The sequence below is a fragment of the Ureibacillus sp. FSL E2-3493 genome (assembly GCF_038077515.1).
Classification (GTDB): domain Bacteria; phylum Bacillota; class Bacilli; order Bacillales_A; family Planococcaceae; genus Ureibacillus; species Ureibacillus halotolerans.
In genome coordinates this window covers 3,540,344-3,598,014 of sequence record NZ_JBBOPK010000001.1, presented here as the reverse complement: position 1 = coordinate 3,598,014, position 57,671 = coordinate 3,540,344, and the positions used below count along the sequence as shown (strand labels likewise).

Sequence of the window (57,671 nt, the reverse complement as noted above, 5' to 3'; positions counted from 1 at the left end):
TTTGTAATGACTAGTAGGAATTTTATGATGATAAATGCAATATAAATTTGAACTTAATTTACTAAAACGATAGATAGATATATGAAAAGGAGAGAATGAAATGACCAAGACAATTTTAGTTGTTGATGATGAAAAACCGATTGCGGATATTTTGCAATTTAATTTAGTTAAAGAAGGATACCAAGTAATTTGCGCCTACGATGGCGATGAGGCGTTAGAGAAAATAGAAGAATCTCAACCAGATTTAATGTTACTGGATATTATGCTTCCGAAAAGAGATGGAATGGAAGTTTGTCGAGAAGTACGTAAAAAATATGATTTCCCCATTATTATGTTAACAGCAAAAGGTTCTGAAATTGATAAAGTGTTAGGTCTGGAAATGGGTGCTGACGATTATGTAACAAAACCTTTTAGTACGCGTGAATTAATTGCCCGTGTTAAAGCAAATATGCGTCGTTTAAAAGTATCTTCTCAAGTAGAGGAATCAAAAGAAGAAACGAATGATATTACTGTCGGTGCTTTAATTATCCAACCAGATGCTTACCTTGTATTAAAACGAGGAGAAGCAATCGAATTAACCCATCGTGAATTTGAACTGTTACATTATTTAGCAAAACATATCGGTCAAGTTATGACACGGGAACATTTACTTCAAACTGTATGGGGATATGATTATTTTGGAGATGTTCGAACTGTTGACGTTACAATACGTCGCTTACGTGAAAAGATAGAGGATAACCCTAGTCATCCAAACTGGATCGTCACACGACGTGGTGTAGGTTATTATTTACGAAATCCTGAGCAGGAGTAAATACGATGCACAAAGTAAGCTTTTTTAAGTCGATTCACGTAAAAGTCGTTTTAATCTACGTATTACTTATTATTATTGCATTACAAATTATAGGAATTTATTTTTCAACAGAATTGGAAGATAATTTGAAAACGAATTTTCAAGAATCTATTAAACAAAGAATTGATTTAGTTCAATACAGCATCCGTGAAGAGTTGTTAAGGGAACGGGATGATACAACTTTAACAAAGGAACAAAGTCTCAATGCCATATTACAAGAGTTTAAAACGAATGATATTAACGAAATTATCATTATGGACAATCGTAATAAAGTACTTGCTACTTCGGATGCTGATAATCAATCGATTGTTGGGCAACGCTTTAATGCGGATACAGTAACAAAATCAATTTCTGCTGAGACATATTTAGATGAAATTGCCCTTGATGAAGAGACAAGAAAAAGGGTTTGGGTTTTAGCAACTCCTATATTAAATACAATTGGTCCCGATGGCGAAGTGATGGGTGCCATTTATATTGAGTCAAATATTGAAAAAGTATTTGAACAAATGAGTGATATTAATCGAATTTTTGCTGTCGGTACAGCCATGTCCCTTGTAATTACTGTCATATTAGGTATTTTCTTCGCAAAAACGATTACGAAACCAATTTTAGATATGCGTAGACAAGCTTTAGCCATGTCTAGAGGAAATTACTCAAGAAAAGTTCGTGTCTATGGGGACGATGAAATTGGGCAACTTGCCATTGCCTTTAACCATTTAACGAATCGATTGCAAGAAGCCCAATCGACAACAGAAGCTGAGCGAAGAAAGTTAGCCTCCGTTTTAACGAATATGACGGATGGTGTTATTGCAACAGATCGAAAAGGAAAGGTTATTTTAATTAATGAACCAGCCTTAAAATTTTTAAATGTTACACGTGAAACAACTTTAAATCGTCCTATTGCTTCTGTACTTGGTATCGACCAAGAATATAGCTTTGAAGATTTAATTCATATGAAGGAATCGATTAATTTAGATTATAGTACGGAAGAAAAACCATTTATTCTTAGAGCAAATTTCTCCGTTATACAAAAAGAAACGGGCTTTGTGAACGGATTAATTACAGTTATCCATGATAATACAGAGCAAGAGAAAATTGAAATGGAACGAAGAGAGTTTGTTGCGAACGTTTCCCACGAGTTGCGTACGCCATTAACGACAATGCGAAGCTATTTAGAGGCACTTGCTGACGGTGCATGGAGAGATGAAAATATTGCTCCTACTTTCTTAAACGTAACCCAAACTGAAACAGAACGAATGATTCGTTTAGTAAATGATCTGCTAAATCTATCCAAAATGGATAGCCGTGATTATAAACTAAATAAAGAATTTGTGGAATTTAATAAGTTCTTTAATCGAATTATTGATCGTTTTGAAATGTCAAAATCCCAAAATGTAAAGTTCCTTCGTTACATTCCTGAAACGTCCTATTTTGTTGAAATTGACACAGATAAATTAACTCAAGTAATTGATAATATTATTTCGAATGCATTGAAATATTCACCAGATGGTGGAAATATTCGATTCGGATTTACCGTCCAAGAAAATATGTTAAAAGTGATGATCTCGGATGATGGTATGGGGATTCCGAAAGAAAATGTAACGAAAATTTTCGAACGGTTCTATCGAGTAGACCGGGCCCGATCCCGTGCAATGGGGGGAACTGGTTTAGGATTAGCTATTGCCAAGGAAATGATTGAAGCCCATGGGGGTAAAATTTGGGCAGAAAGTGAGGAAGGCGTAGGTACGACGATTTTCTTCACGTTGCCATTTGAATTAGATGAGGAGGGTGATTGGGAGTGAAACATATAGAACAAATTAAATCATTTGTCTTGTTCCTCCTAGTCATTTTAAGTCTCATATTAACCTTTTCCATTTGGACGTATACACCAGATTATCAACCCATTAAAGACTCACAAGTTGAGCCAATTACTGTAGGCCAACAAAAGGAGCTTCATGAAGTACTTAAACCTTATCGTATTTTAGCTCATGATAACGGGAAATTACTCGGTACTATCCAGTCTACTCAAATCGATCGGATCATGAATACGTTGACTGATTTAAGTGCATCGAATTTAATTTTCATGCAAAGTAATTTGTCTGAAGAGGAGATTAATTCGGCAATTCATACGGATAATCGTATGACCCTTTTCTTCTCTTATGAAGTGCCAATGGAAACATTTCTTTCCGTTTTAGAGTTTTCTCAAAATGATTTACCTGAAACTACTTTCAGTCATTTAATAATAGATTGGAGTGAATTTAGTCAAACGAATTCAATTCAATTTTTATTTATAAGTGAAGAAAACCGTACGCTTTATAGAACTGATGTGGCACTTAGTAAGAATAATTTCGAGAATACTTTTATGGAAGTAGTGAATTATACGGAGCCATATTCGGAAATAGAAAGAACGAATAATTTCTCTTTATACGTACCAACGGAAAAAGTAGAAATACCGAAATTTACTTATTCTATCAATCAAGTGTCTCCTGATAAATTTAAAAATATATTATTTAAAGACTCGAACATTGTTCAAAAAAATATAGAAAGTAACACATCAACTAAATATACGGACGGTATGGCTGCTATGACTTCTGATGCTAGCACAAGAACGATTAATTTCGTTTATCCGGCTTCAGAAAGTATTGGTGAAATGAAACCATCTGTTTTATTCCAAAATAGTTTTGATTTTGTTAATGACCATGGAGGTTTAACAGGGGACTACCGATATGTTTATAGCAATGTTCTAAAGCATGTAACAGAGTACCAGCTGTTCGCCCACGATCTTCCTGTATTTAGTCAAGTAACTTCCACTCGAATTGTAACTACTTGGGGAGATAATCAAATATTCCAGTATAAAAGACCTTCTTTTATACTGGATACGCCATTTGATATATCGAATCAACAATTACCTTCTGGAGTGGAAGTAGCAGAAGCACTTCCAAGTATAGAAGATATTAATGAAATTGTTTTAGGTTACTATTTATCACAGGAAGAGAAAAACTATAACTTTGTCTATACGCTTATACCTAGTTGGTTTACAATCAACAAAGATGGTAGTTGGACACGTTTAACGACGGAAACAATGGGAGGGGCTGAATATGGATTGGAGTAAATCAAAATCTATATTCATCGTCGTATTTCTTATTTTAGATGTCTTATTATATTCCCTTTACTTAAACCGACATGCGGAAAAACAACAAATGGAAGCATTAGGAGGATTAGTAGAGAACGATATTGAAGCCCGTCTAAAAGATGATAATATAACATATAGGGTATTGCCTAATAACATTGAAAGTGCTAGTTATATTTCGGGTAAAGTAAAAGATTTTGAAGAAGATAATGTTGATATTCAAAATGCTGAAAACATTTCATTTGAAGATAAAAACAAGCTCGTAGTAACATTAAAAGAGCCAGTTAAAATTTCAAATTTAGAAAATGAAGTTGCTTTTAATGATTTTTTAAAATTGAATGTTTACGAAGGATCTTCCTATAGGTTATGGGATATAGATTATGAGAATAACAAGGCTACCTTCTATCAACAAGTTAATAATCGAACGATCTATAATGAGAGTGGATTAGTTACGGTTTATTGGAATGAAAATAATGAAGTCATCATGTATGAACAAACTTTATTAGAAACAATAGAAGCTTATGATGAAGAAAAGAAAATTTTAAAACCAATACAAGCAATCTATACCCTTTACGCTCAAGGTCTTATAAATGCTAATTCTACTATTACAGAAATGAGGTTAGGATATTCTACATTAGTTCCCCTTACTCAAAAGCAAGTATTTGTTCCGACATGGGAAGTTCGAGTGCAAACTTCCGATAATGAAGAAGAAAAATATTTTGTTAATGCCGTAGATGGCATCGAAGTAAAGCTCGACGCTTCAAAAGTAGGAGAAGTAGAAGATACGATTGACGAGGGTGTTACAAATGAATCAAAGCTAGGAAATGAAACAACAGATATAGAAAAAAGTAGGGAGTAATTATCATATGCGGTTTAGTGTTTTGGCAAGTGGGAGTACTGGAAATGCAATTTATGTTGAAAATGATGAACATGCATTTTTAGTCGATGCCGGTTTAAGTGGCAAAAAGATGGAGCAACTGTTTGCTAAAATTGATCGTGATATGAAAAATTTATCGGGTATTTTAGTAACACATGAACACAGCGACCATATTAAAGGTTTAGGAGTTGTAGCTCGAAAATATAACGTACCGATTTATGCTAATGAAAAAACATGGCAAGCGATGGATGGGCATGTAGGTACAATTCCACTTGATCAACGATTTGTGTTCGATATGGAAACGGTTAAATCCTTTGGTTCAATCGATATAGAATCCTTTGCAGTTTCCCACGATGCTGCAGATCCAATGTTTTATGTTTTCCATGAAAATAATCGAAAACTAGTGTTAATCACAGATACAGGTTATGTCAGTGATCGGATGAAAGGGATTATAAGAGGGGCGGATTCTTTTGTGTTTGAAAGTAACCATGACATTGGAATGCTTCAAATGGGACGTTATCCTTGGTCTATAAAACGTCGAATTTTAAGCGATGTTGGACATGTATCGAATGAAGATGCTGCCGTTGCTATGAGTGAAGTCGTTTTTGAAAAACCGACACAAATTTATTTATCCCATTTAAGTAAAGATAATAATATGAAAGATTTAGCGCGAATGAGCGTTACACAAACATTGCAATCGTGTGGTATTATTGCTGGCGAATATGTACATTTACATGATACAGATGCAGAAGAACCGACATTGCTTGTGACTGTATAATCTTTTTCATCAGGAAGGTATGACAAAAAAGTCGTATCTTCTTTTTTAATTTTGTTTTATTTCATTTTCATGTAATTTTAATGTTTGAATTGTATCATAATGACAACAAGAGAACGAAAGGATTGAGAATGAATGAACTACAATAATGATGAAGAAAAAAATCAACAAGAACAAAATGATTTAAATTACTCACCCCTTCAAGAACGACTCAAAAGAGAACAGGAAGAGGAAAATAGAAGAAGAGCAAATAAAAAGGCTGGTAGCAAAGCAGGTTATTTTATTAGCGGACTGGCGGGGATTATCGTCGGTGCATTACTTATTTGGTTACTTGTGCCGTCCATGGCAGATCAACTTCCAGGGAACGAAAACAACAACCAAACTACTTCAGAATCAACTGTTACTCAAACTGCAACAGAGGTAACAACAGATATAACATCGGCAGTAGAATCTGTTTCTGATGCAGTTGTAGGAATAACAAATATTCAAGAAGTAACTGATTTCTGGAATCAAAAAGCGACAGAACAAGAAGCTGGTAGTGGTTCGGGTGTCATCTATAAATCAGAAGGTGATAAAGCATATGTCATTACGAATTACCACGTAGTAGAAGGAGCAAAACAGCTTGAAGTAACGTTAGCTGATGGTACAAAAGAGAAGGCAACGTTAGTAGGTAGTGATATTTGGACAGATTTAGCAGTTGTTTCAATTTCCAATAAAAACGTAAAAACAGTAGCTAAATTCGGTGACTCAGATGTATTAAAACAAGGGGAAACTGTTATTGCAATTGGGAACCCATTAGGTTTAGATTTTTATGGTTCAGTCACAACGGGTGTTATTTCTGGTAAAGATCGTTCCGTTCCTGTTGATTTAAACTCAGATGGATATGAAGATTGGGAAACAGAAGTTTTACAAACGGATGCAGCGATTAATCCAGGTAACAGTGGTGGCGCCTTAATTAATATAGCTGGAGAACTAGTTGGAATTAACTCCATGAAAATTGCTGAATCCTCTGTTGAGGGACTAGGCTTCTCTATTCCAATTAATACAGTTATTCCAATTATTGAAGAATTAGAACGTAATGGTGAAGTAAAACGTCCTACAATGGGTATTGGTTTATTAGATTTAACAGATGTACCAGCATTCTATCAACAACAAACATTAAAATTACCTGCTGAAGTAACAACAGGAGTCGTTGTTTCAGAAGTAGTGCAAGGTTCAGCTGCAGATAATGCAGGCATCGAACAGTATGATGTTATCGTTGAAATGGACGATCAAAAAATTGAAAACTCCATCGATCTTCGTCAACACTTATACAACGAAACGGACATTGGAGATACATTATCATTAAAAGTATATCGTCAAGGAAAATTAGTGGATTTAAAATTAAAGTTAACTGAAGGAACAAGTGTATAATACTGAATCGTTTATAACAAAACTTGTGGATAACTAAATAATATAAACAAAAGTTTTACACAACGAGTAGTGGAAGAAAAGCCTTTTCTTTCCTACTCGTTTTTTGTTTGATACAATGGTTTGTGGATAACATAGAACAAATTGTGAATAAGTTTGTGGAAATTTCAGAAATTAAGGAGGCATGAAATAATGAAAACATATAGCTGTGAAACCCATATAAATCACGCTTTAGATATGCTTGTAGCAGAGACAAAAGAGTTTCCGATTATGGAGCAACTTTCAGAAGATGAAAAGTTATCCACAAAGTGTTCTTACTGTGAAGAGCAAGCAACATATGTTGTATCAAGTAAATAACTTTACACAATATGTAGAATGAGCTTGTGGATATGTGCATAACTTTTGTGGATAAGTTGTTTGTAAATGAAATATTAACGTGGATAAATTGTTTATATTTAAATTTTCTAATAATAGCTTAAGCGAAAATGCTCTTATTTTCTGGTCTAATGCTAATAAAGGGAACTGGGTTACTAAAAAGCTCATTGTTGGGAAATAAGATTATGAATGTTTTGTAAAGGTGGATAAGCTGTGAATATCACGATCATTTCGGTCGGAAAGTTAAAAGAAAAGTATTTGAAGATGGGTATTGAAGAATATGTGAAACGATTAGGTGCTTACGCCAAAGTGGAACTAGTTGAAGTGGCAGACGAGAAGGCCCCAGAACAATTAAGCGACGCCGAAATGGAAATCGTGAAACGAAAAGAAGGCGAGCGTATTTTGGCCAAAATCAATGACGGTATGCATGTCATTGCCTTAGCGATTAACGGGAAAATGAAATCTTCAGAAGAAATGGCAAAGGATTTAGAAGCTCTCATGACATACGGAACAAGTAAGGTCGCCTTCGTAATCGGTGGTTCCCTAGGTTTACATGAAGATGTGTTACAACGCGCGGATGAAAAATTAAGCTTTGGAAAAATGACCCTTCCCCATCAACTAATGAAACTAGTATTAGTTGAACAAATTTATCGTAGCTTTAGAATAATTAAAGGGGAACCGTACCACAAATAGAGGCAAAAAAAGTTGAAGGTAAGGTGGTATTTTGTTGTCGGAAGCGGGTAATGGTTGGGAAAATGCAACTTCTTTATCCGTTTCACGATATAGCAAATGAATAAGTGTAAAAGTCTTTGATATATTGACCTCTGTAAAATCGAAATCCAGTTCAACCTGATGAATAGTTCTTGAACGATTCTCCAGTTGTCGTATTGAAATTTTACCTACGAGTAGCTGGAGCAACTGCCTTTTTCCTTCTCTTGAAGAGTGTTGGTAGACTTCTACAAACTTTTCTAAGAGAAACCGTACCAATTCATGTGGTATGACTTTTGTTTCTGATGAACTTAGTTGTGTGCTGAGTTCATTTTTCTTTTGTTCCAATTGCGTTTGTTCTTTCGCAACCTGTTGTAGTCGTTCTTGTAGGATGGCAACAGGGAAAAGGTTTTGTTCAAATGCTTGTAAATACTTTTCTTGAAGCTGATGTATCTCTATTAGCTTCTTTTCTGTTTGTTCTAAATCCCTCTTAAGATCGGAAATGGATTGAACAGATTGCTTATTTAAAGATTGAATTGTTGAGACGAAGTATTCCTTGTTGGCAAGGAAGTTTACAATTCGCTCAAATACTTGATTTTCCGCTTCGTATGCTTTGATACCATTAGATCTACAGGCAGATGACCCTTTATTATGGAAGTCAGAACAGACATAATAACGATGTTTTCGTTTTGTCCCATCTTTGCGTGTATAGGTAGTAATAGAAGGAACCATACCTTGCCCACAGTCAGGACAACGAAGAAGACTACTTAATAAAAACGGCTCATTTGATTGGCGTTGTTTAAATGACTTGCTCTTTCTTCTGGCTTGCACCAGATGCCAAAGTTCCTCGGTAACAATGGCTTGGTGTTTACCATCTGCAAGAATAGGATTGGGATTTTTACCTTTTCGTCGCTTCGTATCCCAGTTTTCAACTTTAAGCCAACTGATTTTTCCAACATAAACGGGATTATCTAATATTTGAGCGACCCCATTGATAGAAAAGTATCTGTTTCTTTTTGTCCGATAGCCATGCTTGTTTAAGTGGTTTGCAATTGCTTTTAATCCTTTTCCTGAAAGGTATAGCTCATAGATAAGTTGTACAACTTTTGCTTCTTTTTCATTGATAACAAGTTCCTTTTTAACAGAATCGTAGCCAAAGACGACCCCGCCGTTCCAGGACCCTTCCAAAGCACGCTGTTTCATGCCAAGTTTTACATTTTCTGACAGTGTATTGCGTTCCATTTCGGCAATGGAAGCCATTAATTGCACAACAAGTCGGCCGATGGGACTTCCAGTGTCAAAATTCTCTGAGTAAGAGATAAATTTAACACTATTTTCTTCAAACTTATCCAGCACAGTCAGTGTATCTAACATGTTACGGGATAGCCGAGAGATTTTCCAAACAAGAACGGCATCGAACTCATCTTTCTCCACGTCAACCACCAATTGTTGCATAGCGGGGCGACCTGAAATGTTTTTACCACTGACCCCTTCATCGACATATTCTTTTACCACTTGCCAACCATAAAGACCTGCATAATTGCGAAGGGTTTGTAGTTGAGCTGTAATACTGTAACCCTCACTTGCCTGCTCCTCTGTAGAGACACGACAATAAATAGCGACTCGTTTTATTTCATTCATTAGAATGCCTCCTTTCGATAACAGTGTATAATGGAAAAAGAAAAAGGGAAAGAACGTTCTCTTTCCCAACAAAGAATTTATATTATGACACAAGTTTTGAAATAGAATTTATTTCAAAGTGATAATTGATTTGATTCACGACCCTTTTCACTCTCTTTTTCCCAAGGGGAACGGTTGTAACTTGAATATCTTGAATGATTTCCTTCAACAGTTCCTTTTTCTTTATATCATCTAATGACTGAAAAAACTGTTCGAAGTTATCTAAAATGTTATTAACAATTAACCCTACATTCAAATTATTTTCTAATTCAATGCTTGATTCCACTCTTTTTAGTTTATCATTGATATCCCTCTCGGAACTTTGTAAATGACTAAGTTGATCGGAAAATGCGTCTTCGTCAATTATCTGCTTGTAAAATAAATCGAATAACTGTTTTTTATTTGTTTGTAATTCCTTTAATCGCTTTTTAAAGAATTTTATTTGCTCATGTTTGGGTTGTATATCTAACTTTAATTGGGAGGCTAATTTCGAAGATAGGAACATTCTTATTTCAGTGGCTTTTAATTTCGAGGATAGTTCGGTGAGGACTTTCTGTTCAGCATCGTTTTTATTGATTAAATTTGCTTTACATAAACCTTTATTCTTATTTTGACTGCATTGATAATAAAGATATTTGCCACCTGATGATTTGTGCTGAACCATTGAAGAATAGCATTCTGGACATTTAAGGAAACCAGATAAAAAGTATGATCCCTTATGAATTTTAACAGGCTGATAGCTACGTTCACTATAAGAGCTTTGTGCTTTAAACCATTGCTCTTCACTAATAATTGCGTGGTGTTGCCCTTTGTAAATTTTCCGTTCTTTCCCTTTTTCACCCCATCGTATAAAACCAGCGTAAATAGGGTTGGTTACGATTGATTTTATAGAAAAGATACTCCAACTTCTTGAATTATCTTCATCCGAAGTATAATGGTTATTCAGATAGGAGGCGATTTTTTTATATCCCCATCCATCTACCACATACCTATCAAAAATAAATCTAACAATTTTCGCTTCATGTTCATTAATTTGAAGTTTCTTTGCAGGTGTTGAAGAATAACCAAACACCCTTCCGCCGTTAAAAAGGCCCTTTTCCGCACGTTCTTTCATTCCATTTTTACAATGGAATAAAATGTTCCGTCGTTCGTTCTCTGCCATTGCAAATAAAACCTGGAGTAAAAGTATAGACCCCTCCGTTTCAGTGTTAATTCCTTCAGAAATACTAACCAAGTAGTGACCCTTTTTGTGGATTTCATCTAATAAAACCATTGCTTCTTTCAAATTACGAGCAAACCGATCCAGCTTCCATACAACAATATAGATAGATTCCTTCTCATTAGAAAGAACGTCATGAAGGAGTTGCCTAAATTCAGGTCTTTCTTTTATAGAAGATCCAGAACCTGATCCCTCATTGTAGATTTTCAGTAATTCAAAATTGGCATACTCGCAATGTCTTCTTACTTCCCGATCTTGTTTAGGAATAGAATAGCCATCAAGTTGAATATCTGTACTTACCCTTAAATAGCCGACTGCTTTTTTCAAGATACTTTCTCCTTTCTTTCGGTTGTCTTTTGATATTCATCGAGATTGTCGATAATCAAATCCACAAGTAGGTGTAGAAAGTTATTTGCCTTTATTTTTTGTTTATCTTTTTCACCAAAAATCAGTTCTTTATAATGGGTGTCGAAGTCAAAGATATAGTTGTTTTGCAAATGAATCTTCCTTTCTTTCGGGGTTTTGTTTCGGGGATAGTGCGTCGTCAAAGAGGTTATGACATTTACAACTCAGATTATAGGAGTCTATGAAAAAAAGTAAATAGCAAATGTGTCTGAGGTTTCGTTTGCTAAAGTATTAAAGTAAGGAGGAGGCGATAATAAACTAACATTATTCACTTTCAGCATAAAAATAAAGGTTCTATGTCAAATGTTGGGGTGAAGTGATATTACACGGCACCCCGATTATCCTAAATGAATCCCAATTTTCTTAGATAAATTATTTAATAAAATTTTCGCTTTAAAGTGTTCATAGCTTCTAAAACCATAAGCATTACGCTTCAAAACTTTTGATTTATTATTAATTCCTTCTAAAAAACCATTTGAATATCCAAAACTTAAACTATTTAAAATTTCAACTTGCCAATTTTTTAGCGTTTGAATGGCCTTTAAAAATGCCGGAATATTTGCTTTTTCTACCTTTCGGTAAAAGGCTTCTAATCTTTTTTTTATTTCTATCAAATCATTTGAAGTTTTTGCCCAATCAAACCATTCGCAGTAAGCTTCTTTTAATTCATAGGCTTGCTTTAGTTCCTTCGACATTCCTATGTAACGATTTAAGTACCAACGATTCGTTTCTGTTAACTTATCAAATCGTTTATATAGTACATGACGCATTTTCTTACATTTCTTTCGATCATATGCATGCCATTCTTTTTGAACATTTCGACGTACTTCATCTAGTGCCCAGTAAATATAACGACAATAATGAAAGCGATCCGCAATAATAATCGGGCGATTTAACGCCTTCCTAACTGCTGCTTTAAAGCTTGGATTCATGTCCATAACCACAATTTCTACATCTGCACCGTATTTCATCAAGTAATCCTTAATGGTTTCTTTTCTACGATTTGGTAAAATATCAATTGGTTCATGTGTTTCCGCATTGGCAATAATTAATTGATAAGTTCCCGCATCGGTATCTGCTTTATATTCATCAATCGCGATACATTTTGGTAAATGAACCCCTTCATTTAATTGTTCCTTTACTACTTCTTTAAAGCGACGAATCACTGTTGAGCTTGATGTACCAAGTACTTCAGCTGCTTCTTTAAATGTTTTTGCCTTTATTGAACGGATTCGTACAACTTGATTCCATTCTTTCGAGAAACGTTGATATTTATCCACGAAAGGGGATTTTTCTGAAAAACGTTTCCCACATTGGCATACATAACGACGACGTTTATAAAAAAGGACGGTTAATCGTTCAAACCATTTTAAATGATTAATTTTTTGAATTCGATAATCATGGACTTTTGATGTTATATTCTTGCATGCTGGACATTGATGTTCTTTTTTTGGTATGGAAACGTGTAGAACAATACGTTCCCCCATCTCCTCCACCTTATGAACAGTTACACCTTTTAATCCTGGAATATTCATGTTAAAATTCATTTGCACGTATCACCTTTCATTGCTTGTTTCTCGACAATTCAAGTATATAGAAATCGGTGATTACGTGCTTTTTTATTTATGAAATTTTTTTAAACCCCAACAAATATTATAGAGCCAAAATAAAAAGACTGCATTACTTAGATATACAAAAAATCACAATAGGTAGTTAAGCAAGAGGGCGTACTCCTCCCCTTGAAACAAATACACCTATTGAATTGTTCATGTATCTAAGTAAAACAGTCTATAATCTATCAAAATATGTTATATAAAAAATTCTATTAAATATAATAAGAAATATTTTGCCTAATGTCAATAGTTAATTGAGTGTTACAACAATTAATGGAATCAACAGCTCGAACCAGCTCGAACATAAAACCTATTTATTTCAACTTGACTTCTTCGCTATATTGTCAGTAGCCCATTTGATTTTGGGGGAAAGGAAGGATAAATATAGTGGGGCTGGGTGCAAAAATGGAACAGTAAACCCTTGGTGTACAAAGGGTTCCAGCCTCCCAAGATTCACTTGGAGGTGGAGAAGGTGATTCATACAATTAAGTTGCTTTTCCCTATCGAATACTATGAAGTGATGGATTTACAAAAGAGGTTTAATATTTACTACAGGCATTTGAATGATTACTTCGCTGATCACTATGGCGGTAGGTTCAAAGAAGTCACTATTCATATTTCAAACAAAGGGAACGGACAATGGAAATTATATATGTTCATAGATGCGATTCTTCTTCTTGGTAAGTCTGATCTGACGGAAGATGACTATCCTTTAATAGAACAAGAGATAAAAAATATTCTTTGGATTCTCTTTAGACATTTTTCGCATTTCAAACATCATATTTTGCAAAGAATTGATTACCGATACGATGTGATTGTAAAGGAAAAGCACCACCGAGAGCTTCTGCTCCACTTGTATCAGAAGCTTACTAAATCACATCGTTATCAAAAAAAGTATTTAGGTAAGCTTGATGCAGAAGGTGTCTTTCAAAAGTATGAAACGACAGTTTATCATTCATCTAAATCGGTACAAGCTGTAGTTTATTCTAAAGAAGAAGAACGAATGTTCAAAAAGGAAGAAATCCAGGAGTATGAAAAAAACGTACTAAGGTTTGAAGTACGAATTCTACAAGATCATATTAATTATATGGCTCGACAGGACAAAGGGAATAGTCGGCCTAAGAAATTAAAGGAATATATGAAAGAAGAAATTTATCGAGATTACTTCCGCAAATATATGTCTCCCATTTACCACGCTGGAGAATTTTATAAGTTAGATGAAGCAAGAAAATGTATAAGAAACTCCTCCCTCTCTGATTCCAATAAAAATAAGCTGATTGTATTTTTGAAACAAGTATCTTCTCACAGTATTGATACCCCGCTGAAATCCATGACAAAAGCCACATTTCGAAACCGATTGGAAATGTTGAGTCAAATTGGCATCAATCCAATTCCCATCCCAAAAAATTACCCAAAAGCACCAACAACTTTAAGCAATCCCCTGGATAATATTTTATGGTAAAACAGTTTCAAGTTTTTTGGAGAGTTATAGTTGATGTATGGTCACTCATGGTTATAATAGTAGGTAAGCACGATATTGTGAGTATCGTGTAACATTGCTGAACATGAACTTGAAGTTCCGTACGGCAATAAGTAGATCCATGTTAGAACCACTCCGCTTTCCAGGCTTCGGGTGGTTCTTTTTATTTAGAAACTCGAACATTGAAGTTTCAATATACTAAATGAAGTTATCAAACCCTTTTCCCAATCTATAATGATAAAGATCTTCTGATCATAAATAAGGATTTCCTTTATGGAAAATGTTAAGAAGGAGTAGATGAAAATGGGAAAAGGTAGAAAACAATTGAATGATGATTTTGCTAAGTTGCTGAAAAAACTTCGGTTAGCCAAAGGTTATTCATTGCAACAATTAGCAGATCGAAGTAACGTTACGCCTTCATATTTGAACAGGCTTGAGCGTGGTGAACGAAAGACACCTACTTTCTCGGTACTTCAACATATTGCAGAAGGACTTGACGTAGATGTTAACGTTCTGCTTGGATTGGATGCAAAGGATACAAATGAACCACTTTCATTGGAAGAATTGTTTTTTACCAATGAAATAGAGTTTGGAGGCAAACAGTTAACTGCTGATCAAAAGGAAGTGCTATTGGATATCATCCAGGAGGCATTAGAAACAGAAGCAACACCAGTTGAACTTTTGATGGATTCATTGAAGAAAATTGGAATGTTAATCTGCGAGTTGAAAGAATCGTGATTCATCATCAACGGAGCCAATGATGGTTTTCCGTTGTACATATGGTATATGTATAAAGTAAATACAGTATCAATATTATGTATGTATACTGTTATGGCAATAACACCAAGAATATTGGATAAATGTCTATAAGGTTATAGATAACATAAGCAATTGATATATACATGTTATATAACTACCAAATTCGTTTGACAAGAACAAATATTCTCTTTTATAATCTGATAAAATGAAAGGGTTGGATGGGAAATGAGACGATCATTTATCACCTTTGAAAAGTATATACGGAAAAAATTAGCACTTACCAGAGAAGAAATGGTAGGTGCTTTTCTTTTGTAAAAAATAAATGACAAAAATATAAAACAAATGTAGGAGGTATGGAATTATGAGCAAAAACGGAAGCAACAAGGAGTCAATTTTTGCAATTTATTTAAAGGATTTCTATCAAGGCTGGCAAGCTCTATTAGGATTTGAATTAAGCTATATCTCATTGGAACAAAGACATGCCAATCGCAACATTGATTTAATAGGGATAGATGTAAAGCGAAGAATCCCTGTTTATATGGAAATCCAATTAACTAAAGCCAACCGTTCCTATTTGGAAAGAATCAAAAAGATGGTAATGGCTAATCAAGAGGGGATCATCGTATGGCTGGCGTTATCATTCGATGAAGAAATATTAAAAGATCTTACCAATTGGATCGACAACAATAACTTCCACTATACAGATTTTTATGCAGTTTCCATTAATCCTTTAGCTATTGAAGTTTTAGAGCAGTTAAACCGAATGTACAAGCTTGAAGTATATGAAAACATGGTGCAATTGAGCGAAATCAAACAGCTTTTAACTGTGGAATATACGGTTGAAAACATTCATCCGCTACATGCTGGGCGTGCTTTATCATTCGCACCGCAATTCGATATGTCACGACTGGAAGACGTTAAAAGAGCGATGTTAGCTGTTCTTCGTGAGCGTATACCATTCTATTTAAACTTTCATTACGACAAGAAAATGAATTTAAACGATTATACGCTAACAGTCGGAGCAGGACAAAGTGGTTTGCTATTTAGATGCTCATGGAAAAATGCAAAGTCACTTGCATTTGTAGAGCTGTATTTTGAAAAGCAAAGAATAGATTGGTACGAATCATTTTTACAACATAAGCCGTCAATCCAAAATAAGGTACATCCTGATATTCAATTTGATAATAGAAAAATTGGTATTTACTTTGAACCAATGGATTCATTATATGAAACTTTTGAAATGATTGCCGAAGTATTTGAGAAATTTATTTTGTTTTTCTGCCCTTACACATATGGGAAAAAAGAAATATCATATGAAGCCGATCACTATATAATTAAGGAAGAAAGAAAGTTACACCACCAACAGCCGATAATGATTGAAGACGTATATGAAACCGAAGACAGCTACCGAATAAAGCAAGAGGACATGGCAGATTGCTTTTTATATTGCTAATTGGGAGAGAACCTTGTGTGAAATACACGAGGTTTTTTTTCAAGAAAAATAAGGTTGATTTAAAATCCATTTTGTTATATATTCAATTTAACATATTTTAAATAAAGGATTTAACAAATGAATGGAGGTGCAATATGTTACTTGGCGAGATTGCTGAAATCAAAACAGGTATGGTATTAACGAGGAAAAAGGCGGAGTTTCCAAAAGATGTGAAAGCTACTTATCGACTAATCACGTTAAAAAATATTACTGAAAATGGAATATTGAATGATGAGCCGTTTGAAGAATTCCAAAGCAATGATGTATTAAATCCTCAACACTTCACAGGGAACGGGGATGTATTAATCAGGCTAAGCTTCCCCCATACTGCGATTCACATTAATGAGGCAACGACAGGTCTGTTAGTCCCATCATACTTTGCTATTATTAAAGTAGATTCCCATAAGTTTTTACCAGAGTATATCGCATGGTACTTGAATACGGATGAAGTCAAAAAAGAGCTGGAACGTTCACAAGCTGGAACCCGTATTCCAAGTACAAATAAAACAGCATTAAGTGCGATCCCGATAGTAGGAATCCCATTAACAAAGCAACAGGCAATAGTGAATCTTTATAATCTGCATCAAAAAGAAAAGCTATTGTATTCACAACTGATTGAAGAAAAAGAGAAATGGTTCACAGCATTAACAAAGAAAATGATAAAAGGTGAAATGAAGGAGGATATATCATGAGTGAAAAAGTGACAAAAGACCAAATTAACGGTGTACTATGGCAAGCGGCCGATACATTTAGAGGAAAGGTAGATTCCAGTACATATAAAGATTATATACTGACAATGCTGTTCATCAAGTATCTGAGTGATGCGTATAAGGAGCATTTAGAAGAATATACAAAGCGTTATGATGGTGATGAACAACGCATTCAGCGTGCGTTATCAAGAGAGCGATTTGTGTTAGATGAACAGTCTACATTTGATTACTTGTATAGCAAACGCAATGATGCTGAGATTGGTGAAATCATCAATAAAGCATTGGAACGGCTTGAGAATGAAAATACAGGCAAACTTCGTGGCGTGTTCCGTAATATTGATTTTAACAGCGAAGCAGTTCTCGGTAGGGCAACAGAACGTAATGCAATGTTGCGTTCCTTATTGGAGGATTTTAATAAGCTTATATTAAAGCCATCAGTTGTAGGAAATGAAGATGTCATAGGTGATGCTTACCAATACATGATTGAACGTTTTGCATCAGATGCAGGTAAGAAGGGCGGAGAATTTTACACGCCGTCAATGGCTTCAGAATTGTTAGCACGCCTTGTCAAACCTCAAGAAAATGATCGTATTTATGACCCTACGTGCGGATCTGGCTCTCTTCTTATACGTGTCGCAAACCAAGTGCCGAATAAGAAAGTGGCTATCTATGGTCAAGAACGCAACGGGGCAACACATTCATTAGCATTGATGAATATGTATTTGCATGGGATTGATGATGCAAAAATTGAGTGGGGTGATACATTAGCAAATCCACTTCATTTAGAGGATGGAAAGTTGATGAAATTCCAAGCAATCGTAGCAAATCCGCCATTTTCATTAGATAAGTGGGCAATGGGCTTTGCAGGTGAAGGCAATACGGACAGTAAATTTAAAATGGATGCAAGTTTAGATCCGCATAGACGTTTTGAATGGGGTGTTCCACCAAGCAGTAAAGGTGATTATGCTTTCGTTCAGCATATGCTCTATTCACTGGCGGAAAATGGAAGAATGTCTACAATTTTACCCCACGGTGTATTGTTCAGAGGGGCAAGCGAAGGGAAAATTCGTCAGCAAATCATTGAGATGAACTTGCTGGATGCTGTAATCGGACTACCAGAAGGGTTGTTCTATGGGACTGGAATCCCTGCGTGTATTCTTGTATTCAAAAAGAACCGTACTCGCAAAGATGTGCTTTTCATTGATGCGTCTGCGGAAGGAAATTATGAAAAAGGAAAGAACCAAAACCAATTAAGAGAACAGGATATTGCTAAAATTGTAGAAACATATGACAACTGGGAAACAATTGATAAATACTCGTATGTCGCTACAGTAGATGAAATTAAAGAAAATGACTATAACTTGAATATTCCTCGCTATGTGGACACATTTGAAGAGGAAGAGCCTGTTGATATGGCACAGGTTAAAGAAAATATACAGAACATTAAGCAGGAGCTTGCAGAAGTGGAAGAACAGATGGAGAAGTATTTGCAGGAGTTAGGGTTGTAGAATTTGCTTCACCTATACAAGCTTAGACCATTTTGCTGATGTCGGCAAAATGGTCTGGCAAGGGGTGTTAATCTTTATTCATCCTACTTTTAAAGAAACGAGGTGTTGACATGAATAATGAATCGAATTTTTTAATGTATCAAACTGAAAATGGAGATACAAAAATCCAGGTACGTTTGGAAGGGGAAACGGTCTGGATGACACAAAAAGCAATGGCGGAGCTTTTTCAAAAAGGTGTCCCAACCATTAACGAGCATATTAAAAATATATATGCTGAGGGTGAGTTAACAGAGGAGGCAACTATTCGGAAAAACCGAATAGTTCAAGTTGAAGGTTCTCGTGAAGTGGAGCGAGAGGTTGCGTTTTACAATCTTGAAATGATTATTGCAGTAGGCTATCGTGTTCGTTCCCATCGTGGTACACAATTCCGTCAATGGGCTACAGAGCGTTTAAATGAATACATGGTAAAAGGATTTACAATGGATGATGAACGCCTAAAGGAAATGCGAAATATCGGTGCGGATTATTTTGATGAATTATTGGAACGCATACGTGATATACGTGCTTCTGAAAGACGTTTCTACCAAAAGATCACAGATATTTATGCAACATCTATTGATTACGATCCAAGTACACCTATTGCAAGAGAATTTTTTGCAACCGTTCAGAATAAGTTACACTTTGCGATTCATGGGCATACCGCTTCCGAACTGATAATGAAGCGGGCAGATGCATCAAAACCCCATATGGGGTTAACAAGTTGGAAAGGCGATAAAGTACGTAAGCAAGATGTCGTAGTAGCAAAAAACTATTTATCACAGGAAGAACTAAGTGATTTAAACCGCATCGTGACAATGTACTTAGATTATGCAGAATCTCAAGCGAAAAAGAAAAAGCCGATGTATATGAAAGACTGGGCAGAAAGATTAGATGCGTTTTTAGAGTTCAATGAGCATGAAATTTTAACGAATGCAGGGAAAATTAGTGCGAAGTTAGCGGAGCAGTTTGCAACAGAGCAATATGAAATTTTTCATCAACAACAGTTAAATGAGCCGAAAAAAAGTGACTTTGATTATTTTCTCGAACAGAATGATAGGTTGAAGAGATTAGATAGTAGAAATAATTAAAATGGACCTTAAATTAGTGAAATGACAGGAGGTGTACCAAATGGGAGATACATTAAACGATTGGAAAATTTTGAAACTGGGAAACATCTTAGATGTAAAACATGGTAAAAATCAAAAGGAAGTAGAGGTTCTTGGTGGGAAGTATCCAATTCTTGGTACAGGAGGGGAGATTGGAAGAACTAATGATTATCTTTATAACAAGCCCTCTGTTCTAATAGGAAGAAAAGGTACAATTGATAAGCCAAAATATATAGATACTCCTTTTTGGACAGTTGATACATTGTTTTACACAAATATAAAAGCAGGGTATGAGCCAAAATGGTTGTACTATAGATTTTGTAAGATTCCTTGGAAGAAATACAATGAAGCTACTGGTGTTCCAAGTTTAAGTGCTTCAACAATAAAAAACATAAAAATTGAAATCCCAACTTTTGATGAACAAAAAAAAATCGCCTCCATCCTTTCCACTTGGGACAAGGCAATTGAGCTAAAAGAAAAGCTAATCGAGCAGAAAAAAGAGCAGAAAAAAGGATTAATGCAGAAGTTATTGACAGGTGAAGTTAGGTTGCCTGGATTTAAGGGGAAGTGGGAGAAAGTATATTTAAAAGATGTGGTAATTGGAAAAGGTAAGTACGGTATAAATGCACCTTCAGTAGAGAAAAGTTCTGAACTACCTACTTATTTAAGAATAACAGATATAAGTGATGAAGGATATGTCCATACAAATGGTTTACAGTCCGTTAATCATCCAAATTCGAACGATTATTTTTTAGAAAAAAATGATATAGTTTTTGCACGTACAGGAGCTTCTACAGGGCGAACTTACTTATATGATAATTCAGATGGCAAGTTAGTATATGCAGGATTTTTGATTAAGTTTAGCATTGATACAAACAAAGCAGTACCAAAGTATATTAAGTTTTGCACACAAACAGAAGAATATCACAATTGGGTTGGAGTAATGAGCATGAGAAGTGGTCAACCTGGTATAAATGCAGAAGAATACGGCCAACTGCCTATTAATCTTCCACCTATTAAAGAGCAGTTGGAAATTTCAAATATACTATCATATTTAGAACGAGAAATATTGTTATTGGAATCAGAAAGAGAAATGATTACTAATCAAAAAAATGGTCTTATGCAACTTCTTCTAACAGGGAAAGTCCGAGTGAAGGTATAATTCCTTTGCTCCGTTTCCTTTATTCTAAACAATGGAGGTGGAGAAATGTCGATTCCGCAAAGTTATGATGAACGTTATAATAGCCAACAGCCTGCAATTGAGGTATTGCAAGGCTTAGGATATCAGTACATAGAGGCTGAACGAGCTGAGGCGATGCGTGAGAATCTCTATAGCGTTTTGCTGAAAACGGTATTGGAAACGAAACTGAAGGAGTTAAACTCCTATCAGTATAAAGATGTCACGTACAAGTTCAGTGAAGCGAATATCCAACAAGCAATGCGAGATTTGGATGAGCCACTTACAAATGGACTTGTAAAGGCAAATGAAAGCATTTATGAAACGTTGATGTTAGGGAGAACTTATACGGAATTACTTCCAGACGGCTCAAAAAAGTCATTTACCATTCAATATATTGATTGGGAGAATGTTGAAAATAATGTGTTTCACATTGTAGAGGAATTTTCTGTAGAACGTGTAGACGGCAGGAGTACAGTTCGCCCAGACATTGTGTTGTTTGTAAATGGCATTCCGTTTGCGATTATTGAGTGTAAAAAGGCTTCGATTTCGATGGAACAAGGAATTAGTCAAATGATTCGAAATCAAAAAAATGACTATGTTCCCCAACTGTTTAAGTTTGTACAGATGGTGATGGCAACAAATAAAAACGAAACAAAATATGCGACATGTGGAACACCGAAGAAGTTCTGGTCAGTGTGGAAAGAAGAGCATGAGGAATGGTTAGATCATTGGTTACATCAAACCGTTGCGAACCGTTTACCAACGGTGCAAGACAAAAACATCATTTCCTTATTCCACCCTGAACGACTGCTTGAATTGACATGTTTCTTTACGCTGTTTGATAAAGATGTAAAAAAGGTGACACGTTATCAGCAATATTTTGCGATAAAAGAGATATTAAAAACTATTCAAGAGCGAGATGAAAATGGGAATCGACAGAGCGGGGTTATCTGGCACACGCAAGGTAGTGGGAAATCGCTCACAATGGTGATGCTTGCTCGTTATATTTTGTCGGAATTAAATGACTACCATCCTAAAATTATTGTCGTAACAGACAGGGTAGAACTGGATAAGCAAATTCACAAAACGTTTAATCACACGAGATTAAAAGCAAGTCGAGCGACATCTGGAAGCCATTTAGTCTCACTGATTAAAGATGGGAATGCTGATATTGTCACGACATTAGTGCATAAATTTGATACAGCATCAACAAAACAACAGCCAATTGAATCGAGAGATATCTTTGTACTTGTCGATGAATCGCACCGCACCCAGTATGGTGAATTGCACATTAAAATGAAAAAAGTGTTCCCAAACGCAAGTTATCTCGGATTCACAGGAACCCCATTGATGAAAAAAGAGAAAAGTACGATGATTAAGTTTGGAAAGCTCATCCATAAGTATACAATTGCAGATGGCGTAAAAGATCGTGCAATCGTTCCGTTGCTTTATGAAGGAAAAATGGTTGATCAAACAGTCAACAAAACAGCGATTGATAACCGACTGTCGATAATCACTCGTCATTTGAATGATAAGCAAAAAGATGAGGTAATGAAGAAATGGAGTCATTTTGAACGAATTGCTTCTTCCGACCAGCGTATTAGTATGATTGCTTTTGATATTAATGAGCATTTTTATCGCAATTACAAGACGCAAGGATCCCAGTTTAAAGCAATGCTTGCGACTAATAGCAAGATGGAAGCGATTCGTTATTTAGAAGCCTTTGAAGAACTGGGTGATTTAAACTGTGCAGTCGTCATTTCTCCACCCGATCAACGAGAAGGTCATGAATCAGTGGATGAGGAATCGAATGATAAAATCCAGCGATTCTGGCAACGAATGATGAATCGGTATGGGACAGCAGAAGACTATGAAGATGCCATTAAAGATGAGTTTATACATGGCGATGATATTGATTTACTTATTGTAGTAGATAAACTACTGACAGGTTTTGATGCTCCAAGGGCTTCGATTTTATATATTGATAAACCAATGAAAGAACATACGCTCTTACAAGCAATCGCCAGGGTAAATAGACTATACGAAGGAAAAGACTACGGACTTATTATTGATTATCGTGGGTTGTTATCAAAATTAGATGAAGCTCTGCAAATGTATTCAGGTGCAGGGTTAGAGAATTTTGATCCGAAAGATCTGCAAGGAGCCATTCATGATGTCATTAGCGTAGTCGGTTCACTTCGTCAGCATCATTCTGACTTACTGCAACTGTTCTCATCAATTAAAAATAAGCAAGATGTCGAAGAGTATGAAGTATTGTTAGAAGATGAAGAGAAGAGAGAATCGTTTTATGATACATTAAGTCAATTCGGTCGCAACCTTGGGATCGCACTGGAATCTGAACGAATCTATAATGCACTACAGCCAGAAGAACTTGCTACGTATAAAAGGGATTTGAAGTTTTTCCAAGAGCTAAGAAAAAGTGTGAAATTACGTTATTCGGATACAATTGACCATAAAGAGTACGAGGCGAAAATGCAAAAGCTCATGGATCAATATATCTCAGCAGAGCAAGTCATTCGTATTACAAATCCTGTCGACATCTTAAACGAAAAGGCTTTTGAAGAAGAATTGGAGCGTTTAGAATCGAAACGGGCAAAGGCGGATGCCATTCGGACACGATTAACGAAAAGTGTCCATGCGAAATGGGATGAAAACCCTGCTTATTATAAGAAGTTTTCTGAGCGGATTCAGGAAGTGATTCAGGAGTATAAGGATAAGCGGATTTCTGAAGCGGAATACTTAAATAAAATGAAAGATATTATGAATGACTATCGGACTGGTGAATCCAAAGAGGACTATCCAAGCGTCATTAAAGAAAATATAGATGCACAAGCTTTTTACGGCGTGACGAAAGGTATATTATCTGAAACAAAGGAAACATCTGCAAGTTACGGAGAGGATCTTCTTGGCGAATTGGCTTTGAAGATGGATGGGATTATTAAACAACATCAAAAGGTAGATTGGCACAATAATCTGCAAATACACAATCGCATCGCACAAGACTTAGATGACCTTTTATACGATTTCTCTAAAGAACAAGGCGTCAAGATGGATTATGATACGATTGATAAGATAATTGAACAAATTAAAACAGTAGCGATCAGACGCTACTAATAATGGTTGTGAACAACATGGAAAGACATCAAATCTACTACAGCAATAAACGAATTGACTTTTTTATCGAACGGAAAAACGTTAAAAATATCAATTTAAACATTAAGCCTGACATGACGATTCAAGTATCAGCGAATGAAAAAGTGCCACTTGACTTTATTTATGATTTTGTGAAAAGCAAAGGGGCATGGATTGTTAAGAACGTAAAAACTTTCGAGGAAGTCATGCCACATAAGCGAAGTGAACGGGAATATGTAAGCGGAGAATCTTTTCGCTATTTAGGAAAGCAATATCGCCTGCGTGTCGAAAAGACGACAGACGAGGAAATGGTCAAGTACTTTCGAGGTTTTATTTACTTATATGTGAAAGACCTGCAAAATTTCCAGCGGAAAGAAAAGCTGATGGCAGACTGGTATCGTGAAAAAGCTCAAATAATATTTCAGCAATCCCTCGATAAAATGAGTGAAAGTATGCAGAAATACGGGGTAGGAAAGCCATCTTTGGACTTTCGAACAATGAAAGCACGTTGGGGTTCAGCGTTAATTGAGAAAAACACTATTCTTCTTAATACGGAGCTGATAAAAGCTCCTAAGCATTGTATTGACTATGTTGTTTTACATGAGCTGATTCATTTTAAATATAACGATCACAGCGATAACTTCTACAACATGCTGTTCACGCTAATGCCTGATTGGCAGAAGCGGAAAGCCATACTCGACGAAGAGATTGTCCAAGAACTTTAACAACACGACTAACTCCAGAATAAAAAGACAAATGGCAGTTTCTAAACTTAATTGTGAGGAAACTGCTTTTTTATGGAGGAAATAATAATGAGTGTAGCGGGTAATTTTGAGAATTTTTGTAAGAACCTAAGAATGTCACCAGATGTAATAGATAACATTAGCTACAGAACCAAGCGTATTACGAAGCAATTGAACATAGATTTTTGGGAATCTACATCTGAAGTCAACCATAGTTTCTATTCGGGGTCGTATGGTAGAGGTACTGATATTTATACAAGTGATATTGATTTACTAATGGTTTTGCCCTACTCCTATTATGAAAAATACAATAGTTATAAGCATAATGGTCAATCGGCCTTATTACAGGCAGTTAAGGAATCAATTGAAAATACCTATAAGTCATATAAAAGAGCTGACGGACAAGTCGTGAAAGTCGACTTTACCGATGGAATATCATATGAAGTTGTTCCATGCTTCTTAAATAATGACAATGAAAGCTTTACTTATCCAGATACTAATGGCGGAGGAAGCTGGAAAACAACTAATCCCAAAGCTGAAATTAAAGCATTTAATGAAATGAATAGAGATTCGAATAAAAATCTAAAAAGATTGTGTCGTATGATGCGAGCCTGGAAGAATAAAAATAACGTTCAAATGAGTGGTTATTTAATAGACACGTTATGTTATAGATTTATGCAGAATTGGTCGCATAAGAAAGAATCATATTTATACTATGATTGGATGGCAAGAGACTTCTTTGGTTTTTTGATAAATCAATCACAAAGTAGTTCTTATTGGTTCGTGCCTGGAAGTAATAGAAAAATTATCTCGACACATAGCTTTGAATATAAAGCTAAACAAGCAAAAAACTTAGCACTAAAAGCTATTCAATATCAATCCGATGGATATGAATATTCATCAAAACAGGAGTGGAGGAATATCTTTGGATCAAAATTCCCCAGTTAATGTAGATCAAAGAAGAAAATTAGATAGCCAAATAAGAGAATCGTATGGAAGGGTTGTATATACTCAAAAGACACATGACATGGATGCAATAATTTTGGAGAAAAGGGAAAAGAGATTAAAAACTACTCAATTAATCTTTTCAACAATAGTTGCAGGTGCATTTTTAATAGTACTATTTGGCAATAACCAATTTGCTACTATAATTGGAACTATCATATCAATGTTTCTATTATTTCTAACGACTTTTATGAGAGAATTTGATTTTGATGGAAATGCTCGAAAGCATCGCAATGTTGCACAAACGTTATGGGTTATTAGAGAAGATTACATTTCATTAATAGCAGATATGGATGGATTAGAAATAGAGGATATTAGAAAGTCACGTGATGAACTACAATTAAGAACTTCAGAAATTTACAGTAATGCTCCAATAACGTCAGCAAAAGCTTATAAAATGGCTCAAAGGGCTTTAAAGGTTAATGAAGAATTAACTTTCTCAGAAGATGAGATTGACCATTTACTCCCAAATGAACTGAGAAAGAAACCGAAAAGAGGGGAAAGAGATCTTTAAATGGATAGGGCAGTTTTTAATAGAAACGAACTGCCCCGTTATCTATTTATTGGTTTGAATATTTATCTGCAAAGTCGAGAAGAAGTTGGGCAATAATATCTTGGATTTTGAGATGCGGAAATTCATTTTCACACGTAGCAATAAAGTTTTGATAGAGGTCATCAGGCATACGGAAGTTTTTACTGGAGATTTTAGAGGTGGAACGGAAAATACGCTTGTCAATGATGAAGTCGCCGTTGTGTTTATATCGTTCTATTAAACTCTTCAAAGGCGAAAAGTTCTTCTTAATATAGTCCATTTCGGAATCGGTTTGGTCAGAAATAGAGGAAACCTGGCTCTCATCACGAACAAATTTGTAATACTGATTTTCCCGTTTAATATAAACATAATCGTCTTCTTGCATTAGTTTTGTAAAGGTGGAATAGTTCATTTCAAGAGCATCCGCAACTTTTTGTAAATCAAAACCATCCCGTTTTAGCAACTCGTTTACGATGGCTACACGATTTTTGCTATTTGTTGTGTGGAATTTGTCTTTGTTCATGGGTACACCTCCTTGCAAATTAATTCTTATATTATAGTGAAGTTTTATAAAAATATAACAGAGATGGTTTCTTATTTGCGGAAAAGTATTATAACTATTAATTGTAAGGGATTGAGTGGAAATGATTAGGAAATTCGTGGAGTTTAGAGTTGAAAATGGAGAAAAAATATTTGATATAAAAGAGACATTGTCAAATCTTGATTTTGAAATTATTAACAAATGTTTTAGTGAGTTAGCTAATTATAATGGCTTGAAAACACTATTTCAAATGTCAATTGATAACTATTCTGATTTGATTAGATTTCTCGAACATGAAGTCGTTGGATTGGAAAATATCAGATACGTAGGCCATCATACTAATAGATTTCTAATAAACTATCTTTCGAGTACAAAAATGTTCATTGAGCATACTGAGAAAAAAATAGATAAAATATACGGTGAAGATTCCGAAGAATTTATACGTTGGAAAAAGGCAACTGCGGAAGAGTATGACAAGCATTTTTCATATAGATTTTTGTATCAGTTACGGAATTATACACAACATTATGGGCTTCCGTTGGGCAGTATATCAAGTAGTTTAGTAGAGACAAATGGAGTAGAGTCACAATTTACTAAGGTTAGTTTTCGAAAAGAGATTCTATTAAATACAAGTTTTAATTGGAAGAAAGTAAAAACAGACATTGAAAATAGGCCCGAGGAGTTTTCTGTGGTTGAAACTGTAAATGAATACAATAGATGCATGTCACGACTTTATCAAGTTGCTTTATTAATTATAGGAGAAAAAGTTATATCTGCAATTCAAGACTATGCGGAACTATTGGCACGATTAAATAATAAAGGAGTACCTCATTATATGGTTTTTAAAGATTACAAGGATCTAAGTAATCCTAAAAAATATGGTAAAGCTAAACGTTTGCCATTTAAAGAGGTTGATGAATGTTTACAGGAAATGTCCAAATATGGAATTTTGAATACTAAATCTGGTTAATTTGATTGCAGTAATAAAAGGGATTTACAATAGTGTAATATCACTTGTGAGGGGTGGACTAAAGGCCGCTTTGGAATAACAATAGCTTCCTATTTTTATTTCTTTAGTTTAAATAATACTAATTAAAAATTAATCTTCATCAAGAGGTTATTGGGTTATTCCTATTGGATAAAAACTGAAGGGGACAGTGAACTTTCTGTCCCCTTTTTGCCTCTTAAATCACCACGGTGAACCGTATCACAAGTAAGTTCGGGTTCTATTGCTAAATAAATTTAAAAGTCCTGTTCAAAAAATATATGGGATTTTTATTTGAAAATTACTGTCAATTTTATATACTATATTCATAAAAGAATGCCCGGATTTGAACGGGAGAGGTTCATAGCTTATACCCTCTATAAAAAACTATGGAAACATGACAATTCGCCATGTCCATATAGGACGTGGCTTTTTTTGTTTAATGCATACGTTTTAATAGAAAGATTGTTAGAGCCTCTCTTGAAAACTTCCGGGGATATTTTCAGGGAGGGAATTTTAAAACATGCCTAATTTTAGAATTGTTGATAAGCTACAAAAAATGGATGAAGACATTCAAAGAAGTCAATTAAAATATCATTCGAAACGTGTTCTTGTAAGCAAAGAGTTTACGTTTGATGCTGCTCATCACTTACATAACTACGAAGGAAAATGCAAAAATTTACATGGCCATACGTATCGTGCTGTTTTAGGATTAAGTGGGTTTACTGACGAACGTGGTCTCATGATTGATTTTGGGGATATTAAGGACATTTGGAAACAAAAAATTGAAATTTATTTAGATCATCACTATTTAAACGAGACATTGCCACCGATGAATACGACTGCAGAGAATATCGTCGTTTGGATCTACGGAATGTTGAAGGAAGCCTTGCTCGATGAACAACGATATCATGGTGCACGTGTGGAATTTATCAGGCTGTATGAAACTCCTACAAGCTATGCTGAGGCAAGAAGGGAGTGGATGGAGTTTGAGTAAATTACCTATTATAGAGATTTTTGGTCCCACGATTCAAGGTGAAGGGATGGTAGTTGGCCAGAAGACGATGTTTGTACGCACTGCTGGCTGTGATTATTCTTGTTCTTGGTGCGATTCAGCATTTACATGGGATGGCACTGGCAAGCATCTTATCGTTCAAATGACAGCGCAAGAAGTTTGGGCTGAGTTGAAACGCCTTGGAGGAAATGGGTTTTCATTCGTCACCATTTCAGGAGGAAATCCTGCGCTTCTTCGTAATTTGGATGCCCTTGTTGCCCTTTTAAAAGAGAATAATATAAAGATTGGCGTGGAGACACAGGGAAGTAAATGGCAAGATTGGTTGTATGATATCGATGAACTAACCATTTCACCAAAGCCTCCTAGTTCTAAAATGATGACAGATTTCTCTATGCTCTCTACTATTTTAGAGAGACTAAGAGGTAGAAATAGCAATCAACATATATCACTTAAAGTCGTTATATTTAACCAAGAGGATTATGATTATGCTAAAGAAGTTCATCGCCGATATCCGACCATTCCTTTTTATCTTCAGGTTGGAAATGATGACATCACCTCGTTAGACAATACGCGATTAGTTAGCCATTTATTAGAGAAATATCAAATGTTAATTAATCAAGTGATGATGGATGAAGAATTAAAGAACGTAAAAGTACTACCGCAGCTACATACACTCATCTGGGGAAATAAAAGAGGTGTGTAGCGCTCTTCTTTAAAACCAAATGTAATGGAAATATAACAGCACTCTTTAATGATGAAGAGGTGCTGTTTTTTTGAATTTATAAATGGAACTTTAATTGTATGGATGGTTGTTAATATTCATGTAACCAATTAGGTATTCTATTTTTATCGCTATTTTCTACTAGATAGAAACACTCCAAAAGTTACTATGAAATAATATACAGAATTGTTAAACTATTAATAACATCATGATTTGGCTTCAATTTAATCCTATAGGGAGGGAGAAAAATGGAGCGTAAAATGAATTTGATTCCATATCAAGTAGTAGAACAGTTTAACGAAAACGAATTGACGCAGGATTCGAAAATTAGCAACAAAGAAATGTTGGCACAAGAACTGGACATAGCAAAGGCAGTCTATTTAGAGTATAGCAATAACCAGACTTATTATGAGGAAGATAGGGATAAGGAGATTAAACAAACGTACTATAAAAATATCTCATTTGATAGAAAGAATATTCATGAATTACTAGAAAAAACACATCAAAATAAGTTAGGTTACTCCCCCCATCGTTATGTCTATCCATGGGTAGACCTTCAAGAGAATGGGAAACTTAAAAGCGTATATTCGGGGGAAGAGATGGATCCGCTCACTGTTATAGAGGCGGATATACGTATTTTAGAAGCTACAGGTGGGACTATTACTCATTTATCCGATGAGGTGACATTAAATTGTGAACATGTAGTACCTCAATCTTGGTTTGATAAGGGTCAGCCAATGAGAGGGGATTTGCATCATTTATTTGCTTGTGATCCCACATGTAACAGCCGTCGTGGGAACAGCCCTTATTATGATTTTCCAGACTATGTTCCAGAAGGGCATATATTAGGTATTGAGGAAGGCTGCGGGAAGGCAGATGAAGGGAAATTCGAACCTGAATATGGAAAGGGAATTGTTGCAAGGGCTACCTTCTATTTTTTGGCTCGTTACCCTGGAACGATTAACAATCATTTGGTGAATCTGAAGGTTTTACTTGAGTGGCATCAAAAATTTCCAGTGTCTTTATATGAAAAACACCGAAACCTTGCTATTTATGATTTACAAGGAAACCGGAATCCATTTATTGATTTTCCAGAGTTCGCAGAAACATGGATATATGAAAAAAAGGCTCTATAATATTTGTTGGGGTTTGAAAAAATTTCATAAATAAAAAAGCACGTAATCACCGATTTCTATATACTTGAATTGTCGAGAAACAAGCAATGAAAGGTGATACGTGCAAATGAATTTTAACATGAATATTCCAGGATTAAAAGGTGTAACTGTTCATAAGGTGGAGGAGATGGGGGAACGTATTGTTCTACACGTTTCCATACCAAAAAAAGAACATCAATGTCCAGCATGCAAGAATATAACATCAAAAGTCCATGATTATCGAATTCAAAAAATTAATCATTTAAAATGGTTTGAACGATTAACCGTCCTTTTTTATAAACGTCGTCGTTATGTATGCCAATGTGGGAAACGTTTTTCAGAAAAATCCCCTTTCGTGGATAAATATCAACGTTTCTCGAAAGAATGGAATCAAGTTGTACGAATCCGTTCAATAAAGGCAAAAACATTTAAAGAAGCAGCTGAAGTACTTGGTACATCAAGCTCAACAGTGATTCGTCGCTTTAAAGAAGTAGTAAAGGAACAATTAAATGAAGGGGTTCATTTACCAAAATGTATCGCGATTGATGAATATAAAGCAGATACCGATGCGGGAACTTATCAATTAATTATTGCCAATGCGGAAACACATGAACCAATTGATATTTTACCAAATCGTAGAAAAGAAACCATTAAGGATTACTTGATGAAATACGGTGCAGATGTAGAAATTGTGGTTATGGACATGAATCCAAGCTTTAAAGCAGCAGTTAGGAAGGCGTTAAATCGCCCGATTATTATTGCGGATCGCTTTCATTATTGTCGTTATATTTACTGGGCACTAGATGAAGTACGTCGAAATGTTCAAAAAGAATGGCATGCATATGATCGAAAGAAATGTAAGAAAATGCGTCATGTACTATATAAACGATTTGATAAGTTAACAGAAACGAATCGTTGGTACTTAAATCGTTACATAGGAATGTCGAAGGAACTAAAGCAAGCCTATGAATTAAAAGAAGCTTACTGCGAATGGTTTGATTGGGCAAAAACTTCAAATGATTTGATAGAAATAAAAAAAAGATTAGAAGCCTTTTACCGAAAGGTAGAAAAAGCAAATATTCCGGCATTTTTAAAGGCCATTCAAACGCTAAAAAATTGGCAAGTTGAAATTTTAAATAGTTTAAGTTTTGGATATTCAAATGGTTTTTTAGAAGGAATTAATAATAAATCAAAAGTTTTGAAGCGTAATGCTTATGGTTTTAGAAGCTATGAACACTTTAAAGCGAAAATTTTATTAAATAATTTATCTAAGAAAATTGGGATTCATTTAGGATAATCGGGGTGCCGTGTAATATCACTTCACCCCAACATTTGACATAGAACCGAAAAAAAGAATTAAATATATTTACTATAAAAACAGCACATAATCGTGCTGTTTTTATACTTGTAGAAATGAAAAGCAGTAGCTTAGAGAAGTTCAGTAGATATTTTTTACAAGATGAATAATTGCTTTTTTCTAGTAGAATAAAGAGGGACATTATGAAGGAGGAAAAGTAATGATAACAAATATCGCAACTGTTGCAGTATATGTGGATGACCAAGAAAGAGCAAAGGAATTTTGGACGAAAAAGGTAGGGTTTGAAGTCGTTGCAGAACATCCAATGGGACCTAAAGCATCGTGGCTTGAAGTGGCTCCACCTAACACAAAAAGTCGCCTCGTTCTTTATCCTAAGTCCATGATGAAAGGATATGAAAATAAACAAGCATCAATTGTATTTGATTGCGACAATGTTAAGGATACGTATGAAAAAATGAAGGCAAATGGCGTTGAATTTAAGGACGAGTTAAATGAAATGCAATGGGGAAGTTATGCACTTTTCGTTGATGAGGACGGGAATGAATTTCTTATTAAGGGATAGTGATGGAAGTATAAGATTTTAAAACTAAATTTATATTAAAGGAGGCCGTTTATTAGACGGTCTCTTTTTTGTTTTCGTGTACACACATCTAGCAAAATTCTTTGGTTGTGTTGAACACAAGGTATTCTTGGTCAGGGGTAATCTTAGCTTAGGTACAAAAAAAGGTTTCACAACTTGAAAAAAATGATTACTATATGAAGGGTTGGATTTGGACACACAAAAAACATACTTATAGCTTAAGTTATTAATAAACTCTCGTATGAAATAAAGGGGTATAACATGAGAAAACGCGGTATCACGGTTAAATTATTCGCTGTAACAGCTTTATTCTTTATGGTGTTTTATGCCATGATTATGATATTTCAGCTATTATTCTTTGACCGTTTTTATCAACATTATAAAACGAAAGAAGTAGCAAAGCACATCCATCAGTTAGCAGAAGGGTATGAGAAAAATTCCTGGAGCGAAGATGAATTGACAAAACAAACACTTTCTTACATGAGAGAGACTAAAAGTCCGTTAACGATTGTGGACGCGGATGGTTATCAATTGGTCCAGGATCCCTTTAACATCATGCTGGAAAAAGAAGATGGCAATGTTGTAGAAGTATCGCTTTCCCTACTCGTCATCAATTACGGAAAACAGATACGTGCATTGAATATTACAAAGGGAGATACATTGATAGTACAAGGAGAGCCAGATGCTATGGTTCCTTCGGTCATTTACCCCTCTGTTATTACGAAGGATACGTCTAGCATAGGTGAAGCTTCGGGCGAGAATGAAGTGACAATCGAAGGAAAAGTAAAAAGCACTTCTCTACCAAAGAATGGGGTGACGAATAGGGGACTAGGACTTCTCTATGATGCACTGCTAGAATGGTTCCCCCTTGACGAAGCTCAAATAAAACAGCTTTCTAATGGAGAAAGTATGCAGCGTGACTGGGTAGAGCCATGGAGTGGAAAACATAATTTAGTTTTAATTGAACCATTTAAGAAAGACGGAGAAATTCAATATATGTTCTCTGTTACATCTCTTCAGGAAATTAAAGATACTAATGAAGCGCTACGAATATTTTATATCTATATCGGAATAGCAGGCATCTTTCTTATTCTGTTACTGTCAATATTCTACTCCCGTCTTGTTAGTAGACCATTGATTAAGCTAAATGAAATGGCAAAAAAAATGGTGCATTTAGACTTCTCATCGGCGAAGCCGATTAAGCAGAAGGATGAGCTAGGAAGCCTTTCAAACAATATGCTTATAATGGCGCAAAATTTGAATGTTGCATTAAATGATTTGAAACAAGCCAATGGAAAGCTAAAAGAGGACATGGAAAAACGTGAGCAGATGGAAAAAGAGCAGCGAGAGTTTTTCGAGTATGCATCACATGAATTGAAAACACCGCTTAGCATTGTCAAAAGCTTCGCTGAAGGGCTTCAGGATGGTGTCAGTCCGGATAAGCAAGACCATTATATAGAAGTAATCATTGAGGAAGCAGACAAGATGGAAGTGCTGATTAAAGATATGCTCGATTTAGCTAAGTTGGAGAACGGTGCAATTAAACTAAGAAAAGTATCTTTTCTACTCAGTGAAATGATTGAGGGTTTGGCAGATAAATTATTCTGTATAGCGAAAGAGAAAAATGTCTCCATTGAAATAATGCCGAAGAATGAGCAGCCTATTTTGGCGGATTATGAGTGGATGGAACGAGTAATGAAAAATTTCCTTATCAATGCGGTTCGGCACAGTGAGCCTAATTCTGTTATTGCGATTCGCATCGAATTGGATCAGGAAAAAGGTGACAGTGTATTTATAATCGAAAACAAAGGCATGCAAATACCAGAAGAGCAGTTGGATAAGATTTGGAAACGTTTCTATCGGACTGAATCATCACGAAGCAGAATGACCGGCGGTACCGGATTGGGATTGGCAATTGTCCAGCAAATTCTTGATTTGCATGGATTCCATTACGGAGCGGAAAATATGCCGGATGGCGTACGGTTCTATTTTCGTTTCAAATAATAGGATTAAATGCCTAAAAGGACACATGAAAGACATATAACCTTGTTAATATATAGAAATTGGAAGGAAGATTCACGATGGGGAAGAAAGTATTGCTTGTCGAGGATGAAGTGAGAATTCGAGAAGTTGTAGCCGATTATTTCAAAAAGGACGGCTGGGAAGTGTATGAGACGGATAATGGGAGCAGTGCAATTGACTGGTTTGACGCCATTTTTCCGGATTTAGTCATTCTCGATATTATGATGCCACAAATGGATGGATTCGCTGTCACTAAGCAGATTCGAATGGGGTCTGGTGTACCAATTATTCTGCTGACAGCAAAATCTAGTGACGATGATAAAATTCATGGGTTTGAACTGGGAGCCGATGATTATGTTACTAAACCATTCAGTCCAAAAGTATTAGTTGCCCGTGCTAATTCTTTAATGAAACGAGCAACGGAACATTACTTGCCGACCGGTCATATCATCAGCTTCGGTGAAGCAATCGTTAATACGAAGTCCCATCAGCTTCAGCTTGATGGTCAACAAGTAGAATTGACGCCAAAGGAATATGAATTGCTGGTATTCCTGCTTCAGCATAAAAATAACGTCCTATCACGTGAAACTATTTTAAATCACGTATGGGGTTTGGACTTCGATGGTGATATTCGAGTTGTAGATACACATATTAAAAAGCTGAGAGCTAAATTAGGCTGTGAATCGCATCATATCCGGACTGTGATTGGAACCGGCTATAAATTTGAATAAAGGAAGAGAGAAGATGAATAAGATCAAACAGATATATACGAACACTGGTGTCCGTTTTGCATTGCATACGTTTTTTTATTTAGCAATTCTTGTTACCTTGTTCTTGATGTACGGCTTCCATACGGCAAATACAGGCAACTATATTTATAACGATTTTTAAATGGAGAAGATAATACAATGAAACTTTTAACTCGTATTGCACAGCATGCGGCCAGAAACCCGGAACGGACAGCATTTCGTACAGAGGACCATGTTCTGAATTATAGACTGCTTTGGGATAGATCCAGCAGACTAGCAAGTTTAATACATACTATGCAGCTCGAGCGGCAGAAACCAGTTGTTGTATATGGTCATATGGGTATTGATATGCCTGTATCGTTCCTCGCCTGTGTACAGGCTGGCCATCCTTATATACCCGTAGATACATCCATTCCAATGGAACGGGTACGTCTAATCGTAGAAAAATCTAGTGCAGGATTGGTTATTAATACAACAGATAATAAACTAGATTTTGATAATGTTACTGTTTTACATATGTCGGGACTTGATTTGGAACAACAAGAGCTTATTAGTAATGAGCACTGGGTCAAGCCTGATGAAGTCTTTTATATCATTTATACATCCGGCAGTACTGGAAATCCAAAGGGTGTTCAAATAACTGCAGCAAATTTGCAATCTTTTACAGATTGGATGACAGGTGACTTTCCATTAGGTCAAGGAAAGGTTTTCTTAAATCAAGCACCTTTTTCATTTGATTTGTCTGTAATGGACTTTTATCCAGCGCTGCAGAGCGGGGGTTCCATTCATGCTTTGGAGAAAGAAGTAATCAATAAACCGAAGCTTTTGTTTGAAAACTTGAGTCGTTCTGCTTTGCAAATATGGACATCGACGCCATCCTTCGTGCAAATGTGTTTTCCAAATCCGGACTTTAATCAAAAGATGCTTCCTGAGCTTGAGATATTCCTTTTCTGTGGAGAAGTATTGCCGCTAGCTGTAGCGAAAGAACTGAAAGAACGCTTCCCAAGAGCGAGGATTTTTAATACTTATGGGCCTACAGAAGCAACTGTTGCTGTGACGTCTGTTGAAATTACGGAAGAATGGCTTGCAAAAGAGAAAGCACTGCCGGTTGGTTATCCAAAACCCGATATGCGGATTGCTGTTGTGGACGAATTAGGAAATCCACTTCCTGAAGGTGAAAAGGGAGAGCTAATCCTTGCGGGGCCAAGTGTGTCAAAAGGTTATTTTGGTGAGCCACTACTTACAGAAAAAGCATTCGGTATTATGGATGGATTGCACGCCTATCGCACTGGAGACGTCGGCTTTATTCAAGACGGGTTGGTGTACTGCCAAGGTAGACTGGATTATCAAATCAAGCTGCATGGCTATCGAATGGAGCTGGAAGAAATTGAGTTCCACCTTAATCAATCAGATTATATTCAAGCTGCCATTATTATCCCTTATGCACCAAACGGGGAAATTGAATATTTAATTGCGGCAGTGGTACCAGCGGATCATGACTTTGAGAAGGAGTATATGTTAACAGCTGCTATTCGAAAAGATCTTGCTATGCGATTGCCAGCATATATGATCCCTCGTAAGTTTATGTATTATGCTGCTCTTCCTATGACGAACAATGGAAAAGCAGATCGTAAGAAAATGAAGGAAGAGGTATTTGTATGACTCCGTATAGCTCTTTCCTCTTCTTTATCATTTTAGGTATCTTACTGCTGCCGACGATGATTCTCGGCACAATGGGCAAGCGCTTCCGGTATTACAATGTGTTTGTCTCCATTGTTGTATTGGCTATTATATTTTCAGAAGGGGGCTCAGGCTTTTTCTCGTTACTAGCCTTCACCATCCTTCAGCTAATACTAATTAAAGGCTATATTTCTTATCGACAGACAAAAAATAGCAGCCTCGTATTTTATATAGTAAGTTTACTGTCGATCCTGCCTTTGGTTTTATCCAAAGTGTTGCCGATTTTGGCAGTGGATAACTGGGCGAGCTTTTTAGGTATATCCTACCTGACATTCCGAGCTGTTCAAATCATTATTGAAACAAGAGATGGATTAATAAAAGAGCAGCTCTCGATTTTCCAGCTTGTTCATTTTATGTTGTTTTACCCAACAATTTCATCAGGTCCGATTGATCGCTTCCGTCGATTCCAGAAGGATGAAGAAAAACAATGGACACCTGAGGAATACAAAGAACTGCTTTATAAAGGAATCAACAAGATTTTCCTAGGTTTTTTGTATAAATTTATAATCGGCTATAGTATCAATTCATACTTCATTATGAATCTAGAGCATATAGCAGATGGTAAATTTAGCTATCATTTATTGTATATGTACAGCTATAGCTTGTACCTATTCTTCGATTTTGCCGGCTATACGGCGTTTGCTGTCGGAGTTAGTTATATCATGGGAATTCGGTCACCGGAGAACTTTAATAAGCCATTTTTAAGTCGCAACATTAAGGATTTCTGGAACCGATGGCATATGTCACTATCGTTCTGGTTCCGTGATTATGTGTTCATGCGCTTCGTCTTTCTAATGAAGAAGAAAAAATGGATAAAGAATAAAATGCTCGTTTCGAATCTAGGTTATATCCTGCTGTTCTTGCTCATGGGTGTATGGCATGGATTAGCCATTCAGTACATTATTTATGGAGCATATCATGCTTTAATGATGACTGGATTTAATTTCTTTGAAACCTGGAATAAAAAACATAAACGTTGGCCAACAGGAAGAGCCATGACAATAGTATCTATTGTGATTACTTTTCATGTCGTTTGTTTCGGTTTTTATCTGTTTTCTGGCAGACCATTTCAATAAAAGGAGAATCTACATATGAATTTTAAAGAGAAAGTACTACAAGTGATTGCAGAAGTTTGTGAAGATGATGTTGTGAAAGAAGATCATGATTTGGATATATTCGAAGCAGGACTGATTGATTCATTTGCGACAGTAGAATTACTTGTTCAATTCCAAGAGCAACTTAATATCAATGTACCAATTACGGAGTTCGATCGAGATACATGGAATACGCCAAATGCTATCGTTGATCGTTTAAATGAGTTGAAATAATGAAGAAGAGGTACTTGTTTGGACCAATCATTCTTGCATTGGTCCTGTTTGCCGGGGTCGTATTTGTACCCGTATCATGGCTGGTTAACATCATTCCAGCAGATCGTTTGGAGGAATCGGCTATTAGTTTGGAGCCAAATATGTTCCAAGGGACATATTTACAAAGTGAAATGCTTAAAAATTCAAAGTATGTTCCAATTTATGGTTCTTCTGAAATGTCGCGTTGGGATCCGTTCCATCCATCGAATTATTTTGAAACGAATGAAGCTGCATTTACACCTTATTTAATAGGGAAAGGCGGAATGACCTCAATTATCCATGATTTAAACTTTGCAACGCATGCGGATCAATTGGAGAACAAGCAGATGGTCATCATCGTATCGCCGCAATGGTTTGTAAAGCATGGTACAGATGAACAGCATTTTGCACCAAACTATTCTTCCCTGCAAGCGTACCAGCTTCCTTTCAATAAGGATGTGGACGAGCAGGTAAAACGAAAGTTAATGGAACGCCTAATGACGTATAATGCAATTAAGAACGACCCGATACTTTATAAACTTTATGATGCTTACTTAAATGATAAAAAAGCAATGTTTAATACTTTATCAGTTCCTGCAAAGGCTTATATATCCATGCTTGAGAAAAAGGATTTGTATTTCACTCTTATGAAAGATAAACCGACTAATCGCCATCAGTCAGATCAAGTAAAGGACAAAACATGGGAAGAACTGAGGGCACTAGCCGATGCTTATGGCGAGAAACGGACACAACATTCCGAATTTTTTATTGATGACAAAGTGTATAATCATAAGAAGCACTACATTAAGAGCATGGAAGGAAAGAACAAAGATCATTCCTATGCAGAATCACTTGAGTACGATGATTTCCAGTTAATGCTTGATATTCTTAAAGAAGCTGGTGCTAAACCGCTCTTTGTGATTATCCCTGTAAATGGAGCGTATTATGATTACACAGGCTTCCCTCAAAAAGGACGGCAAGACTACTACAATCGTATAAAACAGCAGATTAGTGAGAGCGGATTTACTTACGCTGATTATTCCGACCATGAATACGATCCTTATTTTATGCGTGATACGATTCATATAGGTTGGAAAGGCTGGGTTTATTTAGATGAGGATATGCAGAAATTCCTCGAAGAAAACTAGGATGAATTCGTTAGATTGTTTGTCTATACAATGAATATTGTTTCAATAGCATAATTTTTTCTAATTAAAAAATGCGCTCGGTATTTTAAACCGGGCGCATCTTTTTTAATGAAAAATTGAATTAAAAATCGAAATTATCAGGGTCTGGACCTACTCGTAAATTTTGATTTAAGCTATTAATAAGCTCCATATCCTCATTTGTAAGTTCAAAATCGAAAATGTTAGCATTTTCCACAATTCGGTGCTCTTTTGTGGATTTTGGAATTGTCACAACTCCATTTTGTAAGTCCCATCTTAAGATGACTTGTGGCACAGTTTTATTATATTTATTCGCTATATCTTTTAAAACTGGTTGATCTAATAATTGACCTTGCATTAATGGAGACCATGCTTCTAATTGAATGCCATTGTCTTGGCAGAACGTTTTAACTTCCAGTTGTGTTAAACGTGGGTGATATTCCACTTGGTTAATCATTGGTTTAATTTCTGCATCTTTTAGTAAATCTTCAAGGTGATGCACTTGGAAGTTACTAACGCCGATTGCTCTTACTTTTCCTTCTTTATAAAGAGTTTCCAACGCTCTCCAAGCATCTTTGTATTTACCTTCTACTGGCCAATGAATTAAGTATAAATCTAAATAATCAAGACCCAGCTTGTTTAAACTTGTTTCATAAGCTGCAAGGGTAGATTCGTATCCTAAATCAGAGTTCCATACTTTAGAAGTAATAAATAAGTCTTCTCTAGAGATACCTGCTTCTTCTATTCCTTCACGGATTGCTTGTCCTACTCCCGCTTCATTTTGATAAATTGCAGCAGTATCAATGCTGCGATAACCGTGTTTTATAGCGTATTTAACGGCATTTACTAATTCAGGTCCTTCTTCTACTTTAAAAACGCCAAGTCCAAACCAAGGCATTTTAACCCCGTTATGCAATGTTGTTGTGTCTTGTAAATTTTTTACCATGATATATACCTCCATTTTTTTATTTTCAATGAAACATGTAATAAAATTGAATTACATATCACCTCCTTATTTTACTTTAAAGTGCTACCTTAATTACAGCCAGGAGTCTTTTTTTCAAGTGAACGGCTATATCCTGTTAACATTACAGCTGCTAAAACCATAAGAGCTCCTATCCAAGTCGTATGAATGATTCCTATAGAGTTCGTCACAAGGCCTCCTAAGAAGGAACCAAGTGCGATTCCGGCATTAAATGCAGCAATATTAATAGCTGATGCTACATCTACTGCTGAAGGAACATATCGTTCTGCCAGCATGACGACATATACTTGTAATCCGGGTACATTCATAAAAGCCATTAGTCCCATAAGGAAAATTGTAATTAATCCAACTACTTTATAAGGGATTGTAAAATACAAAATGAATAGAATAATGGACTGGATTATAAACATGTAAAATAATGCTTTAATAGGATTTTGGTTCGACAGTTTTCCTCCAACCATATTCCCAATCGCAATGGCTATACCATAAATAAGTAAAATAACGGCAACGGTATCTTCTTTTAACCCAGTGACATTTTGTAATAATGGAGCTAAATAAGTAAAGACTACAAAAGTTCCTCCATAACCTAAAGCAGTAATAATAAAGATGAGTAATAAACGACCATTTGTAATTAATTTCAATTGGTCTTTCATTTTAGTAAGCTTCCCTTTTCGTAAATCAGATGGCACGAGAATACTATTCGCGATAAGGGCAATGACTCCAATTGCTACAATAACGAGAAAGGCGATTCTCCAACCCATTTGTTGGCCGATAAATGTCCCAAAAGGAACTCCTGTAACAGTTGCTACTGTCAGTCCGGTAAACATAATGGAAATGGCACTAGCTCTTTTATTTTCTGGTACTAAATCAGCTGCTATTGTTGAGCCGATAGACATGAAAACTCCATGGGAAAAGGCAGAAATCACTCGAGCTGTTAGTAATACCCCGATGTTAGTCGCAACTGCTGCGATACTATTCCCTAAAATAAATATAATCATAATCCAAATTAATAAAGTTTTACGGGGCACTCTAGAAGTAACCGAAGTTAAAATAGGTGCTCCAAATGTTACTCCTAATGCGTATAAAGAAACAGTTAAACCCGCTGTAGTAACAGATATATTTAAATCCTCAGCAATTAAAGGCAATAACCCGACACTAATAAACTCTGTAGTGCCTATGGCGAATGCACTTACTGCAAGGGCTAATAAGGCGAAAGTACTTCGCTTATTATCTATAGACGACATATTTTTTCCTCCCAATTATTTTAATAAAACGGTTGCCCGATTCACTTAGCGCTGAAGTGAATATGTTCTTTTCAACCCGCAGATGCTATTATGGGATAAAAAGATTTAAAAGAGAAGTACGTACTTTAAAGTGATATAGGAACAAAAAAGTACTATAGGTACTTTAAAGTACCTATAAGGAGGATTTCGTATGCAACAAAAGAAGTACAATATATCTGTAGAAGCTACTTTAGAAGTGATTGGTGGGAAGTGGAAATGCGTTATTTTATGTCATTTAACCCACGGAAAGAAACGTACAAATGAATTAAAACGTCTCATGCCGAACATAACACAAAAGATGTTAACACAACAATTGCGGGAATTAGAAGAAGATGGTGTTATTAATCGAATCGTATATAATCAAGTACCACCAAAAGTAGAATATGAATTAAGTGAGTATGGGTGGAGTTTAAAGGGAATTTTGGATGCCCTTTGTTCTTGGGGAGAAAATCATATAACAAAAATATATGGTGATAAATTTGCTGTTCTAGAAGAGAATGTTTTAAATGAACATTTAAAGTAGTGCGCGGCAATTTAATATAATTTAGCAGGCTAAATCGATAAGGATTTAGCCTATTTTTTTACTTTTATTCCCTTTTTTAATATAAACTTGAACTTAATAACTTTTTATACATAGTTAATGGATTTTCATGCTGTTCTTTTAAACTTTTAAATAATTGTTGAGAATAAATTTGGCTTTGAACGATGTTTTAAATGTAGGGCCTTATAGTTTAAGAAGGGGTGTTTGTATGAAAGTGACAAGTGAAAACTTTATAAAACATCTAAAGAAAAAGCGCGAAGAAGCACTAGATTATGTAATAGACAATTATATAGGAATCGTAAAAGCGGTTATCTATAACACTTTAAAATCCTATAACGATCCTCAAATAATCGAAGAATGTACAAGCGATACGTTTTTAGGGGCCTTTGAGAATGCGAAACAATTTAAGGGGAATGAGGAGGATTTTAGAAAATGGATTTGTACTATCGCTAAATATAAAGCGATTGATAAACAAAGAAAGTTATATAAAGTGCCGCGATTATACGAGATAGATGAAACAATCGATTCCGTAAAATCAGCAGAAGAAGAATTTTTAATGAAAACATCTTCTGAGGAATTACTAAAAATGATTAGTAAGTTAGATCAGTTAGACCAAGATATTTTAACGATGAAATATTTTCTAAATATGAAGAACGAAGAAATAGCCCAACATCATGGTTTGTCAAAAGCTGCTATAGATAATCGTTTATATCGTGGGAAAAAACGATTACAACAGATTTATTTAAGGGGGATTTTGACATGAAAAAGCTTTATAAGCAATTGAATCGTTTAAATTTCGAAATAGATGTTGAGCCGATGGAAGTGAGTGAATTGGAAAAAGAGAGAATTAAACGGAGTGTTTTGAAAGTAAAAAGAAAAAAGCATTTAACAAGAAATTTTGTCGCTGCAGCTACCTTTTTAATTGCTTCAAGTATTACAATTGGCTTTTCATTTCCTACTTTTGCATCAAACATTCCAATCGTCGGGAACGTTTTTGAGCTGTTTTATGATGACGAGGAATATATATTCGAAAAGTATGATGAATTTTCTTCAAAATTAGGCATTACTCAAGAAAGTAATGGAGTAGAAGTTACATTAACAGATGCAGTTTATGATGGAGAAAATATTACGGTAGCATACACGCTAAAGAGTAATCAAAATTTAGGGGAAAGGCCTGTTTTATTTGGGGATTTTATCGCTGAAGAGTTTAAAAATGCGCATAAATATGGCGGGTTCTCAGAAAATTATATAGTTGAAAAAGTAAATGATCATGAGTATGCGGTTTTATTTATTTACGAATTGATTCATGGACCAAGACCAGAGGAAGTGCATATAACTCTTCAATCAGATGAAATTGTTGATTTAAGTAATACAAGTCAATCAGTGAAAGGTAACTGGTCTTTCCATTTTAAGTTAAATACTCTTGAAAGGGAGACTTTCAATCTTGCAAAAGAGCATTTAAAAACAGAAGCTGAAGGTATAGAGGTTTCAGTGACAAAGCTGACGGAAACATCGGTTTCAACCACACTTTATTTTGCTGAAAAAGTTGATGAAGAATTGTTTACTAAAGAGAGGGAAGAATGGCGTAGTGTATCTATCGACTATGTGATATCCGATGATTTGGGACGTAATTATAACTTTGTGCATTATAGAGGTGGTGGTCATAATACTGACTTTGATTCTTTATGGAGCAAATCGCGTATTACAACGAATGTCTTTGATGAACAAGCTACTTCCATAACAATTACGCCAATAGTCCATGTGAATAAAAAAGCGGGCAATGGCGGCAAATTAGAACGTATAGGAGAACCATTTAAGATGGAACCTATTACGGTACCTTTAAAATAGTATTTACAAAATTAATAGCCAAACTCAACAATTAGTCGATACTAATTGTTGAGTTTTTATTTTTGATCTTAAGGATAGTTGTTTTTATTTTGAAAAAAATACCAATATTCGTTTCGTCTACAAAAATGTTTTCAAGTTTACAAATAGTAAACTATTTGTATGCAATTATGTATACATGTAAACAAACTCGTATACATGTGATAACAGCGGGATGTAAACAAATTTGTTACTAAAGATTACCGAAATGTGTACAAATCACAACAGTTTACAAGATGTTTACAGTTATATATCTTTTAGGTGATGCCAATTGCAGAATTTAGAAATCTCCTATAACCTTTAAGTTAGAAGTAAGGTTTTACTAAACTAATGAAAAGGAATGATTAAATGATGAACACTCGAATTGCAGCTGTTGATGTTGGTAATGATTCCATTAAAGCTATTTTTGGAGAGCTAGAGTATGAGTTGAATATTCCTAATATTATGGCAATTGACACGGAAGATCGTCCGGTAATTGGAATTGAAGAATTAGATAATAAAAATCCTTTGGAAGGAATTCATATTAAAGTGCATTCCCCTGCATTGAAAGAAAATAATGCGATCTATCGTGTTGGTCATTTGGCAACGAAAAGTGGCAATGCTACAGAATTAGATCCAGGAAGTGCAAAATCTGAAGAGGATCAAACATTAGTCATGCTTTTTGCAACGTTAGCATTAGATGCAGTTAATGAAAAAAATACTAGCCATTTTCCTCGTACAAAAAATGTAATTGATGCAAACTATACCCTAGGAACTGGTCTACCTTTACGTGAAGTGAAGGAAGGAAAGGATGCAGGATATCGCTCTAAACTAGTTGGTTCTGTCCACCAAGTAGAGTTTCTTGTCACACCAAAATATCAAGGATTCAAGGTAAATATTAAATTCAATGAAGTAAAGATATACCCAGAAGGATTTGCCGCTTACATTAATCTAGTAATGGACAATCAACTAAAAATTATTAATAAAGATTTAATCGATAAAAGAATTATTATCCAAGATATTGGCGGATTATCAACGGATATTGCTGTTATTAAAAACCGAAACGTGGATGATGATAAAGCACAAGGGTTTAATCTCGGTGTATCCGAATCTTTAGAGGCAATTAGAGAAGAAATTCGCTCAAAACATGGTATTGAATTAGATAGCCGTCGCGATGTAGTGGAAATTATTACGAGAAAAAATGATCGGAACCATATTATGGTGAAGGGAAGCCGGACAAGTGTCCATGATATTACAGACCGAATTTTACTCGAACTAGCTAAAAAGCAATATCGTTTATTAAGAAATGTATGGCAAAAAAATTCTCAAACAGAAATCTGCTATTTTGTTGGTGGAGGAGCTAATGTATTAAAAGAATATATTAAAACCTTAAATAACAATTTAGATGGATATAATATTGAATTTTTTGAAGATGAAAAAGAGAGCATTTGGATGATGGCCAATGCTTATTATAAACTAATTACTGATTTTGTTCGAAAGATGGAAAAGCCTAAATCACCTCAAGAGCCTGTGAAAAATTAATTAGGGTGATCATATGAAAAGCTCAAATTCTAATGAGATAAAAAGGGGACAAGCCATTTCCTTTCGTATCCCTTCTGATACACCTGACCATCTGCTGAAACATTTACAAAAGCTAAAGGAAGTTGAAAGACGAAATTTTTCAAGTAAAATTGCCGAATTTGTCCTGCGAGGGGTTGGTCAATCCTTTTCGAAGGAACGGGAAACGATTACGATTCCTCTTCCCCATAGCTTAAGCAAATCCCAACGAGATTGGCTAAAACATGAGCATTCAGAGGCGCTATTAGGAACGATACTTTATCAACTTTTAATGGATCCTGTTCGTGCCACTGCTTTGTTATCATCTTTAAATAGTAACTCCTTAGATATAGATGAAGCTTTGTATTTACAAGAAGGGACATATGAAGAGTCGCCCATTACGGAAACGTCATATGGTGATGACGATATACACTCTATTAAAGGAACATCCACTGACGGGCACGTAGAAATGATGGATGATTTGGACTCCTTTGATTGGGACAAAGCAACACAACATCAATCGATAGCGGTGGAAGAAGAGCGGACGAACATGGAAAATGATCTCGACAGTTTATTAGGAGATTTTCTTAATAAAATGAATAAGTAATAAATTTTTAAATCCCACCTTTTAAGAAAGGTGGGGTTTTTCATGTATTAGTGCTATTTTTTGTTGGTAAGCCTTTGTTGCAATCAGGGCAACTATTAAAAGAAATTCAGATATATTATGCGGAGCATCGATTTGCAAAAGGAAATTTAAAATAGGGACAATTCCCATAGAAAGAATGCCTACAAAGTACCATGGCCATCTTTGTTTCCACCAAATGAAAATAGAAGTGATTAATAATGTTGTGGATACGCCAATGATCATAACAGGAATGCCTTCTTCATTCTTTGTATAACTTAAAACCCCATTCTTCCAAGTAGGCTCTAAAGAGAGGTTAGGTACTAGTGAGAGTAGTTCGTAGATAATGAAAAAAAGTGTAAGAAATAGAGTGGGAAACTGTACTATTTTTTTCGATGCCCATTTAATATTGGCATTAACTAATGTATGCCATGCAAAAAGTACAAGTAGAGGCGTAACAAAAGCATGCAACCAATAACGTAGTTCATTTAAAGCTTTCAGTAAATCGCCTTCCCCTATAAATTTTCCTAAAACTAGAATTCCGTTATCATAGAGCAAAGCTACGATAACGAGTAATAGAACATTACTTACGTCTATCCAGCCATTCTGTTTAGCTAAAAAGATACCTATTATAAATAAAAAGATGAAAGCAATAGAAAGCAAAAAGTAAATAAAGGTATCCATAATAATTTGCCCTTCTTTCTCTTTTACAACAGAGAATTTTAAATCCTACTTAGTATAAATGTATACCTTGATTTTATTCAAAAATCATTATAAATTTACAATGGATTATTTAACTACTAAAAGGTAAAAGTAGAGCAGGTATTTAGTTACTTTGAAAACTAAACGGAAATGACAACCATCTTTTATTGGGCTATAATGAGAAGAATTGACACTACCCTTCCCATCATAGAAAGGGGTTTTTTTATGCTTAAATTAGATCGTGTTTCAAAAAGCTTTTCAACATTTCAAGCAGTAAAATCAGTTTCTTTAACGATTAATCAGGGAGAAATCCATGGCATCATTGGGGCAAGTGGAGCAGGTAAATCGACTTTATTAAGATTGATGAATTTGTTGGAAGTTCCAGATGAAGGCGAAGTAGAAGTAAATGGTCAACGATTAACAAGGATGAATAGGAAAAAACTTCGACAAGCTCGTAAATCAATTGGAATGATCTTTCAGCATTTTAATCTAGTTGCCAATAAAACCGTTTATGATAATGTTGTTGTACCTTTAGACTATCCAAGGGCAGAACGTAGAAGCCGCGTGATGGAATGTCTTCAATTTGTCGGTTTGGACAGTTTAGTGGATAAATATCCTTCCCAATTAAGTGGCGGCCAAAAACAGCGTGTTGCAATAGCAAGAGCATTAGCGAATAAGCCGCAAATTCTACTATGTGATGAGCCAACCTCTGCCCTAGACCCTAGTACTACTGCGGACATATTAACGGTATTACAGAATATTAATAAAAGTTTAGGTGTGACAATTGTTATCGTCAGTCATGAGATGGAAGTCATTCGAAGTATATGTAATCGCGTAACGGTCATGGCGGACGGAGAAATTTATGACACGGTGATTTGTAAACCCACAGGGATATTAAGCAAAGAGAATAGCCCAGAATACTTTGTCGAACAACTAACAAAGGATGTTGAAATAGACCATGCTTGATACTTTAGTTCAATATGAATCGGAAATTTGGCAAGCAATTGGGGAAACCTTTGTCATGGTAGGGGTTTCAATAATAGCAGCCGTTCTAATCGGTCTCCCAGTCGGGACGTTACTTTTCCTTAGCAGAAAGGGCAATATGCTTGAAAATCGTTTGCTTTTCTCGACGTTAAATTTATTAGTCAATACAATCCGTTCTTTTCCATTCTTATTATTAGTAGTCTTTTTAATACCATTTACAAGGTTCATTATCGGGACAGCTATTGGAACGGCTGCAGCAACTGTTCCACTATCGATAATCGCTATTGCCCATTATGCGCGGTTGGTCGAACAATCGTTATTGGATGTCCCAAAAGGCGTTATAGAAGCGGCAATTTCAATGGGTGCATCTGTTAGAGAAGTAATTTTTAAATTTGTTTATGTAGAAGCTCGTTCGGGACTCGTTCTCGGATTAACTACTTCGATTATTAGTTTTATTTCCTATTCAACAATCATGGGAGTAGTTGGTGGCGGTGGAATAGGGGATTTTGCTATTCGATACGGATACCAACAGTTTAAAACCGACTTAATGATTTATATGATCATAATAATGGTCATACTTGTACAGCTTATCCAATTTATTGGTACAAACCTATCGAGAATCATTGATAAAAGATAATTACTGGAGGAAAAATCATGAAAAAAGTGCTTTCCCTTATAACTGTATGTTTATTTATTTTGGCTGGTTGTGGCCAAACAGATGAAGCAAAAAATAATGAAAGTGGACAAGAGCAAAAGCAGGAAGAAGTGACATTAAAAGTAGCTTCATTAATCCCACCAATGACGGAAATTTTAGACCTTGTTAAACCGAAACTTGAAGAGGAAGGCATTCAACTTGAAGTAGTTGTATTAAGCGATAACGTCCAACCGAATAGTGCACTTGCAGCAGGCGAAGTAGATGCAAACTTTTTCCAACACGTTCCGTATATGGAGGAGTTCAACCGAAACAATGATGCAGAATTAGTTTCTGTTGAACCAATTTACTTTGCCAATTACGGTGTGTATTCAAAAAATTATAAATCAATCGAAGAGTTACCAGAAGGTGCTGTTGTTGCGATTGCCAATGACATTTCCAACGTTGACCGTTCACTATCCTTATTAGCCCAACATAATATCATAAAATTAAAAGAAAAAACGGATAATTATTATACGAAAGCAGATATTATTGAAAATCCAAAAAATTTAAAGTTTGAAGAAGTCGATTTATTAATGTTAGCGAGAATGTATGATGATGCAGATGCTGTCGTTATGACACCGGCTTATGCGGCACCCCTTGGATTAACGCCGAAAAGTGATGCGCTTCTTACTGAAGGAGTGGAAAATGACTTTGCCATTACATTAGTTGCGCGTAAAGATAATGTAGACTCTGAACCAATCCAAAAATTAGCGGAAGCGATGACAAGTCCAGAAGTGAAAAAATTTTTAGAAGAAAATTATGATGAAACGGCTATTCCTGCCTTCTAAAAACGTTTCTTTTAAAGATTGCTTTTGAACAAAATAAAGCCCATATAAACAACCTATTGCTTACATTTAGGTCGTTTATATGGGTATTTTTTATTTTGGCTCTATAATATTTGTTGGGGTTTAAAAAAATTTCATAAATAAAAAAGCACGTAATCACCGATTTCTATATACTTGAATTGTCGAGAAACAAGCAATGAAAGGTGATACGTGCAAATGAATTTTAACATGAATATTCCAGGATTAAAAGGTGTAACTGTTCATAAGGTGGAGGAGATGGGGGAACGTATTGTTCTACACGTTTCCATACCAAAAAAAGAACATCAATGTCCAGCATGCAAGAATATAACATCAAAAGTCCATGATTATCGAATTCAAAAAATTAATCATTTAAAATGGTTTGAACGATTAACCGTCCTTTTTTATAAACGTCGTCGTTATGTATGCCAATGTGGGAAACGTTTTTCAGAAAAATCCCCTTTCGTGGATAAATATCAACGTTTCTCGAAAGAATGGAATCAAGTTGTACGAATCCGTTCAATAAAGGCAAAAACATTTAAAGAAGCAGCTGAAGTACTTGGTACATCAAGCTCAACAGTGATTCGTCGCTTTAAAGAAGTAGTAAAGGAACAATTAAATGAAGGGGTTCATTTACCAAAATGTATCGCGATTGATGAATATAAAGCAGATACCGATGCGGGAACTTATCAATTAATTATTGCCAATGCGGAAACACATGAACCAATTGATATTTTACCAAATCGTAGAAAAGAAACCATTAAGGATTACTTGATGAAATACGGTGCAGATGTAGAAATTGTGGTTATGGACATGAATCCAAGCTTTAAAGCAGCAGTTAGGAAGGCGTTAAATCGCCCGATTATTATTGCGGATCGCTTTCATTATTGTCGTTATATTTACTGGGCACTAGATGAAGTACGTCGAAATGTTCAAAAAGAATGGCATGCATATGATCGAAAGAAATGTAAGAAAATGCGTCATGTACTATATAAACGATTTGATAAGTTAACAGAAACGAATCGTTGGTACTTAAATCGTTACATAGGAATGTCGAAGGAACTAAAGCAAGCCTATGAATTAAAAGAAGCTTACTGCGAATGGTTTGATTGGGCAAAAACTTCAAATGATTTGATAGAAATAAAAAAAAGATTAGAAGCCTTTTACCGAAAGGTAGAAAAAGCAAATATTCCGGCATTTTTAAAGGCCATTCAAACGCTAAAAAATTGGCAAGTTGAAATTTTAAATAGTTTAAGTTTTGGATATTCAAATGGTTTTTTAGAAGGAATTAATAATAAATCAAAAGTTTTGAAGCGTAATGCTTATGGTTTTAGAAGCTATGAACACTTTAAAGCGAAAATTTTATTAAATAATTTATCTAAGAAAATTGGGATTCATTTAGGATAATCGGGGTGCCGTGTAATATCACTTCACCCCAACATTTGACATAGAACCTTTATTTTAACTTTCTCGTAAAATCGGAAGGGTACAACAACGGAAAGAACCACCAGATTTAATAATTTCCGTAATATCTACTTCAATTACTTCGAAGCCACGTTTTCGCAGTTGATTATTTACATTTTCATTTACAGGTAAGCTGAATAATCGTTTGTTGCCGATACTCAATACATTTGTACCTAATTGAAACTGTTCTTCTTCCGAAACCTCTATTAGATCATAACGAGAGGCAAATAAATCAATTTCCTTTTGTGATAAGGCTTTTGGATAGATTAGGGCAACATCGGGGGAAACAACATTAAATACACAGTCCAAATGCAAGTATTTTTCTTTAAAAGGAATCGTTACAATCTGAAAGTCAGTTAAAAGACGCTGTAGTTGGTCAGCTGCTTTTTGGTTTGTTCGGTTACTTAGCCCAACGTATACGGTATCCCGATCTATCACAACATCTCCACCTTCAATTAACTCTTCAACTAAATTATAATAGGAAATTTCTTCGTCCTCTAACCATTGTTTTAATACATTTTCCTCTCCTGCACGAACATCCGTGGCCATGTTTGCGACAAAGATTGTTTGTCCTAATGTAAAACCAATATCCCGTGTGAAGACCTGTTCTGGATACTTTTTATGGTAGGGCAGTAAAATCACATCAACATCATGATTTTTAAGGGTTTTAACAAATTCCTCATGCTGCTGAAGGGCCCGTTCGATATGAATGCCTTCATCAATAAAATGTTCTTGCGTTTCATTAATGACTTCCCGGATTGTCATATATTGAGGCTGGCAAAGAATTACTCGTTTTAACATATCATATTCACTCATACAAAAGGTTTTATGGTTAGTATATTCTTCCATTTTTTAGACATCCTATCTGTTTCGTTTAGTCCTTATTTTTTCCTAAAAATTCGATTATTATGACCAATTGATTGAAAGGAAATATTCTTTTAACTTGTTACAAATTCATGTTGTTTATATATAACTTGAAGCGTATAATGGGAACTGTTTACAACAAGAAAATTAGAAGGTGTCATGTATGAAAGCTAAAAAAATCATTATATTTATATTATCTATTTTTGTATTTTTAGGAGCTATTCTATTATTCAATTTTATATTAGTAGACAGTAATGGAATTGACCCTTCTAATAAGAAGAGTAGTAGTAAAAAGATGGAGGCATCTGCTTACTCGGGAGTGAATATCGTATCGGAAGTGTCTGATGAAACGACATACCATATGGCAGTTCATTATCCAAAATTTAAAGATCAACAATTAAATCAAGGGATTACCGATTATGTAACGGAATCTAAAGAAAATTTCTTAAATGAAGTAAAAAACAATAAGGAATTTCTTAAAGAAAATATAGCGGAATTGAACATATCTTTTAATATTTATCCAGTAGCTGAAAATGTTTACTCTATTGTATTTTCAAATGAAAGTTACGTTGTCGGAGCAAATGGCTTCCAAAGTACAAAAGTATTTTTAGTTGATATACATAATCATCAATATATACAACAAACTGATATTTTAATTGATAACGAGCAAAATCGGGGTAAAATCTATCAATTATTACTAAATGCCTTTGAACAATCGGAAGAATATAGTCTATACTTCTTCAAGGAAGATTTAAAGAACTGGATTGAAGATGAGAACAATCATTTCTCTAATATGTATCTTACTGACAAGTCAGTTATCTTTAAATTTAATGAATATGAGATTACTGCTGGTGCTGCAGGATCTCCAGAAATATCCATACCAATTGATCAGTTTAAAGATTTCTTAACAGATGAATGGAAAAATAAACTAAAGGTCAAAGTTCAAACTGATGAACAAAAGGTACCACCGAAAGTAACTCATGAAGAAGATTCAGAGAAGGCGTTAAATAAGGAAACTTCTACGAATAGAAAACGGGTTGCTTTAACGTTTGATGACGGACCACATCCAAAAAATACAGAAAAAATTCTTAAACTATTAGATAAATATGATGCGAAAGCTACCTTCTTTATGCTAGGTAACCGTGTAGACTTCTATCCGAATATTGTTAAAGAGATAGCTAGTAAAGGGCATGAATTAGGTAATCATACATGGAGTCATAAAGATTTAACTACTCTAAGTAATGAAGAAATTAAAAAAGAAGTCGAACAAACGAATAAGGCCATTTTAGATGCTACAGGAGAATATCCTACTGTTTTTCGTCCTCCTTATGGCGCGAAAAATGCCCAGGTTGATAAGGCAAGTGGGATGCCGGCTACTTTATGGTCAATTGATACACTTGATTGGAAATCCCACGATCCAAAAGCCATCTTAAGTATCGTAAAAGAAAATGTAAAGGATGGTTCTATCATTTTGATGCATGATATTCATGCCACTACTGTAGAAGCATTAGAGCCAGTATTGAAGTTTTTAAAAGAACAAGGATATGAATGTGTAACAGTTTCGAGTTTAAATTCGAACTAATTTCCACAAATTATTTCTTGGAAAATAAAATAATAGGACACCCTTTCTCTCTATCCCAGATGGAGGAGTTAAGGGTGTCCTTCTTTATGTTAAGGGGAAATTTTTACTCCTATATTTATTAAGTGAAGGATTAACATAAACTAATAGAGTACTATTTATATGGGGGTGAAGGGAAATGAAGAAATATGGGGTGTGGCTAATACTAATTGTTCTATTGCTTTGTGTTACTTATTTATGGGTCACATTTTCTATGAAAGATAAGGAAGATCACTCGGAACAAATCGAAAAGGAACGGATAAACCAATTTTTCACCGAACTAAATAGTATTTACGGTTACATCTATACTTCAAAGGATGGCTCACTACAACTGTTCTTGAAAATCAATCAAGCACTTCGTGAAGGTGAGTTGATGGGAAATCTCTATGTAATGGAACGTAATGAAAGTGCAGAAGAAGCGTATAAGGAAACAAAGTATGAATTAAATGGAATAACCGATGGACGTATGCTGGAATTCTATACGACTGTGGACGGGGAGACGGTTAAATTAGAAGGTAATTTCCATGAAGATGCTAAGAGCTTTGAATTGTCGTTGTGGATGGCTGAAATGAAAGTATTATTTCAAGCTATAACTGAGGAAGAATATACTGAAATGAATATAGCTAACCAAAAGGTAGAATAATAGAGTTCTAATAAAATGAAAAAAGGGTCCACTAGGGGCCCTGTATTTTAATATTCCAGCATTTGTTGATTTAATTCATCTGCTAATTCGGCTACTTTTTGACCTGCTTCACCAATCTCCTTTAGTGCACTTGTGAATTTAATGATTTCTTGATTGTTTCGTTCGTTTTGCTCTTTACTTGCACTGCTTGCAGTTAGTATCTCGTCAAAACTATTCACCGTATCTTGTACGTTTTGATTAACTGATAGTGTTTTAGAATTAACTTCGTTTATTTGATTGACCACTTCTTCAATTTGTTTCGTTGTAGAGGCAACTAATTCTTTAATATCGCTTGAAGAATCTTTTGTTTGTTCAGCTAGTTTTCGAACTTCTGCTGCGACAACAGAAAATCCTTTACCATGTTCTCCCGCTCTTGCTGCTTCAATTGCTGCATTTAACGCTAATAGATTTGTTTGTTCAGCAATGGAAGTAATAACCGCTACAATATCTCCAATTTCTCTTGAATTTGCTTCCAATGAACTGATACTCGTTTGAATGTCATTTACACTATTTTTTAAAGAAAGGGTTTGTTCAATAACTAAATCTAATTGTTTTCTTCCAGTCATAGATGTTTCGGAAGTAATAATCGCTGATTGTAAACCTTCGTTTATGTCTGTCTTCATACTTTCAGAACGAATGATAGTATCAGCGACAGATGCTCCAACTTCTTCTGACATGGCTGCCAATTCTTCTGTAATAGCCCCAATATTTTGTTTCACATTTTGTTTCGCTTGCATTTCTTTCTCTGCTGCTTCTTCGTTTTGCAGTTCTTGTAAAGCTGCTAAACAAAGTTGCAATTCTAAATTGAATATTTTATTTGTGACTTTAAAAGCTAATGTTAAACTTTCCATATCATCTTTATATTCTTCATGAAGGATATCAATAATCTTGTTTAAAAAAGCTTGGTTTGTACAAAGGTACCATCTTACTTCGACCCCAACTTTTAAATAATATTTGCCAATTTGATATCTTTTGGCTGCAAAATGATCATCGATAATGCCATCAAAAAAGCTAACGACGTATTGCTGACAGCCTGCTAAATCAATGCCTAAAGGGGTCATATCAACTACTTTTCGAATACCTTCAAAGGAATGGTTATAAATTGGATTATAAATTTCTTCAATGTTGGCTTGAATGAGTGGTTGTAACGCCTTTGCTACAGCTAAATCTTCTAATGTGAGGTCAATGATGGATAACTGTTGAATTACGTTAGGATAATGATGAATGTCTATTTTTTACCTGTTGTTTTTGTTTGGCCGCTTCTTCTTTTAGCTTCGTTGTTTGTTTTTTTTTCGTGAATATACTCATGAGATACTCCCTTTTAAAAAATATATAGTAATGTATTTATCGTCCATTAAAATTTATTTTGAATAGATACACAGACTTGAAGTTAACATTTAATGGGAAAATTTGACGTATAAGTTAGGAAAAAGTAAAAAAGCAAAGCGATTTTAATCATCACTTTGCTCTATTGTTTATTCAAACTCTTTATTTCGCTGTATATCCACCGTCAACAAGAATTGTTGTGCCAGTAACAAAGTCATTTTCAGCTAAGAAAACAACGGCATGGGCAATTTCTTCCGGTTTCCCTAAACGACCGATTGGGTGTTTTGCAACTAATCCATCGTAAAACTCACCAAGGGCTTCTTTATTAACTAAACCTGTTTCAATAAAGCCAGGTGCTACGGCATTTACTCGAATATTACGATCAGCGTATTCTAAAGCAGCTGATTTTGTAATTAAGTTAACAGCTCCTTTACTTGCTGCATAAGGGATAGACGTTGGTTCACCAACACTACCTAAAATCGATGAAGTATTAATGATTGAGCCTCCACCTGTTTTAAGCATTTCACGAAGGGCATATTTCATTCCATAAAATACACCATCTTGGTTAACAGCAATCACTCGTTTATATTCTTCATCTGTTAATTCGTGAGTCGGTTTTTGAATACCGATTCCAGCATTATTAAAAATAATATCTAATTGACCGAATTGGGAAACCGTTTGTGAAACAAGATTTTCAACGGATTTCTCATCAGCTACATTCACTTCTATAAATAAAACATCCGCATATTGATCTTTTAATTCATTGACTACTTTTTCTCCAGTTTCCTTGTTATAATCACCGATTACAACTTTAGAACCTTTGTCTAAAAAGGCTTTTGCAGTTGCTAAACCGATACCAGATGCACCGCCCGTAACAATGACTACTTTGCCCTTTAAATCTGTCATATTATTGCCTCCATTATTTAAGAAATTTTCATGCTCCTATATATTCTTTATACTTTTCCTCTTTATATACTTAAAAGAAGTTTTAGCAAAAGTTTTTGCACCTTCTTTCACAGCTTTTTTTCAATATTTAATTTCCTAGTTTTAAACCAATCCCTCTTACTTTTATAAACAAATTAAATGTACCACCATTTTAAAAAAGGAAGGTAAACAGAATTGGCATAAATGCAGCTTAACGAACAAAAATGATAATTTTGTTGAATAATTTTTTATAAAAGAGGGTTATAGGAGAAAATCGCTTCTTGTTATACTTAGGGAACAAGAGAGAAAAAGAAGCGAGAAAGAAGTGACAAAATGCAATATGGAGAAATAGTTGAAGGAAGATTTAGTAAACGTATAAATCGACTTATCGCAGAAGTTTTTATTAATGGGGTAAAAGAAAGGGTACATGTGAAAAATACTGGACGTTTAAGAGAACTTCTTCTTCCAGATGCGGAAGTTCTTTTAGAACGAAGTGATAATCCTAACCGGAAAACAAAATTTTCCTTAATAGCCGTTATAAAGAATAGAGATTGGGTCAATATTGATTCTCAAGCTCCAAATATGGTTGCCTTTAACGCATTAAAGGAAGGGAAACTATTAGAATTTAGGATGGTAAATTCGGTTAAAAAAGAAGTGACTTATGGAGCTTCCC

The 57,671-nt window shown here is 35.2% G+C and carries 55 protein-coding genes and 1 riboswitch (1 of these 56 cut by a window edge); of the genes, 44 read left to right on the top strand and 11 right to left on the bottom strand.

Translation table 11 applies throughout. The features are described from left to right. Window positions 1–100 precede the first annotated feature (100 nt). From yycF to rlmH, 8 genes are all read left to right on the top strand, one after another. Window positions 101–811, top strand: coding sequence for a response regulator YycF (yycF, locus tag MHH69_RS18485; RefSeq protein ID WP_122972069.1), 711 nt, complete (start codon window positions 101–103; stop codon window positions 809–811). Window positions 812–816: 5 nt separating this feature from the next. Continuing rightward, window positions 817–2,652 (top strand): cell wall metabolism sensor histidine kinase WalK, encoded by a 1,836-nt coding sequence (gene walK, locus MHH69_RS18480; protein WP_341362902.1) that lies wholly within the window; start codon window positions 817–819, stop codon window positions 2,650–2,652. Continuing rightward, complete coding sequence (locus MHH69_RS18475) at window positions 2,649–3,962, top strand: YycH family regulatory protein (protein ID WP_158599698.1); 1,314 nt, start codon at window positions 2,649–2,651, stop codon at window positions 3,960–3,962. Before walK ends, MHH69_RS18475 begins: the two co-directional genes overlap by 4 nt. After that, a complete protein-coding gene (locus tag MHH69_RS18470) occupies window positions 3,949–4,839 on the top strand; it encodes a two-component system regulatory protein YycI (RefSeq protein ID WP_122972072.1) in 891 nt (296 codons plus the stop codon). Before MHH69_RS18475 ends, MHH69_RS18470 begins: the two co-directional genes overlap by 14 nt. Window positions 4,840–4,846: 7 nt before the next feature. Next, window positions 4,847–5,635 (top strand): MBL fold metallo-hydrolase, encoded by a 789-nt coding sequence (locus MHH69_RS18465; RefSeq protein ID WP_122972073.1) that lies wholly within the window; start codon window positions 4,847–4,849, stop codon window positions 5,633–5,635. A gap of 132 nt (window positions 5,636–5,767) precedes the next feature. After that, window positions 5,768–7,045, top strand: a complete 1,278-nt coding sequence (locus MHH69_RS18460) for a S1C family serine protease (protein ID WP_341362901.1) — start codon at window positions 5,768–5,770, stop codon at window positions 7,043–7,045. A 189-nt stretch (window positions 7,046–7,234) separates the two neighbouring features. Beyond that, complete coding sequence (locus tag MHH69_RS18455; protein ID WP_122972075.1) at window positions 7,235–7,399, top strand: CxxH/CxxC protein; 165 nt, start codon at window positions 7,235–7,237, stop codon at window positions 7,397–7,399. Window positions 7,400–7,630: 231 nt separating this feature from the next. Further along, entirely contained in the window at window positions 7,631–8,110 is a 480-nt protein-coding gene (gene rlmH, locus MHH69_RS18450; protein WP_122972076.1) for a 23S rRNA (pseudouridine(1915)-N(3))-methyltransferase RlmH, read from the top strand. Here rlmH and MHH69_RS18445 read toward each other — a convergent pair. The 4 genes from MHH69_RS18445 to MHH69_RS18430 all read right to left on the bottom strand — a co-directional run bounded on the left by MHH69_RS18445 (window position 8,051) and on the right by MHH69_RS18430 (window position 12,982). Beyond that, window positions 8,051–9,766: a recombinase family protein gene (locus MHH69_RS18445; protein WP_341362900.1), complete on the bottom strand. Its 1,716-nt coding sequence runs from the start codon at window positions 9,764–9,766 to the stop codon at window positions 8,051–8,053. The genes rlmH and MHH69_RS18445 overlap by 60 nt on opposite strands. Window positions 9,767–9,848: 82 nt before the next feature. After that, on the bottom strand, window positions 9,849–11,351 hold the full coding sequence (locus MHH69_RS18440; RefSeq protein WP_341362899.1) for a recombinase family protein: 1,503 nt from the start codon (window positions 11,349–11,351) through the stop codon (window positions 9,849–9,851). Next, a complete protein-coding gene (locus MHH69_RS18435) occupies window positions 11,348–11,521 on the bottom strand; it encodes a hypothetical protein (protein WP_205180075.1) in 174 nt (57 codons plus the stop codon). Before MHH69_RS18435 ends, MHH69_RS18440 begins: the two co-directional genes overlap by 4 nt. Before the next feature lie 246 nt (window positions 11,522–11,767). After that, on the bottom strand, window positions 11,768–12,982 hold the full coding sequence (locus tag MHH69_RS18430; protein ID WP_136292374.1) for an ISL3 family transposase: 1,215 nt from the start codon (window positions 12,980–12,982) through the stop codon (window positions 11,768–11,770). 532 nt (window positions 12,983–13,514) lie between these two features. Here MHH69_RS18430 and MHH69_RS18425 point away from each other — a divergent pair. The 11 genes from MHH69_RS18425 to MHH69_RS18375 all read left to right on the top strand — a co-directional run bounded on the left by MHH69_RS18425 (window position 13,515) and on the right by MHH69_RS18375 (window position 26,731). Continuing rightward, window positions 13,515–14,504 carry a hypothetical protein gene (locus tag MHH69_RS18425; RefSeq protein WP_341362898.1) on the top strand — a complete coding sequence of 330 codons (990 nt, stop codon included), beginning with the start codon at window positions 13,515–13,517 and terminating at the stop codon, window positions 14,502–14,504. A gap of 321 nt (window positions 14,505–14,825) precedes the next feature. After that, window positions 14,826–15,260 carry a helix-turn-helix domain-containing protein gene (locus MHH69_RS18420; protein ID WP_205180078.1) on the top strand — a complete coding sequence of 145 codons (435 nt, stop codon included), beginning with the start codon at window positions 14,826–14,828 and terminating at the stop codon, window positions 15,258–15,260. A gap of 382 nt (window positions 15,261–15,642) precedes the next feature. Next, complete coding sequence (locus tag MHH69_RS18415) at window positions 15,643–16,734, top strand: hypothetical protein (RefSeq protein ID WP_236017180.1); 1,092 nt, start codon at window positions 15,643–15,645, stop codon at window positions 16,732–16,734. Between the two features lie 134 nt (window positions 16,735–16,868). Further along, on the top strand, window positions 16,869–17,465 hold the full coding sequence (locus MHH69_RS18410; RefSeq protein ID WP_205180320.1) for a restriction endonuclease subunit S: 597 nt from the start codon (window positions 16,869–16,871) through the stop codon (window positions 17,463–17,465). Next, the gene (locus MHH69_RS18405) at window positions 17,462–18,991 is read left to right on the top strand and encodes a type I restriction-modification system subunit M (protein ID WP_341362897.1); all 1,530 of its coding nucleotides are present in this window, start codon (window positions 17,462–17,464) and stop codon (window positions 18,989–18,991) included. Before MHH69_RS18410 ends, MHH69_RS18405 begins: the two co-directional genes overlap by 4 nt. A 110-nt stretch (window positions 18,992–19,101) precedes the next feature. Next, entirely contained in the window at window positions 19,102–20,118 is a 1,017-nt protein-coding gene (locus MHH69_RS18400; protein ID WP_341362896.1) for a virulence RhuM family protein, read from the top strand. A 40-nt stretch (window positions 20,119–20,158) separates the two neighbouring features. Then, window positions 20,159–21,298, top strand: coding sequence for a restriction endonuclease subunit S (locus tag MHH69_RS18395; protein ID WP_341362895.1), 1,140 nt, complete (start codon window positions 20,159–20,161; stop codon window positions 21,296–21,298). Window positions 21,299–21,343: 45 nt separating this feature from the next. Then, on the top strand, window positions 21,344–24,451 hold the full coding sequence (locus tag MHH69_RS18390; RefSeq protein ID WP_341362894.1) for a type I restriction endonuclease subunit R: 3,108 nt from the start codon (window positions 21,344–21,346) through the stop codon (window positions 24,449–24,451). Between the two features lie 17 nt (window positions 24,452–24,468). Beyond that, window positions 24,469–25,194, top strand: a complete 726-nt coding sequence (locus MHH69_RS18385) for a YgjP family zinc-dependent metalloprotease (RefSeq protein ID WP_239429115.1) — start codon at window positions 24,469–24,471, stop codon at window positions 25,192–25,194. Window positions 25,195–25,281: 87 nt separating this feature from the next. Continuing rightward, on the top strand, window positions 25,282–26,160 hold the full coding sequence (locus MHH69_RS18380) for an SMODS domain-containing nucleotidyltransferase (RefSeq protein ID WP_341362893.1): 879 nt from the start codon (window positions 25,282–25,284) through the stop codon (window positions 26,158–26,160). After that, window positions 26,138–26,731, top strand: coding sequence for an SLATT domain-containing protein (locus tag MHH69_RS18375; protein WP_341362892.1), 594 nt, complete (start codon window positions 26,138–26,140; stop codon window positions 26,729–26,731). The genes MHH69_RS18380 and MHH69_RS18375 overlap by 23 nt, the downstream gene beginning before the upstream one ends. Window positions 26,732–26,777: 46 nt before the next feature. On the opposite strand, the gene MHH69_RS18370 is transcribed toward MHH69_RS18375, so the two are convergent. Beyond that, the gene (locus MHH69_RS18370; RefSeq protein WP_341362891.1) at window positions 26,778–27,272 is read right to left on the bottom strand and encodes a hypothetical protein; all 495 of its coding nucleotides are present in this window, start codon (window positions 27,270–27,272) and stop codon (window positions 26,778–26,780) included. Window positions 27,273–27,408: 136 nt separating this feature from the next. Here MHH69_RS18370 and MHH69_RS18365 point away from each other — a divergent pair, with 136 nt between their 5' ends. The 13 genes from MHH69_RS18365 to dltD all read left to right on the top strand — a co-directional run bounded on the left by MHH69_RS18365 (window position 27,409) and on the right by dltD (window position 40,068). Next, window positions 27,409–28,260, top strand: coding sequence for a hypothetical protein (locus MHH69_RS18365; RefSeq protein ID WP_341362890.1), 852 nt, complete (start codon window positions 27,409–27,411; stop codon window positions 28,258–28,260). Window positions 28,261–28,625: 365 nt separating this feature from the next. Next, window positions 28,626–28,672: riboswitch (PreQ1 riboswitch) on the top strand. Between the two features lie 126 nt (window positions 28,673–28,798). After that, a complete protein-coding gene (gene queD / locus MHH69_RS18360) occupies window positions 28,799–29,272 on the top strand; it encodes a 6-carboxytetrahydropterin synthase QueD (protein WP_341362889.1) in 474 nt (157 codons plus the stop codon). Further along, a complete protein-coding gene (gene queE, locus MHH69_RS18355) occupies window positions 29,265–29,993 on the top strand; it encodes a 7-carboxy-7-deazaguanine synthase QueE (RefSeq protein ID WP_341362888.1) in 729 nt (242 codons plus the stop codon). Before queD ends, queE begins: the two co-directional genes overlap by 8 nt. Before the next feature lie 359 nt (window positions 29,994–30,352). After that, window positions 30,353–31,147, top strand: coding sequence for an endonuclease I family protein (locus tag MHH69_RS18350; protein ID WP_341362997.1), 795 nt, complete (start codon window positions 30,353–30,355; stop codon window positions 31,145–31,147). 100 nt (window positions 31,148–31,247) lie between these two features. After that, window positions 31,248–32,462 (top strand): ISL3 family transposase, encoded by a 1,215-nt coding sequence (locus MHH69_RS18345; protein WP_136292374.1) that lies wholly within the window; start codon window positions 31,248–31,250, stop codon window positions 32,460–32,462. 220 nt (window positions 32,463–32,682) lie between these two features. Continuing rightward, on the top strand, window positions 32,683–33,045 hold the full coding sequence (locus MHH69_RS18340) for a VOC family protein (RefSeq protein WP_341362887.1): 363 nt from the start codon (window positions 32,683–32,685) through the stop codon (window positions 33,043–33,045). A gap of 279 nt (window positions 33,046–33,324) precedes the next feature. Further along, window positions 33,325–35,067 (top strand): sensor histidine kinase, encoded by a 1,743-nt coding sequence (locus MHH69_RS18335; RefSeq protein ID WP_122972080.1) that lies wholly within the window; start codon window positions 33,325–33,327, stop codon window positions 35,065–35,067. Window positions 35,068–35,144: 77 nt separating this feature from the next. After that, the gene (locus MHH69_RS18330) at window positions 35,145–35,816 is read left to right on the top strand and encodes a response regulator transcription factor (protein WP_122972081.1); all 672 of its coding nucleotides are present in this window, start codon (window positions 35,145–35,147) and stop codon (window positions 35,814–35,816) included. 13 nt (window positions 35,817–35,829) lie between these two features. Continuing rightward, window positions 35,830–35,976, top strand: a complete 147-nt coding sequence (locus tag MHH69_RS18325) for a teichoic acid D-Ala incorporation-associated protein DltX (protein ID WP_122972082.1) — start codon at window positions 35,830–35,832, stop codon at window positions 35,974–35,976. 17 nt (window positions 35,977–35,993) lie between these two features. Further along, window positions 35,994–37,496, top strand: coding sequence for a D-alanine--poly(phosphoribitol) ligase subunit DltA (gene dltA, locus MHH69_RS18320; RefSeq protein WP_341362886.1), 1,503 nt, complete (start codon window positions 35,994–35,996; stop codon window positions 37,494–37,496). Beyond that, window positions 37,493–38,650, top strand: coding sequence for a D-alanyl-lipoteichoic acid biosynthesis protein DltB (gene dltB / locus MHH69_RS18315; protein ID WP_122972084.1), 1,158 nt, complete (start codon window positions 37,493–37,495; stop codon window positions 38,648–38,650). Before dltA ends, dltB begins: the two co-directional genes overlap by 4 nt. A gap of 15 nt (window positions 38,651–38,665) precedes the next feature. Beyond that, a complete protein-coding gene (gene dltC / locus MHH69_RS18310) occupies window positions 38,666–38,902 on the top strand; it encodes a D-alanine--poly(phosphoribitol) ligase subunit DltC (RefSeq protein ID WP_122972085.1) in 237 nt (78 codons plus the stop codon). Next, window positions 38,902–40,068 carry a D-alanyl-lipoteichoic acid biosynthesis protein DltD gene (dltD, locus tag MHH69_RS18305; protein WP_341362885.1) on the top strand — a complete coding sequence of 389 codons (1,167 nt, stop codon included), beginning with the start codon at window positions 38,902–38,904 and terminating at the stop codon, window positions 40,066–40,068. The genes dltC and dltD overlap by 1 nt, the downstream gene beginning before the upstream one ends. A 121-nt stretch (window positions 40,069–40,189) precedes the next feature. Here dltD and MHH69_RS18300 read toward each other — a convergent pair whose 3' ends face one another. Together MHH69_RS18300 and MHH69_RS18295 are read right to left on the bottom strand one after the other, a co-directional pair. Next, complete coding sequence (locus tag MHH69_RS18300) at window positions 40,190–41,032, bottom strand: aldo/keto reductase (RefSeq protein WP_122972087.1); 843 nt, start codon at window positions 41,030–41,032, stop codon at window positions 40,190–40,192. 89 nt (window positions 41,033–41,121) lie between these two features. Continuing rightward, entirely contained in the window at window positions 41,122–42,315 is a 1,194-nt protein-coding gene (locus MHH69_RS18295) for an MFS transporter (RefSeq protein ID WP_122972088.1), read from the bottom strand. A 190-nt stretch (window positions 42,316–42,505) separates the two neighbouring features. Here MHH69_RS18295 and MHH69_RS18290 point away from each other — a divergent pair, with 190 nt between their 5' ends. From MHH69_RS18290 to MHH69_RS18270, 5 genes are all read left to right on the top strand, one after another. Beyond that, complete coding sequence (locus tag MHH69_RS18290) at window positions 42,506–42,877, top strand: winged helix-turn-helix transcriptional regulator (protein ID WP_122972089.1); 372 nt, start codon at window positions 42,506–42,508, stop codon at window positions 42,875–42,877. A gap of 226 nt (window positions 42,878–43,103) precedes the next feature. Continuing rightward, window positions 43,104–43,658, top strand: a complete 555-nt coding sequence (locus tag MHH69_RS18285; RefSeq protein WP_122972090.1) for a sigma-70 family RNA polymerase sigma factor — start codon at window positions 43,104–43,106, stop codon at window positions 43,656–43,658. Beyond that, window positions 43,655–44,743 carry a DUF4179 domain-containing protein gene (locus tag MHH69_RS18280; RefSeq protein WP_341362884.1) on the top strand — a complete coding sequence of 363 codons (1,089 nt, stop codon included), beginning with the start codon at window positions 43,655–43,657 and terminating at the stop codon, window positions 44,741–44,743. The genes MHH69_RS18285 and MHH69_RS18280 overlap by 4 nt, the downstream gene beginning before the upstream one ends. A gap of 384 nt (window positions 44,744–45,127) precedes the next feature. Next, a complete protein-coding gene (locus tag MHH69_RS18275) occupies window positions 45,128–46,300 on the top strand; it encodes a ParM/StbA family protein (RefSeq protein WP_122972092.1) in 1,173 nt (390 codons plus the stop codon). A gap of 13 nt (window positions 46,301–46,313) precedes the next feature. Then, window positions 46,314–46,922 carry a hypothetical protein gene (locus tag MHH69_RS18270; protein ID WP_122972093.1) on the top strand — a complete coding sequence of 203 codons (609 nt, stop codon included), beginning with the start codon at window positions 46,314–46,316 and terminating at the stop codon, window positions 46,920–46,922. A 21-nt stretch (window positions 46,923–46,943) separates the two neighbouring features. Here MHH69_RS18270 and MHH69_RS18265 read toward each other — a convergent pair whose 3' ends face one another. Beyond that, the gene (locus MHH69_RS18265; protein WP_122972094.1) at window positions 46,944–47,621 is read right to left on the bottom strand and encodes a hypothetical protein; all 678 of its coding nucleotides are present in this window, start codon (window positions 47,619–47,621) and stop codon (window positions 46,944–46,946) included. Between the two features lie 243 nt (window positions 47,622–47,864). Here MHH69_RS18265 and MHH69_RS18260 point away from each other — a divergent pair, with 243 nt between their 5' ends. The 4 genes from MHH69_RS18260 (at window position 47,865) to MHH69_RS18245 (ending at window position 51,527) form a co-directional block, all read left to right on the top strand. After that, window positions 47,865–48,605, top strand: a complete 741-nt coding sequence (locus tag MHH69_RS18260) for a methionine ABC transporter ATP-binding protein (protein ID WP_341362883.1) — start codon at window positions 47,865–47,867, stop codon at window positions 48,603–48,605. Beyond that, window positions 48,598–49,260, top strand: coding sequence for a methionine ABC transporter permease (locus MHH69_RS18255; RefSeq protein ID WP_122972096.1), 663 nt, complete (start codon window positions 48,598–48,600; stop codon window positions 49,258–49,260). The genes MHH69_RS18260 and MHH69_RS18255 overlap by 8 nt, the downstream gene beginning before the upstream one ends. Before the next feature lie 17 nt (window positions 49,261–49,277). Continuing rightward, window positions 49,278–50,105 carry a MetQ/NlpA family ABC transporter substrate-binding protein gene (locus MHH69_RS18250; RefSeq protein ID WP_122972097.1) on the top strand — a complete coding sequence of 276 codons (828 nt, stop codon included), beginning with the start codon at window positions 49,278–49,280 and terminating at the stop codon, window positions 50,103–50,105. Window positions 50,106–50,312: 207 nt separating this feature from the next. Then, window positions 50,313–51,527, top strand: coding sequence for an ISL3 family transposase (locus MHH69_RS18245; RefSeq protein WP_136292374.1), 1,215 nt, complete (start codon window positions 50,313–50,315; stop codon window positions 51,525–51,527). Between the two features lie 54 nt (window positions 51,528–51,581). On the opposite strand, the gene MHH69_RS18240 is transcribed toward MHH69_RS18245, so the two are convergent. Then, window positions 51,582–52,433, bottom strand: a complete 852-nt coding sequence (locus tag MHH69_RS18240; RefSeq protein WP_122973104.1) for a dimethylarginine dimethylaminohydrolase family protein — start codon at window positions 52,431–52,433, stop codon at window positions 51,582–51,584. A 178-nt stretch (window positions 52,434–52,611) separates the two neighbouring features. Here MHH69_RS18240 and MHH69_RS18235 point away from each other — a divergent pair, with 178 nt between their 5' ends. Together MHH69_RS18235 and MHH69_RS18230 are read left to right on the top strand one after the other, a co-directional pair. After that, window positions 52,612–54,030: a polysaccharide deacetylase family protein gene (locus MHH69_RS18235; RefSeq protein WP_341362882.1), complete on the top strand. Its 1,419-nt coding sequence runs from the start codon at window positions 52,612–52,614 to the stop codon at window positions 54,028–54,030. Window positions 54,031–54,205: 175 nt separating this feature from the next. Beyond that, window positions 54,206–54,709 carry a hypothetical protein gene (locus tag MHH69_RS18230; RefSeq protein WP_122973100.1) on the top strand — a complete coding sequence of 168 codons (504 nt, stop codon included), beginning with the start codon at window positions 54,206–54,208 and terminating at the stop codon, window positions 54,707–54,709. 47 nt (window positions 54,710–54,756) lie between these two features. Here the strand turns inward: MHH69_RS18230 and MHH69_RS18225 are convergent, their stop codons facing one another. Beyond that, entirely contained in the window at window positions 54,757–55,953 is a 1,197-nt protein-coding gene (locus MHH69_RS18225; RefSeq protein WP_277749725.1) for a globin-coupled sensor protein, read from the bottom strand. Window positions 55,954–56,236: 283 nt separating this feature from the next. After that, window positions 56,237–56,980 (bottom strand): SDR family NAD(P)-dependent oxidoreductase, encoded by a 744-nt coding sequence (locus tag MHH69_RS18220; RefSeq protein WP_122973097.1) that lies wholly within the window; start codon window positions 56,978–56,980, stop codon window positions 56,237–56,239. A gap of 351 nt (window positions 56,981–57,331) precedes the next feature. Between MHH69_RS18220 and sfsA the strand changes: the two genes are divergently transcribed. Continuing rightward, window positions 57,332–57,671 carry the start of a DNA/RNA nuclease SfsA gene (gene sfsA / locus MHH69_RS18215; RefSeq protein WP_341362881.1) on the top strand. The gene runs 350 nt beyond the window's last position, so the window shows 340 of its 690 coding nt (coding positions 1–340); its start codon is at window positions 57,332–57,334; its stop codon lies off the right edge, out of view.

Coding starts and splice junctions, on each gene's coding strand:
- yycF (WP_122972069.1), top strand. CDS start 101: ATGACCAAGACAATTTTAGTTGTTGATGATGAAAAACCGATTGCGGAT.
- walK (WP_341362902.1), top strand. CDS start 817: ATGCACAAAGTAAGCTTTTTTAAGTCGATTCACGTAAAAGTCGTTTTA.
- MHH69_RS18470 (WP_122972072.1), top strand. CDS start 3,949: ATGGATTGGAGTAAATCAAAATCTATATTCATCGTCGTATTTCTTATT.
- MHH69_RS18465 (WP_122972073.1), top strand. CDS start 4,847: ATGCGGTTTAGTGTTTTGGCAAGTGGGAGTACTGGAAATGCAATTTAT.
- MHH69_RS18460 (WP_341362901.1), top strand. CDS start 5,768: ATGAACTACAATAATGATGAAGAAAAAAATCAACAAGAACAAAATGAT.
- MHH69_RS18455 (WP_122972075.1), top strand. CDS start 7,235: ATGAAAACATATAGCTGTGAAACCCATATAAATCACGCTTTAGATATG.
- MHH69_RS18445 (WP_341362900.1), bottom strand. CDS start 9,766: ATGAATGAAATAAAACGAGTCGCTATTTATTGTCGTGTCTCTACAGAG.
- MHH69_RS18420 (WP_205180078.1), top strand. CDS start 14,826: ATGGGAAAAGGTAGAAAACAATTGAATGATGATTTTGCTAAGTTGCTG.
- MHH69_RS18415 (WP_236017180.1), top strand. CDS start 15,643: ATGAGCAAAAACGGAAGCAACAAGGAGTCAATTTTTGCAATTTATTTA.
- MHH69_RS18410 (WP_205180320.1), top strand. CDS start 16,869: ATGTTACTTGGCGAGATTGCTGAAATCAAAACAGGTATGGTATTAACG.
- MHH69_RS18405 (WP_341362897.1), top strand. CDS start 17,462: ATGAGTGAAAAAGTGACAAAAGACCAAATTAACGGTGTACTATGGCAA.
- MHH69_RS18400 (WP_341362896.1), top strand. CDS start 19,102: ATGAATAATGAATCGAATTTTTTAATGTATCAAACTGAAAATGGAGAT.
- MHH69_RS18395 (WP_341362895.1), top strand. CDS start 20,159: ATGGGAGATACATTAAACGATTGGAAAATTTTGAAACTGGGAAACATC.
- MHH69_RS18390 (WP_341362894.1), top strand. CDS start 21,344: ATGTCGATTCCGCAAAGTTATGATGAACGTTATAATAGCCAACAGCCT.
- MHH69_RS18385 (WP_239429115.1), top strand. CDS start 24,469: ATGGAAAGACATCAAATCTACTACAGCAATAAACGAATTGACTTTTTT.
- MHH69_RS18380 (WP_341362893.1), top strand. CDS start 25,282: ATGAGTGTAGCGGGTAATTTTGAGAATTTTTGTAAGAACCTAAGAATG.
- MHH69_RS18370 (WP_341362891.1), bottom strand. CDS start 27,272: ATGAACAAAGACAAATTCCACACAACAAATAGCAAAAATCGTGTAGCC.
- queD (WP_341362889.1), top strand. CDS start 28,799: ATGCCTAATTTTAGAATTGTTGATAAGCTACAAAAAATGGATGAAGAC.
- MHH69_RS18350 (WP_341362997.1), top strand. CDS start 30,353: ATGTTGGCACAAGAACTGGACATAGCAAAGGCAGTCTATTTAGAGTAT.
- MHH69_RS18340 (WP_341362887.1), top strand. CDS start 32,683: ATGATAACAAATATCGCAACTGTTGCAGTATATGTGGATGACCAAGAA.
- MHH69_RS18335 (WP_122972080.1), top strand. CDS start 33,325: ATGAGAAAACGCGGTATCACGGTTAAATTATTCGCTGTAACAGCTTTA.
- MHH69_RS18330 (WP_122972081.1), top strand. CDS start 35,145: ATGGGGAAGAAAGTATTGCTTGTCGAGGATGAAGTGAGAATTCGAGAA.
- MHH69_RS18325 (WP_122972082.1), top strand. CDS start 35,830: ATGAATAAGATCAAACAGATATATACGAACACTGGTGTCCGTTTTGCA.
- dltA (WP_341362886.1), top strand. CDS start 35,994: ATGAAACTTTTAACTCGTATTGCACAGCATGCGGCCAGAAACCCGGAA.
- dltB (WP_122972084.1), top strand. CDS start 37,493: ATGACTCCGTATAGCTCTTTCCTCTTCTTTATCATTTTAGGTATCTTA.
- dltC (WP_122972085.1), top strand. CDS start 38,666: ATGAATTTTAAAGAGAAAGTACTACAAGTGATTGCAGAAGTTTGTGAA.
- dltD (WP_341362885.1), top strand. CDS start 38,902: ATGAAGAAGAGGTACTTGTTTGGACCAATCATTCTTGCATTGGTCCTG.
- MHH69_RS18300 (WP_122972087.1), bottom strand. CDS start 41,032: ATGGTAAAAAATTTACAAGACACAACAACATTGCATAACGGGGTTAAA.
- MHH69_RS18295 (WP_122972088.1), bottom strand. CDS start 42,315: ATGTCGTCTATAGATAATAAGCGAAGTACTTTCGCCTTATTAGCCCTT.
- MHH69_RS18290 (WP_122972089.1), top strand. CDS start 42,506: ATGCAACAAAAGAAGTACAATATATCTGTAGAAGCTACTTTAGAAGTG.
- MHH69_RS18285 (WP_122972090.1), top strand. CDS start 43,104: ATGAAAGTGACAAGTGAAAACTTTATAAAACATCTAAAGAAAAAGCGC.
- MHH69_RS18280 (WP_341362884.1), top strand. CDS start 43,655: ATGAAAAAGCTTTATAAGCAATTGAATCGTTTAAATTTCGAAATAGAT.
- MHH69_RS18275 (WP_122972092.1), top strand. CDS start 45,128: ATGATGAACACTCGAATTGCAGCTGTTGATGTTGGTAATGATTCCATT.
- MHH69_RS18270 (WP_122972093.1), top strand. CDS start 46,314: ATGAAAAGCTCAAATTCTAATGAGATAAAAAGGGGACAAGCCATTTCC.
- MHH69_RS18265 (WP_122972094.1), bottom strand. CDS start 47,621: ATGGATACCTTTATTTACTTTTTGCTTTCTATTGCTTTCATCTTTTTA.
- MHH69_RS18260 (WP_341362883.1), top strand. CDS start 47,865: ATGCTTAAATTAGATCGTGTTTCAAAAAGCTTTTCAACATTTCAAGCA.
- MHH69_RS18255 (WP_122972096.1), top strand. CDS start 48,598: ATGCTTGATACTTTAGTTCAATATGAATCGGAAATTTGGCAAGCAATT.
- MHH69_RS18250 (WP_122972097.1), top strand. CDS start 49,278: ATGAAAAAAGTGCTTTCCCTTATAACTGTATGTTTATTTATTTTGGCT.
- MHH69_RS18240 (WP_122973104.1), bottom strand. CDS start 52,433: ATGGAAGAATATACTAACCATAAAACCTTTTGTATGAGTGAATATGAT.
- MHH69_RS18235 (WP_341362882.1), top strand. CDS start 52,612: ATGAAAGCTAAAAAAATCATTATATTTATATTATCTATTTTTGTATTT.
- MHH69_RS18230 (WP_122973100.1), top strand. CDS start 54,206: ATGAAGAAATATGGGGTGTGGCTAATACTAATTGTTCTATTGCTTTGT.
- MHH69_RS18220 (WP_122973097.1), bottom strand. CDS start 56,980: ATGACAGATTTAAAGGGCAAAGTAGTCATTGTTACGGGCGGTGCATCT.